Consider the following 57671-nt stretch of genomic DNA (forward strand, 5'->3'; position numbering starts at 1 on the left):
GTCTATAAAAGAGCCAATAAAAGGGTATAGCTACTCTAAAATTGCAGCTCTAGAAAGTAGCGTAACACAAAAACTTATTATTACAGATTTACCAGAAGCAAAAACACAAAAAAGAAAAAGGATATAATTTTACTTCCAGGTTTGTCCTTTTAATGCCATGGCAGCTTTTAACACATCTTTCTGGCTTATTTGACCCACCAATTTACCATTTTCTACTATAGGAAACCTTCTGTGTTTAACCTCTAAGAATTTTTTAGCAGCATCAAAAATATTCATATTGCCATCAATAGTATCTACATTTCGAGCCATGAATTTTTCAATGGTTTTATCTTGCATTGGCATGTTATAATAGCGACTTTCACTAATTTGTTTTATACAGTCTCCTTCAGAAATAATTCCAACCAATTCATGTTTGTCATTTACAACAGGTCCACCAGATATTCTATTTTTAATTAGGGTTTGCATAACACTCTCAATAGTTTGCTCTGGGGTAAAGGTTATCAAATCTCTAGTCATGTAATCACTCACCTTTAAAGGTGTGTTATCTGTAGTATTTGTTTGTTGCCTTCTGGCACCCTGAAAACTTTTTATTGCCATAATTTTTTAGTTTAGATATTACTAAATGTAAATATTTTTTTTGAGTTTTCCTAAAAGCACATGGTATTAAACATTTAAGTTTGTGTTTAATTTTGGCATTGTTTATGTTTTAAAATTAAAAAGTTAAGCCTATTATTAAATAAAAGACGTTCTTTTAAGAGTTTCAATGTTAATTTTTTTTAGATTTAGGCCCATTAAATTTTTGTAATAAAATGAAGCAGAAACAATTTAGCTGAAGTTTCAAAAATGTTTAATAGAAATTACATTAATCAATTAGTTAAATACAATAAAGAGATGAAAAAATTATTAGGATTAATTTTATTAATGAGTAGTTTTATGATTAACGCTCAAAGCAACTCAGAATTAATTTCTCATTATGAAGCTTATTATGAGCAAATGATAAAACAAGGAGATGTTCAAGGAATAATTAATGCCATGACGCATTTAAATGTATTATCTCCATCGCAGGCAAGAAAAGATACACTGGCTTACATTTACATGGATCAAGGGATGAATAGACAAGCCCTTAATACTATTGGTATTGAAAAAAATCCAAACGATTCTGATATAGCAATTCAAGTAAAAGCGTTGTCTTTAAAAGCTCTTAAAAGACCAGAACTTGCTATTCCTTTTTTTGAAGAAATGTTTAAAAGAGATCCTAACCCTTTGGTTGCTTATGAGCTAGCAGAATTAAACATACAACTAAGAAAAACAGGTGAAGCAGAAAAACATATTATTTATGGTTTAGCAAACTCTAAAGATGATATGAAAAAAGCGTTTTTTGAAACCCAAACGCCTTATGAAGTACCTTTAAAATCTGCTTTTATGTATTTAAATGCTCTTAATGTTTATAACAAAGACACAAAAGCTAATATAGATGCTGCTGTTGATATTTTAGATGCAGCTTTAAAAGAATCGCCTAATTTCAATATGATTCAAATTACAAAAAATGAATTATTAAGACAAAAACAGGTGTTGCAAGCTCAAGAAGCTCAAACTAAAAATTAAGAGAAACAACAAAAAACCGGCATTTTAATGCCGGTTTTTTATGAAGCTATGTTAATTATTGTGGTTTTTCTATATTTAAATTATCAAACTCTACTTTTTTGTTCATTTGCAGGTTAAGATTAGAAAATGCAACTAACAAATCTTTTACAGTATTAAGAAGTTCCTGTTTGGTAGTGGTAGATAAATTAGATAAACTTTCTAGTTTTAAAAATTGTGTTTCAAAAGCACTTATTCTGGCTTCTATTGAAGGAGATTTTACAGCCTCAGGAATATTTTTTCTTAAGTCTGTTAGTGTTGTTTTTATGGTTTCTCTGTTATCATGAAAAAATCCTAAATCGGCTTTTTTAATCTCAAAAATTACACCTTGAAGTTGGTTGTATTCTGCCCAATTTGCAACAATAGTTTCAGTTTTTTCATCTAGAAGAAAATCAATATAGTCAATTTCTGAAATTTCTTTTTCTGTAAGCTCTTTATTTTCGTTTTCTACATTATCATTAGTCTTATTTTCCTGATTTTTACAAGAAAGAAAAATAAAAAACAAACAAAGAGAGTATGTAAATAATTTACTCATAGACTGGCATTTTATAGTATAACGCAAATATATAGTAATAGTTTATTTTTTAAGTTAATTCGTTTAAAATCTAATTAATTGTATATTTGAAAGCACCCTAAATCTAACATCAAATATTAAAAAAATTATGCTCGAAAATTTTTGGTTTAATGTAGAATATGGTATTAATCATGTGCTAGATATCAATGGCTATGACCATGTTTTATTTTTAATGGTTTTAACCGTTCCGTATATGTTTAAAAATTGGAAACGGGTTTTATTATTGGTAACAACTTTCACAATAGGTCATACCCTATCATTAGTGTTGGCGGCATATAGTATAATACGTGTTAATGGCGAAATTGTAGAATTTTTAATACCTGTTACCATTTTAATTGTAGCCCTTTTTAATGTGTTTACCGCAGGTAAAAGTGCACAAAAAGAAAAAATAGGTGTATTGTTTATATCTACTTTATTTTTTGGTTTAATACACGGTTTAGGTTTTGCGCGTGAGTTTCATATATTGGCAGGAGATTCTGATAACAAACTTCTTCTACTATTAGAGTTTGCTTTAGGTATTGAGATAGCACAAATTATAATTGTATTTGTGGTGCTCTTTTTAGGCTATATTGGGCAAACAATTTTTAGGTTTTCAAAAAGAGACTGGGTTATGGTAATATCAGCTGTAGTAGTTGGTTTGGTAATTCCTATGATTTTAAACAGTGATTTTTTAGCCTAAAATTCAATAATCTCTAACTTTATAAAACTTTTAACTAACAAGCATTGTAATTAAAATACTAACCAAGTATCTTCGTTATACTATTTTGTTTGTGAAATTAATATGTTTGTTGAAGTAATTTAAAACTCACATCATCAACTATCAAAAATAAATGCCAAAAGAAAAGCAATTAAAGTACGATAAAGCCTATTTAAGAATGGCAAAAGAATGGGGAAAGTTATCGTATTGTAAGCGTAAACAAGTTGGTGCCATTATTGTAAAAGATAGAATGATAATTTCTGATGGATACAACGGTACACCAACAGGATTTGAAAATTTTTGCGAAGACGATGAAGGCTACACTAAATGGTATGTGTTACATGCCGAAGCTAATGCTATTTTAAAAGTAGCATCATCTACACAAAGTTGTAAAGGTGCCACGTTATACATTACATTATCACCATGTAAAGAGTGTAGTAAATTAATTCATCAAGCAGGAATTGTTCGAGTAGTTTACAATACAGCATATAAAGATGATTCTGGTTTAAAATTCTTAGAAAAAGCTGGAGTAGAATTAACATTAATTGAAGATTTATCAGAATAAATGTCTAGTCAAAAAAAATATTTACCATTAGCCTTAGGTATTGCTATTGCAATAGGAATTTTTATTGGTGGTAAGTTAAATTTTAGTGACACTCCAGACAGATTGTTTACCAAAAACAGTAAAAAAGACAAACTAAATAGGTTAATAGATTATATAGAGTATGATTATGTTGAAGATATAAACACAGATAGTATTGTAGATGTTACAGTTAATGGTATTTTAGAAAATCTAGACCCCCACTCTGTTTATATTCCTAAAGAAGATATGCAGCGCGTAGCCGAAAATATGAAAGGAGATTTTGTGGGTATAGGTGTAAGTTTTTATACTTACAGAGATACAATTACTGTTATTAGAGCTATTGAAGGTGGTCCTAGTGATAAAGCGGGTATAAAAGGAGGAGACAGAATTTTAATGGCAAATGGCGATTCACTCTACGGAAAAAACATTAAAGATACAGATATTGTAAAACGATTAAAAGGACCAATAAATACCAAAGTAAATTTAAAAGTATTTAGAAAAGGAGAACCAAAACTTTTAGATTTCACAGTAAAAAGGGGTGTGGTTCCAATTAAAAGTGTAGATGCAGCCTATATGTTAACCAATAAATTAGGCTATATAAAAGTGAATCGTTTTGCAGAATCTACTTATAGAGAATTTAAAAAAGGACTTGATAAGCTTATAGATTTAGGTGCTACCGAAATTGCATTAGATTTACGTGGTAACCCTGGTGGATTTTTAGGAATTGCAGAACAAATAGTTGATGAATTTTTAGAAAACAAAAAATTAATCCTTTTTACCAAAAATAAACGCGGCCATGTAGAAGAAAGTTTTGCTACAAAAAAAGGCGACTTTGAAAAAGGTAAAGTATATGTGCTTATTGATGAAAACTCAGCTTCTGCAAGTGAGATTGTAGCAGGCGCACTTCAAGATAACGATAAAGGAATTATTATAGGGCGTCGCTCGTATGGTAAAGGCCTAGTACAACGAGAAATGGATTTAGGCGATGGAAGCGCCGTTAGGCTAACAGTATCTAGATATTACACACCTACAGGTAGGTCTATTCAAAGGCCATATAATAATGGACGTAAAGATTATTTTGAAGAATATTTTGACAGATTAGATAGTGGTGAGCTGCTAGACCCAACTAAAATTGAAGTAGCCGATTCTTTAAAGTTTACAACCCCAAAAGGAAAAGTAGTGTATGGTGGCGGAGGCATAATTCCAGATGTGTTTGTACCTATTGATAATGGCTTGCATAACGAAACACTAAAATTTATTGAAGAATATCAATTTTTTGATAATTTTATTTTTAGGCAATTAGATAAAGATCGCCATGTTTACGATGATATTTCAAGAAATGATTTTATTGAAAATTTTGAAATTGATGATGAAATGGTTGTTCAATTTCAAGATTATGTAAATACACAAACCCGATCTAAAGTTACTTTTGTGGCTTATCACAACGAAGTAAAACAATACTTAAAGGCAACTCTTGCCGATCAACTTTTTGGTAATGGTGCTTTTGAAGAAGTTTTCAATCAAGCAGATATTATGATTGAAGAGGTAATTAAGTTAAGTGAAGGAGAGTAATCTTTTTTCTTAGGCTGAAGAATTTGATTTAGATCTTATTTATTAAATCTTATCGTGCACCTTAGTATGTTTTCCATTATTCCAAAGCGTTAAAATATCGGTTGCTACCTGTGCGCCACTTCCAGAGGCTATTGCAAATTGACTACGCCAGCCAGCTAGTGTTCCTGCAACATACAGGTTTTTTTCAATTACATGATCTGTATTTCTTAACCAAACACGCTCTTTTTCGGTGGCAGCTCTAGGGTGAGGTTCAATATACTCTTCTAAACCTTTAATGTTAATTAAGTTTGTATAACCAACAGCTATTACAACTATTTTAGATTGATATTTGTTTTTATTGGTTTCTATATTAAAACCATCAGCATTTTTAGAAATAGACAGAACTTTTTCGTTATCTATTTGTTCTACATGCGGGTATAAATTTGTAAGTTGTTGTTTTCCGTTTTCAAGAATAGATGCGCCAGTAGTGCCGGGAGTTAACCCCAAAACATTATTAAATAAAGCTGTTTGTAAATGTGAGTTTTTTTGGTGTACAATAATGCCAATGCGTTTACTTTTAGCAAAGGTTTTATTTTTTGCAGAACCTAACACCAAAGCACAAGACAAACCCGCAGCTCCACCGCCAACAATTAAAACATCAAACATATTATTTTCTTTCTTTTACTTTTTGTTCTATACGTTTAGATATTCTTAGAATAACCATTAAAATAATTGCACACAAGGCAGCTACAATGGTTATTAAGGCAACAATGCTGTCGCCTTCAAAAGGAGCTTTAAAATCTATTTTTGTAGCGTTAAAAATTGTCATAGCGGTTGCTAAAAAAATAATAATAGCAGAAGTAATTCTCATAATTAGTTGAATAAAATTTTAATATTTTCGGCAAAAAGCTTTACGGCAATAGCTAAAAGTACAACACCAAAAATTTTTCTAATTATACTAATACCATTTTGCCCTAAAAAACGCTCAATTGATTTTGATGTCTTTAAAACTATAAAGATAAGAATCACATTTAAAATTATGGCTATAATAATATTTTCAACCCTAAATTCAGCTCTTAAAGATAGTAATGTAGTTAAACTACCTGGGCCAGCAATTAACGGAAATGCTAACGGAAATATAGAGGCTGTCATAACATTATTCTCTTCTTCTTTATAAAGGGTAATGCCAAGAATCATTTCTAAGGCTATAAAAAATAATATAAAGGCGCCAGCAATTGCAAAAGAGTGAACATCTATACCAATAAGGTTTAGAATACTTTTTCCTAAAAATAAGAATAGAATCATGATACCTCCAGCTATTAAAGAAGCTTTTTCACTTTGAATATGTCCTGCTTTTTTGCGTAAATCTATAATAATAGGAATGTTACCAATAATATCTATAACAGCAAATAATACCATAAATGCTGTAAATATTTCTTTTAATATTAGTTCCATGTCATTTTTTTTAAATTTTGCGCAAAGGTCGGTATTTAATACTATATTTTAATGTTAAATTAAATGTAAAGTTTCTCTATTTTTGTTGCATGTTTCAGTTAGGAAAAACAATCGTTTCAGAAGATATTTTAAAAAAAGATTTTGTGTGTAATTTATCGGCATGCAAAGGGGCTTGTTGTATAGATGGTGATGCCGGAGCACCGCTTGATAAAGATGAAACACAAATTCTAGAAGATATTTATCCTAAAGTAAAACCCTTTTTAAGAAAAGAAGGGATAGATGCTATTGAGCGCCAAGGAGCTTATATTACTACAGAAGATGGTGAATTAGAAACGCCATTAATAAATAATGCAGATTGTGCTTATGTTATTTTTGATGAAAATGATGTGGCGCTTTGTGGTATTGAAGAAGCTTATAATCAAGGTGAGATTTCCTGGAAAAAGCCAGTTTCTTGCCATTTATATCCCATAAGAGTAGCAAATTACTCAGAATTTTCAGCAGTAAATTATCACAAATGGCAAATTTGTGATGACGCTTGTGAGTTGGGAGAAGAATTAGGCGTGCCTATATACAAGTTTGTTAAAGAGGCTCTCATAAGAAAATTTGGAGAAGATTGGTACGTAGAGTTAGAAAAAGTTGCTAAATCTTTTTAACACTAAAAAAAATACACTTTCACAAACCTTAAAAATTCCTTTATTTTATAGGGGTTGTAAGTTAATTTTGTATTATTTTTTTGTAAACTTTTTGTTTTCTTAAAAAAGTTAAATAATTGATAATAAATTAATTAGGTATTTTTTCTTGTAAACTTTCTAGTATTCAAGGTTTTATTTTTTTGTTAAAAACTTGTTGAAAAGGTTTTTTAGGGTACTAAAAAACATATTAATCATTTTACAATCTTTGTGATACTCAATTCTGAGTGAAAAACACAATTTTTTAGCTTGTTAATCAACTTGTTAAAGATGTATTTGGTAATTGCCATATACATTTAACCATAAATAAATTTTGTTGAAACTTTATTTGTAAGATAATAATTTCAATAAAATAATTAAAATACATCAAATGTTAGGGTGTATTTTCAGGATTATCCTGTTAGATTTTGTTCATCAATATTTAACCAAAACCAATACATGGAAATAACACATATTATTAAACGGGACTATGAAACAACCCCTTTCGTTTTAGACAAAATCACAAATGCCATTGAAAAGGCTATGCTTTCTGTAAACCATGGTACAAGACAAGATGCTAAAGAAATCTCAGACAGAGTATTTGAATCGCTTTTAGCACGAAAAGCAGTTGATACAAGGTATATTCCTACCGTAGAGCAAGTACAAGATATTGTAGAAGATAAGCTAATGGATAGTGCCTTTCACAATGCTGCAAAAGCATACATTCTTTACAGAGATGAGCAAGCGCGAAAAAGACAGTCTAATATTTTTGAAAAACGTATTAATTTAAAACCTTATGAATATCCAGATTTGTATGAGTATGTAAATGCTATTAGACATTCATACTGGATTCATACAGAGTTTAACTTTACAAGTGATATTCAAGATTTTAAAGCACAATTAACACCTGTAGAAAAATCGGCTATTAAAAACACCATGTTGGCTATTTCTCAAATAGAAGTGGCGGTAAAAACATTTTGGGGAGACATTTATCAAAAAATGCCTAAACCAGAAATAGGGTCTGTTGGAGCCACATTTGCTGAAAGCGAAGTACGTCATCATGATGCTTACTCTCATTTATTAGAAATTTTAGGTTTAAATGCAGAGTTTAAAGCCTTGAAAAAGAAGCCAGTAATTATGCGTCGTGTCCATTATTTAGAAACGGCACTTAAAAATTCTAAAAGTGAAAATATACAAGAATACGCAGAGTCTATTTTGTTGTTTTCTTTGTTTATAGAGCACGTGTCATTATTCTCTCAGTTCTTAATAATAATGGCTTTTAATAAGCATAAAAATATGCTAAAAGGCATATCAAATGTTGTAGAAGCTACTTCTAAAGAAGAACAAATTCATGGCGATTTTGGTATAGACGTTATTAAAATAATTAAAAAAGAAAACCCAAATTGGTTTGGAGATAACTATAACGAAAAAATTCAAACCATTTGTAAAGAAGCCTTTAAAGCAGAAAGTGACATTATTGACTGGATATTTGAAGAAGGCGAATTAGATTTCTTACCCAAAGACGTGGTAAATGAATTTATAAAAAATAGATTTAATAACTCATTAGAAAGCATAGGTATTGATAAGATTTTTGATATCAATGAAGAATTATTAGCACAAACCGAATGGTTTGATGATGAAATTATAGGCACCAAACACGGTGATTTCTTTGTAAAACGATCCATTAACTATAGCAAAAGAACTAAAAGTATAACTAGTGACGACCTTTTTTAAAATATGAAAATTAAAACAAACCTACAAGACAACACAACAGAGCAACAATCTAACTACGAGAAATTAATTGATGCTAGAAAAGAGCAAATTAAAAATTTAAAAAATTCTGACGAAACTGAAGGATTTAAATGGTTAACTGAAAATAGCCGAAAATTTTTAGCATCAGGATACTTAACCGAAGGTGCCACTCCAGAAGGTAGAATTCGTGAAATTGCAGAAAGAGCAGAACAAATTTTAAAAATTGATGGGTATGCAGACAAGTTTTACCATTACATGTCTGAAGGCTTTTTCTCATTAGCATCTCCAGTATGGAGTAATTTTGGAAAAAAGAGAGGCTTACCAATTAGTTGTTTTGGCTCTAACATTTCTGATGATATGGGTAATATTCTTTATACCCAATCTGAAGTTGGTATGATGTCTAAGTTAGGCGGCGGAACATCGGGTTATTTTGGAAATTTAAGACACCGTGGTGCACCAGTAAAAAATAATGGGTCATCATCGGGTGCTGTACATATCATGCAGCTTTTTGAAAAAATGGTTGATGTTGTTAGTCAAGGGTCTGTAAGAAGAGGTAGGTTTTCACCATATTTACCAGTAGAACATCCAGATATTAATGAGTTTTTAGAAATAGGTACCGAAGGTAATTCTATTCAAGAATTAACACACGGTGTTTCTGTTACCGATAAATGGATGCAAGAAATGATTGATGGCGATGTTGAAAAACGTTCTATTTGGGCTAAAGTTATTCAGCGTAGGGGAGAAATAGGATATCCTTATATTTTCTTTAAAGATCATGCCAATAACCAAGCGCCAGAAGTATATAAAGAAAATAACCATAAAATTGTGGCTAGTAATTTGTGTACAGAAATTATGCTACCATCAAACGAAAAATGGTCGTTTGTTTGTGTATTATCCTCTGTAAATTTATTGCATTACGATAAGTGGAAAGACACAGATGCTGTTGAAACTATGGTTTACTTTTTAGATGCTGTAATTACAGAATTTGTTGAAAAACTAGAAGTTTATAGAGACTCTGATGATTTAGATGACAGACAAACATTTATGTTCATGGAGCGTGCTTATAATTTTGCAAAAGCAAATAGAGCCTTAGGTTTAGGAGCATTAGGATGGCATTCTTTACTTCAATCTAAAATGTTACCATTTGATAGCACCGAAGCATTTAATTTAAATAGCGAAATCTTTAAATTAATAAAAGAAAAATCATATAAAGCGTCTGAGGAATTAGCAGAACTGTACGGAGAGCCAGAAGTAATGAAAAGCTATGGCAGACGCAACGCTACTTTAAACGCCATTGCGCCAACAACATCATCGGCATTTATTTTAGGGCAAGTGTCTCAAGGTATTGAACCTATTTGGTCTAATATTTACGTAAAAGATATTGCTAAGATTAAAACCACTATTAAGAATCCGTATTTAGAGAATTTACTTGAAGAAAAAGGACAAAATACAACAGAAGTTTGGAGAAGTATTAGAGATCATGATGGTTCTGTGCAACATTTAGAGTTTTTAACAGAGCACGAACGCGATGTGTTTAAAACCTATTCTGAAATAGACCAATTGAATATTGTTTATCAAGCAGCAAACAGACAAAATCATATAGATCAAGGACAATCTGTAAATATTATAGTGCACCCAGATATGCCTGTTAAAGACATAAATAAAATTTATGTTACTGCATGGAAATTGGGCCTAAAGTCTTTATACTATCAGCACAGTATGAACGCAGCTCAAAAATTTAAGCAGAAAAAGGAATGTACTAGTTGCGAAGGTTAAAAGAGAAATTAATTTTCTTTAAGTGGGTATTCCCTCCTCACGGGGGGATCCCAAATTTAAACAAAAAAGCATCCTAAATTAGGATGCTTTTTTATGGAAAATGGATTATTTAATTAATCTAAAATATTCTCAGCTAAGGTATTTTCATTTTCAGCCATTAAAGCAAAAAACTTATCAATATTAGGAAGAATTACAATACGTGTTCTTCTATTTTTAGCTCTATTTTGCCAAGTGTTATTATCGGCAATTGGTTGGTAACTACTTCTTCCTGCAGCTATTAATTGCTCTGGAGCTACATTAAATTTATTTTGTAATCTTCTAACTACAGAAGTAGCTCTAAGTACACTTAAATCCCAGTTGTCTTTAATCTTATCAGTATTTATACCTCTAGAATCTGTATGGCCTTCAACCATAACATCTAAACTAGGTTCAGAATTAATTACTTCTGCTAATTTGGTTAAAATTTTATCTGCTTTAGAGCTTACTATGTAGCTTCCACTGTTAAATAACATTTTATCTGAGATAGAAATCATAACCACTGTTTCATCAATATTTACTGCTATATCTTCATCTTCATTAATATTGTTATTATTAATAGCACGTTGTAGGTTGTAAGCTACTGCTAAATTCATAGAATCTTTAAGCGTTTTAGCTTTATTTAGTTTGTCTGCATCAACGTTTTTTAGTGTAGCTCGCATTTTAGCTTTGGCGTTGTTAGACATTATAGTGCCGTTTTTTAAAGTTTCAAATTTAGCATTGTTTTCTTCGGTAAGTGTGTTAACGTCTTCTTTTAAAGAAGTTATTTTGGTGTTATACTCATTAACTCTAGCTTGAATTTTAGAAAATTTGGTTTCTAAATCTTCCTTTTCAACGCGTGTTTTTGTTAATTCACTTTTTATCTGACCATTTTCATGCTCTAAAGCCAAATATTTTTTTTTAGAAACACAAGAAAAGGTTAAGGTAGCTAATAATAAAATTGCAAATTTTTTCATAATAATAAATTAGGTTTACTTCATTTACGTAATGAATATAAATCTAGATTATTAGTTTATGAATTATTCTTCTTCTTTGCTGTGTTCATTTTCAACAGATGCTGGAATTACTGTTGCATCATGAGAGTTGTAATACTCTTCTAAAAGGCTCATAGTTGCGGTTAACAAGTCTTTAGTTTCTAATAAAACACCAAAATATAATGTGGTATTTTTAGGGCTAGATTCCTCTTTGCGTGTACGTTCTACTTGTTTTTGGATTTTATCAGTTAAAAGATTAAAAAGGGTATGTTTTCTTTTAAGTACAGATCCTATTTCGTCAAAAGAGCCAGATTTAAAGGCGCTTCTAGTATCATTAAATAATATTTCAAAAGCATCATCAATTTCTTTAAGCTCTTTTATTTGACTGAATTTTAATTTTTTATGATTATTGTTAACATGTTTGAAGCTTGTGTTTGAGATGTACGTTAAAGATTGAGCCATGTCTTGTAAGTATCTTAAAATACTTAAATAAAAGTTACTAGCTTTAACACTTGGTTCATCTAAATTTTTAATGAAATAGAATATATTATCTTTTAAATCTTCAATTTCTTCAGTTAGTTTTCCTACTTGTGTTTTATTTTTTTTAAGCACTTTAAGGTTATGAGTGGCAAGACCATTAACCGCGTTGGTGTAAATTCTATTACTACGTTTAACAACGTTTGCAATATTGTTTGCACTTTCTAAAATAACACCTTGTGTAGAACTGCTTTCGGCTTTTTGTAAACTATCTTCAGCTTTTAATTCTTTTGTTTTTTTTCTGTGATTTAAATAATTTCTAACTAAAACTATTAAAGCAAAAGCAATTAAAGCTACTAGTGCATAGCCTCTGCCATAATATATAATTAAAGCCATTATTGCAGCCGCAACAAAAGCACTTAGAGCAGTAAAAAACCAACCACCAATAACGTTTAATACACCAGCAACTCTATACACGGCACTTTCGCTACCCCAAGCTCTATCGGCTAAAGAGGTTCCCATAGCTACCATAAATGTAACATATGTAGTTGATAAAGGTAATTTCATTGAGGTGGCTAAAGAAATTAACACACTTGCAACCATAAGGTTAACAGCTGCTCTAACTAAGTCAAAAGCAGGAAGATCTTCTTTTTTAATGGCGGCAGAAATAACAGGTTCTTTGAATTGTTGAGCTATAAAATGTTTAAAATTATTAGGTATAAGACTATTAAAATTTTCTGATGCAGCAATAGACATTCTAACAATGTTTCTAGATAAAAAGTTGGGTTCAAAACGTTCTTTTACATCATCTTGTCTAGATAAATCTACCGATGTTTTTACAACTGCTTTAGCCTTACTAGAAAACCATAAGGTTAAGACCATAATTAAACCTGCTGCCAACAATATATAAGTAGGTGTATAGATTTTATTGCTAAGACTTTCCATAGTAAATTCTTTGGCTGTTAAACCAAGTGTGTTTACTTCTGGGTTTCCAAAGTCTAAATAAGCCTGATAAGCACCTGTTGTAGGTCCTATAAAGTTTACTAAATCATTTCCTGCAAAGGCAACAGCTAAAGCAAATGTTCCTACAACAATAATAATTTTGTAAATATTGGTTTTAAGTAGGGTCATAATTAGTAATGAAACTAATGTAAAGAGGGTAAAACCTATGGCAAGAACCATTGTGGTATTTCCAGAAATTAAACTTTTAATACTATCATTCATAAAGGTGGCATTCTTTATTCCTTTTATTAAAATAAAGTACATAATTGAAGTTACAGCAAAACCACTAAAAATAGCTCCGTAAAGTTTGGGTTTATTGTTAAAATTGAATGATAATAAAAGGCGCGAAACGTATTGAATAATAGCACCTACAGAAAAAGCTACTACAACGGACAGCAAGATACCTAGAATGATTTCTATTGCCTTTTCGTTATTAATATAATTACCAATGTCTAATAAAGACAGGTTATCATCTAATGAAATTTTTATAAGAGCCATAGAAACAGAAGCTCCTAAAAGCTCAAAAACTATAGAAACTGTTGTAGATGTTGGTAGTCCCAAGGTATTAAAGAAATCTAGCAGAAGAATATCGGTTATCATAACCGCCATGAAAATAATCATGATTTCATCAAACACAAATTCACCAGGAACAAAAATACCTTTACGAGCAATTTCCATCATTCCGCTAGAAGACATAGCTCCAAAAGCCACTCCTATACTAGCTACAATCATTAAAGTTTTAAAGGAAACAGCTTTTGAGCCAATTGCTGAATTAAGAAAATTTACAGCATCATTACTTACACCAACAACTAAATCTGCTATTGCTAAAACAGCAAGAGCGATAATCATAAAAGTATACAGATTGTCCATTCAAATAAGGGTAAAATATATTGAAAACAAATGTCTTATTTTTAATTCAACCAAATGTTACGGAAATGTTATGTTCTTTCTGTATTTTATTTATTTCTAATGAAATTTTAAAACAATTATACTACTCTTATTGAGTTCTTTTTATGTTAAGAAATTTTATATATTATAATGTTTTAAAAATCAACTATTTATAAGTTTAATGTTAAATTAATGTTATGTAAATGTTGCGTATATGTAAAATCAATTGTATATTTGTTATATAAATATTAATTAAAACCCCACATACAATGAAAAAATATATCTTAATATTAGCAGTTTTATTTATAGGAACATCTGTTTTTGCTCAAGAAAGTAATGCAAAAGTAAAACGTGTTCAAAAGAAAGAATTAACAGAGGCAACTTACTTTTATGCCGATGGAAGTATACAACAAAAAGGTACTTTTAATAAAGCCGGAAAACTTCATGGTACATGGACAAGTTATGATAAAGCAGGTAACAAATTAGCTGTTGGAAATTATGAAAATGGCAAAAAGGTTGGAAAATGGCTTTTTTATGCTAACGGTGTTGTAAATGAGGTAAATTATGTAGACTCTAAAATTACAAACGTTGCAACAACTAGTAAGGCAGAAGCTCTTTAATGAGTAGAACAGTAGAATTAATTGAATAAAAAAAGCTCCCAATTGGGAGCTTTTTTTATATATCTAAACTCATTAAAATTTAAGTGAGTAACCAAGTGAAAATTCTGTTCCTGGTTGTCTTAAAGAAAATATTTGATCTTGTGCTTTAAAAGATTCAAACACGCTTTCTCTTTCATCACCTAAAATATTCTTCACTTTAAAATCAATTGAAGAGTTTTTATTCTTACCAAAAGTAAAATTAGATGTAAAGTTTAAACTATGGAAAGGTTTGGTGTAAACATCAGGAAAATAACCATTACCAACTATTTCTAAGGTTTTACCTTGTACGTTGTAAAACACACCAGTTCTTATACCAGAGTCTCCAAAATTATAATCTAACCCTCCGTTTATTAAGTAAGGAGCCATACCTTGTAAATCACGTGTTCTATCTACAGTTTCACCAGTTTTTATAACACCATCTGCTGTACGTAATTGGTATTCAAAATCAGACATTTCTAATTCAGATTGTGTATAAGATGCATTAGCAGTAAACTTTAAATTTGATAAAGACTCACTTAAAAACCCAAAGTTTTGACGAAACTCAAACTCTGCTCCGTAAACTTTAGAATCTCCTAAGTTAGCTACCGTATATTGAGGTGCAGCTGAACTTGTATTTGGCATAAATACAATTTCTATAGGGTCTTTAAATGATTTGTAAAAACCACTAAGCGCAATCATTTGGCCTTCTTCTTTAAAGATTTCATATCTTAAATCGAAGTTGTTGATATAAGTTGGACTAATAGGATCATAAATAATAGCTCCACTGGAGTCAAACTTACCAAAGGCATTACCTAAAAAGGTATCGTTAGTTACAGGATCATAAATTTGAGCACTAGAAGCTTCTTTAAAAGAAGGTCTTGCTGTAGTTCTAGAATAAGATGCTCTTAAATTAGATTCATCAGATAGTGCATAAATTAAATTAGCTGATGGGAACACGTCAAAGTTTTCAATAATTTTTTCTCTTACGTAGGCTGTACCATCGTTTTCCTCACCTGTATAGTATTGAACATAATTTTCTGCACGAATACCTAATACTGTTTTTAATTTTTCAGATAAATTAAATTCAGCAGAAAAATAGGTAGCACTCACTTGTTGTTCACCTTCATAAGCATTAGAAGGTTCAAAGGCATTTTCTATGGTTAAGTAAGTACCTTCATCAGTATCTGGAGTCCAAATATTTTCTGGCTGTAATAATAAGTTAGTATCACCATCTGGAATAATAACATTGGTAGAGGTGAAAGAGTACTGATCTACACTAAAATCTCTAAATTTATAGGTATGTGCTCCACCAAATTTTAATTTAGCAGGTCTGTTAAGGATAGTAGCTTTTTTACTAAAATCGGCTTTTCCAGACCAGTTTTCTTCAGTTAAGCTTCTCCATAATTGTAATGGATAACTAGAAGAACTTGGAGAGATAAAATAATCGCCATCATCACTAACTTGTAAAGGTGTAATTCTGTGATCTTTATCGTAAACTCCAGTAAATGTTGGTGATAATTTCCAATCAAAATTCCACTCACTATCAGCACCAAAAGCATGAGACCCAGCAACTAATAAATTAGTTATAGAGCGTTGGGTGTATAACAAACCATCTTTTACAATAGGCTCAAAAGAACCAACCCCACCACTAGTATTTACTTGTTGAGATAAAAAGTTAGAGGTAGATTCACCGTTTTGTATATGTAATAAATTTATTTTAAACTTAGAACGATCTGTTTTATAAGTAATTCCTCCTAAAGCACTTAATAATACAGAATTTATGCTTTCTGATCCTGAACTTGTTCTACTAGCATCTAACTCATAAATATCGCTAGAACCAGAAGTAACACGTCTAGTATAACGACCATCAATTCTATTTTCATAGAAAGTTACATCGTTTTTGTACGAAACGGCTACTTGATAACCAATTTTGTCACTATTTTCAAGTGCATATTGGTTACCTAAAGTAAAACCAAAATTAAAGTTAGCACCGTTAGTGAAGTTAGTGGCTTTTAGTTGTTTTTCAAAACGACTCGTTAAAGATGTTAATAAGATTTTATCTTCAAAAGTACCAGGAATTGGTTGGTAACGATTAATTGGTAAACTTCTTGTACCATCATCAAAACCAAAAATATCGGTATCGCTTCCTTCATATTCTAAAGCATTGTCATTAAAATGCATGTCTGGGTTGTAAGCAGCTCCTACTGATATAGAATATTCTGCTTTTGTAGGGAAATCTTTTGTAATAATATCTACAATACCTCCAGTAAAATCGGCAGGGTGTTCTGCAGCAGCAGATTTAACTACTACAATATTATCAATAATGTTTGTAGGAAACACGTCCATTTGAACTGTGTTTCTATCGGGGTCTAAACCAGGAATATCAACACCATTTAAAATAGATTTAGAATATCTGTCTCCCAGACCTCTAACGTATACATATTTTCCGCCTTGAACAGAAACTCCAGGAACACTTCTTACGGCACTTGCAGCATCACCTGCACCAGTTTTTTTAATACTTTGTGCAGATAAAGCATCTAATAGTGTAACTGATTTTTTCTGAAGCGCTAATGCAGAACTTTCTGTATTTCTTTTGATAGATTGAGTAATAACTACTGTTTCTAAAGAATTTGATGCTAGTGTAACATCTAAGAAAGTTTCTTGTCCAGCTTTTATAACTACATCGGCAATTTCTTTAGTTTCATAACCAACAAAAGAGAAAAGAATTGTATAAGTACCGGCTTCTAAATCTAGTTGATATTTCCCTTCAAAATCTGAAGTGGTACCTGTTGTAGTTCCTTTAACTAGTACGTTAGCAAATGCAAGCGGTTCATTATTGTAGTCGCCATCAATAATATTTCCGGTTAAAACTCCGGATTGTGCGTTGGCAACATCAAATAATCCTATTGCAAATAGAATAAGAACTATTAAATAATTTTTCATAAATGTGATTTATATACTACTGCCCACCTAGTGAGCAGTAGTTACTTATTTGTTAAAAATAGTTTGATTAGAAGCCTAAACTTCCAGCTGTATTAGCGTAAGTCCAGCTAAGAGCAGAAGTAGTAGCTCCAACAGTTTGACTTCCTTGAGTTACAGCAGTAGCAGTATCTCCAAAACCTGTAACTGTAACATTTTCTGCTTTGTTAGCAAAAATGCTAGTTACATCTGTAACACCACTTGGCAATACAATTTCCCAAGTTCCTAAAGTAATTAAACCATCATTCCAGTTGGTAGCAACACCATCGTTATCTAACTCAACATCTGAAGAATCTTTAAATCCGTAAGCATATACACTATTTACGTGTCCTTGAGCGTTACTTCTAAAATCTGCATATTCACCGTTAGCAGTTGTAGTATTACCAATCATTGTTAAATCATTGATAGTAAATTCACCATCAATAGAACCTTCTGGACCGTCAATTTCTAAACCGTGGTCTGAATCATCACCTAAAACAACAACAGCATTAGTAATGGTTCCAGAGTAAGCTTGGTCAATATCTAAAGCATCATCACCTTGAGCCCAAACTAATAAGTTAGAAGCGTTTACAGTTCCACCAAAGAACTCAACACCATCATCAACGTTAGCAACAACTTCAACATTATCAATTGTAGTACCTCTACCAACACCACCTAATGTTAATCCGTTAATTTCATTTCCTTCACCTAATAAAGCACCACCGTGGCGGATAGAAACGTATTGTAAAGTACCAGAACTATCTTCATCGTCAAAAGTTTCACCGTTAGCTAAATCTACACCATAAAGACCAAATGTATCATCTGCAGCAATACCCTCTATGTTAGCAAGACCAGTATCTCCAGAAACAGAGATTGTAGCTTTACCTAACATAATAAGTCCACCCCAAAGACCTTTGTTAGCAGAAGTTAAGTTAGTTCCTGCAGTTTGTCCTGGCTCTATATTATCGCTCTCAGAAGTAAAAATAATTGGAGCGTCAGCAGTACCCACAGCAATAATTTTAGCACCTCTAGCAACAATTAAAGCAGAAGATAAAGAACCTGTACCCGCTCTACCTTTAATAATTGTACCAGCTTCTATGGTTAAAGTAACACCTTCTTGTACTACTACTTTTCTATCTAACACATAAATATTATCAGATGTCCAAGTTTCATCTAAAGCTATACCACCTGCTTTTATAATTGTTTCGTAATCTTCGTCTCCATCACTATTGCCATCATTATAATAGTTGTTTGTAGTTTCCTCAACAATTATAGGCGTGTCATCATCTTGTAAACATCCTGTAAATACTAAAGTAGATGCAATTAAAAGAGTTAAAATTATTTTTTTCATGAGTTTAAATTTTAGATAATTTTTTTGTTCAATTTTATGGTGCAAAGAAATGCACGTAATATGAACATGGTGTTACCAACAAGTTAAAGAACAGTGATAAAAGGGTTATTATAATGTTATGAGAAAAGTGTTTTTTTAAATAAACAAGCAACAATTTCTTAACATTAAAAAACAAGATAATTTACCTTTGTTGCAGAAAAATATAAAGTGAGTGCTTTTAAAACTAAAAAAGTTTATTGAAGTTAACTAGATAAAAAAACAAAAGAAGTATTATTACTAAATTTCTTTTTTGTCAATATTTTGGGCTGAAGCTACTTCTGTTATTGGTAAAGAAAAAGCTTCTAAGGAAAGTTTAATTTCGGCTGGTTGATAAGAATCTACATGTACTTTAATTTCTTTAGTTTCGTAACCAGCAAAATTACAAACCAAGGTATAATCACCATTTTTAAGGTTTTCAAAAAGAAACATTCCAGAAATATCAGAAGTTACACTATTTGAAGTGCCTTTAATAGAAACATTAGCAAATGGTAAAGGTGTGTTATCCATTTCTTTATCTAAAATTTTACCAACAATTAACCCTGTATCTTGGGCAATAGCGCTTGTTGCAAACAAAATAAAAAATAAAATTGCTAATTGTTTCATTTTTAAGCTTATGGGTTTGTAAGTTGCAAATAACCGATTTTATTAAATTTTTAATGTTATGTAATTGTTATTGGTGTTTCAATTTTAGGTTAGCTTAATGTTAAGAGATTTTAGAATTTATTTTTACTGAATTTATTTATCTTGCTTGTTCTTAAATAAAACACATGAACTGGGAGCAATTATTGTCATTAAAACGCTATGGCGACACTAATAAACGCATAAGAAAAGAACAAGACGAAACACGATTAGGTTTTGAAGTAGATTATGATAGGGTTATTTTTTCATCAGAGTTTAGAAGCCTTCAAGATAAAACGCAGGTTATTCCACTTTCGCAAACAGATTTTGTTCATACAAGATTAACGCATAGTTTAGAGGTTAGTGTAGTTGGGCGCTCTTTAGGTAGAAAGGTAGGGCAAAAAATTCTTGAAAAGTACCCGCATTTAAGAAATGTTTATGGGTATCAAGCTAATGATTTTGGTGCCATTGTAGCCGCCGCAGCTTTAGCACATGATATTGGGAACCCTCCCTTTGGACATTCAGGTGAAAAAGCTATTGGAGAGTTTTTTATTAACGGTGAAGGTAAAAAATATAAAAACGAATTAACACCAAAAGAATATCAAGATTTATGTGATTTTGAAGGGAATGCTAACGGATTTAAGATAATAACCCAAAATAAGTTACGCTTAAGTTATGCAACCTTAGGGGCTTTTATGAAGTATCCAAAGGAATCATTACCTAAAAAGCCAACTAACCATATTGCCGATAAAAAGTATGGGTTTTTTCAATCTGAAAAAAAAATATTTGAAAACGTAGCTCAAGACTTAGGTTTATTAAAACGAAATGAGAAACATATAAGCTTTTCAAGACATCCGCTAGCATATTTAGTAGAAGCAGCAGATGATATTTGCTATACTATTATAGATTTTGAAGATGGTATTAACCTAGGATTGATTGAAGAAGAATTTGCTTTAGAATATTTAATTAATCTAGTAAGAGAAACCATTAAAACAGATACTTATTACGCTTTAACTAATAAAGAAGATAGAGTAAGTTATTTAAGAGCGCTAGCAATAGGCACCCTTATTGATGAAGCTGCCAATATTTTTATGAGATATGAGGAGGAAATTTTAAAAGGAAACTTTGATTGTGCTTTGTTAGATAAAAGTAAATACGATGCACAAATAAAGGATATTATAAGAATTAGTGTAGAAAACATTTATCAATCTGAAGAGGTTATAGATAAAGAAATATCGGGTTATCAAATAATTAATAAGTTACTTAGTATTTACACTAAAGCTGTAAACAATAGTTTTAACGGAACGGCTTCAAATTATGATAAGCTTATTTTAAAACGATTACCAAAAACCATCAATTTTTCTCAAGAGAATTTGTATGATAGATTATTAGCTGTCTGTCATTACATTTCATTACTATCTGATAGTAAAGCTATATTGAATTTTAAGACTATTGAAGGGGTAACGTTTTAGTATTGTATTGCAACTTGTTTTGTGTACTTATAGTAAATTTTTTTTGAATAATATTTTCAAACTAGCAGCATCTAAACCAAGTAAATTTTGGAGTTCATTAACTGTACCGTGTTCCACAAAATTATCAGGAACACCAAGAGTTTTTATTATATTTTTATAATTATTTTCTGAAGCAAATTCTAAAATAGCGCTTCCAAAGCCTCCTTTTACAGTGCCATCTTCAACTGTAATAATCGTTTTGTATGTTTTAAAAATTTCATGAAGCAATGTTTCATCTAAAGGTTTAAGAAAACGCATATCATAATGAGATACATTTAAATCTGTAATAGCTTCAGTAATATTTTTAGCAATGGTACCAATGCTTAATATAGCTAAGTTATAACCGTTTTTAAGTTGTATTCCTTTTCCAATTTCAATTTTTTCAAAAGGTTGCTTCCAATTAATAGTTACACCACGCCCCCTAGGATATCTTATAGCAATGGGTTGTTTTAACTTTAATTGAGCAGTATACATTATATTGCGTAACTCTATTTCATTTCTTGGAGCAAAAATGATGAGGTTAGGAATACACCTTAAGTAGGCTAAATCAAAAACACCATGATGCGTAGCCCCATCTTCTCCTACTAAACCAGCACGGTCTAAACAAAAAATAACTGGTAAACTTTGTAAAGCTACATCATGAATAACTTGGTCATAAGCACGCTGTAAAAATGTAGAGTATATATTACAAAACGGAGTAAGTCCTTGCGTTGCCATACCTGCGGCAAGTGTTACAGCATGTTGTTCTGCTATGCCTACATCAAAAGCGCGTTCTGGTATTTGTTGCATCATATATTTAAGAGAACTTCCTGTGGGCATTGCAGGGGTTATGCCAATTATTTTTTTGTTCTTTTGGGCTAATTCAACAAGGGTATGCCCAAAAACATCTTGATATTTTGGAGGTTCTTTGGTGTCAGATTTAATAATAACTTCACCAGTAGTTGCATTAAATTTACCAGGAGCATGGTATTTTACTTGGTCTATTTCAGCTTGTTTTAATCCCTTCCCTTTGGTGGTAATTATATGTAATAATTTAGGGCCATTTACATTTTTTAACCGTTCTAATTCAGAAATAATTTTATTAATATCATGACCGTCTATAGGTCCAGAATAATCAAAATTAAGTGCTTTAATGATATTATTTCTTTTTTGAGTTCCTTTTTTTACATTGGTTAAATATTGCTTAAGTGCCCCAACACTTGGGTCTATACCTATGGCATTATCATTTAAAATAACTAATAAGTTAGCATCTGTAACACCCGCGTGATTTAAAGCTTCAAAAGCCATTCCGCTAGCAATAGAGGCATCACCTATAACAGCAATATGATGTTTATTTTCTCCTTTAAGTTTTGAAGCAATTGCCATTCCTAAGGCGGCAGAAATAGAAGTAGAAGAATGCCCTACACCAAAAGTATCATACTCACTTTCATCTCGTTTAGGGAAGCCGCTTATACCTCCTAATTGTCTATTGGTGTTAAAAATGTTTTTACGTCCTGTTAAAATTTTATGTCCATAAGCTTGGTGACCAACATCCCAAACCAATAAATCTTCAGGTGTGTTAAATACATAGTGTAGTGCAATGGTTAACTCAACAACACCTAGACTAGCACCTAAATGGCCTTCTTTAGTAGCCACAATATTGATTATAAATTGCCGCAACTCTTTAGCAAGCCAAGGTAATTCGTCTTGTTTTAAAGAACGTAAATCTTTAGGTGAATTAATATATTTTAATAACTCTTTTGGCACAGAACAAAAGTACAAGAATGAAATTGTATTTTTGCTATTATGATACAACCTTTTGATGATAATTACTTTATGCGGAAAGCTTTACAAGAAGCAGAAATAGCTTTTAATAAAGGCGAAATACCTGTTGGAGCAGTTATAGTAATTGATGGTAAAATTATTGCTAGAGGGCATAATTTAACCGAAACATTAAATGATGTTACTGCCCATGCCGAAATGCAAGCTATTACAGCTGCAGCCAATTTTTCAGGAGGTAAGTATCTTAAAAAATGTACATTGTATGTTACTTTAGAGCCTTGCCAAATGTGTGCTGGTGCTTTGTATTGGAGCCAGATTTCTAAGATTGTTTATGGCGCTAGAGATTTAGAACGAGGGTACATTAATTTGAAAACAAAACTACACCCCAAAACAATCATAGAAGGAGGTGTATTAGCAAACGAAGCTAGTGATTTGTTAAAACGTTTTTTTATAATGAAACGAAATTTGAACTAATTTTTCTTTTCTTTTTGAGATTCTCTCATTTTATCTAAATTCTCTTTAGTAAGCATGTAATCTTTTAAGTCTTTGCCTTTCCAACGATAATAAGAAAATAACGGGAACACTACTAAAAATAAACCAGCTACTCCAAAACCTATAAGTTTTTCAGAATAATTAACATTTAGGGTAAACCCTAAAATAATACTTGTAAAAACGGCAATTACTAATATGGCAATGAGATACTTCATGTAATTGTTTTATTATTTAGTAAATTTTATAAGTTGACGTCTATAAGCGGTTAATAATTTTGATTTTGAAATATATCCATAGTATTTGCCTTGTTTTACTACGGGTAAATTCCAAGCGCCTGTAACTTTAAATTTCTCCATGATATCGTTCATTGAGTCGGCATCATAATCAATAATGTCGGCATCGGCATGCATGAGGTCTGCAACACTTACTTTGTCATAAAGGTCTGCTTTAAACATCATGTGCCTAATATCATCTAGTCTAATAACACCTAAAAATTCATGTTTATTATTAATTACAGGAAAATGATTTCTGGATGATTTAGCTACAGCTTCGTTTAGAATTTGGCCTAATGTCATTTCTGGTTTAAGAGTAATAAAATTTGTTTCAATTACTTTTTTAATATCTAGAACCATAAGCACATTTTGGTCTTTGTCATGTGTCATTAATTCTCCTCGTTCTGCCAATTTCATTGTGTATATAGAGTGTGAAACATAAAATTTAGTTATGGCAAATGATATGGCGGCAACAATCATAAGGGGTACAAAAAGTTCGTGCCCGCTTGTTATTTCAGCAATAAGGAATATGGCAGTTAGTGGAGCATGTAAAACTCCAGCCATAAGCCCTGTCATACCTAAAAGAGTGAAATTAGCTTCGGGTACAGAAAAATTCATACCTATATTGTTAACAATTTTAGCAAAAGCATTACCTAAAACACTTCCCATTATTAGTGTAGGTATAAATATGCCTCCCACGCCACCAGCGCCAAATGTTGTGGTCATGGCAACGGCTTTAAAAATAGCAATACCTATAAGTAGCGTAATAACAATCCAAATGTTGTTTAAATCTAAATTTAAGGGGGTTTTACCTATAGCAGCAAGGTGGTCTCCTTTTAATAGGTTATTCATAAGATTATAACCCTCACCATAAAGCGGAGGGATAAAATATAGCATGGTTCCAATAGCAACGCCTCCAATTAATAAGCGTAATGCTCTACTTTCAAATTGTTTAAAAAAGTTAGTAATAGAAAAAAATACTTTAGAAAAATATACAGAGGCAATAGCTGTTACAATACCTAAAGCAATATATATAGGTAGGTTGTTAAATTTAAAACTATCTTCTAAATCAACATGTAGAAGAACATCGGTACCAAGAAACATATAAGATGTTATAACAGCAGAAACTGATGCTAAAAGTAAAGGGACTAAAGAGGTAAAAGCAATGTCTAAACTAAAAATTTCAACAGCAAAAATAATAGCAGCAATTGGCGCTTTAAACATAGAAGCCATGGCTCCAGCAGAGGCACAACCAATTAAAAGTAAACGTGCTTTGGTATTCATATGGAATAGTTGAGCAGTGTTTGAGCCTAAGGCAGAACCAACACTAACTGCAGGCCCCTGTAGTCCTACAGATCCACCAAAACCAGCTGTTAATGGTGCCGTTATTAAAGCTGCGTAAATATTATATCTAGGAAGAATGCCGTTAAGTTTAGATAGCCCATAAAGCGTTGTAGAAATACCATGACCTATATGTTTTTTTAACCAAGTTTGCTTTATAACATAAACTAAAGCTAAACCAATTATGGGGAAAATAAAATAAAGGGTATTTTGATAATTTTTTAAAAAATTTAATTCTAATAATGAACGGATAAAATGAGTAAGGTTTTTAAGTACAACAGTACCAGTTCCTGCTAATATGCCTACTAAGATGCTTAATATATAAATAAACTGCTGTTCTGAAAGGTGTTTGTATTTCCAGATTAAAAACTTACGTAATAGCTTTTTAGAGTTTTCAGGCATAATATGCTAAAAATAGTAAATTATTAGTGGAAAATCTTTTAGGATTAAGAATTTCCTTGAAGTGTGATTAATTGACGTCTATAAGATGTAAGTAATTTTGATTTTGATATAAAACCATAGTAAGTTCCTTCGTTTTTGGTAACAGGTAAATTCCAAGCACTACTATCTTGAAATTTTTGCATAATATCAACCATTTTATCTTTGTCTAAATTTATAACCTCTGGTGGTTTGTGCATGAGGTCGCTTGCTAAAATTCTTTTGTATAGTGATTGATCAAACATTATTGGTCTTAAATCATCTAGTAAAATAATGCCCTTTAATCTTTTTGAATCTTTTTTAACAACAGGATAAATGTTTCTATTAGATTTTATAACAGCATTTTGTATTATTTGCTCTAAAGTCATTTCGGGATTTACAACAATAAAATTTCTTTCAATAACCTTATCTATGTTCATTAATGTTAGTACAGCATGGTCTTTATCATGAGTTATTAACTCACCTCTTCTACCAAGTTCCATATTATAAACAGAATGTGGTTTGTAGTATTTTGTAATAGCGAATGAAATACTGGCGGTAAGCATTAAAGGAATAAAAAGTTCATAACCTCCAGTAAGTTCTGCAATTAAAAAAATAGCCGTTAAGGGAGCATGTAAAACACCAGCTAATAAACCTGCCATACCTACTAGAGTGAAGTTACTTTCTGAAATGGAAGTATTAAACAAACCACAATTATTTATAATTTTGGCAAAACAATTACCCATAATGCTCCCCATAAACAGTACAGGAGCAAAAATACCACCAACTCCTCCTGCTCCAAAAGTAAAACAACTGGCTATAATTTTAAAGAACATGAGGCCAATTAATAGAATAATTATACTCCAAACATTATTTAAATCAAGGTTGAATAAGTTGTTTTTAAGAGAGAGTTCAGGATGTCCTGCTATAAGACTATTAATTAAATCAAAGCCTTCACCATATAAAGGGGGCATTAAAAAAACTAGTAGTCCTATACCTAAACTACCAACCAATAATCGTTTGATTGGTGAAGAGAGTTTTTCAAAAAAATGGTGAATTTTATCGTAAACATTGGTAAAATATATAGAAACAAAAGCAGCTACAACACCTAAAACTATATAAAATAAAGCATCAGAAAGGTAAAATTTATCTTCAATTCTAAAAGGTAATAAATTATCATTTCCAAAGAAAAAGTGAGAAGTTAATATAGCTGAAATTGAAGCGAAAAGTAAAGGAAGTAATGACGCAAATGTAAGGTCTAAACTAAAAACTTCAATAGCAAAAACTAGAGCAGCAATAGGAGCTTTAAAAATAGAACTCATAGCACCAGCGGCAGCACAACCAATAAGCAAATTTCTTGTGGTTTGGTTCATGTGAAACATTCTAGCTATGTTTGAGCCTAATGCAGCACCAGTTGCAACTGTAGGGCCTTCTAATCCTACAGAGCCACCAAACCCAACCGTTAAAGGAGCCGTTAAAATGGAACCGTACATTTGAAACCGCTTCATAATACCTTTTCGTTTTGAAATAGCATATAAAGTTGAAGGTATACCATGACTTACTTTTTGTCTTATGATATATTTCATAATAAAATAAACCAGAGTAAGACCTATAACAGGAAATACAAAATAAAAGGCATGATGATAATAGGTTATAAATTTGGTTTCAAGTAAATGTTGAAAAAAATGAGTTAAGTTTTTTAAAACAACAGCACCTAAACCAGCTGTAAAACCAATAAGTATACTAAGAATAAAAACAAACTGTTTGTTAGAAATGTGTTTAGCTCTCCAAATTAATAGTCGCTTTAAAATTGTTTCCTTTGGCATAACCCTTATTATTAAAAAATCCCGCTAAAAGCAGGATTTGTAAACATTATGATTTTAAATTCAGTTTTAAACTTAATTCTTCAAGTTGTTCATCATCAATTGGGGCAGGGGCGTCTATCATTACATCTCTACCTGAATTATTTTTAGGGAACGCAATAAAATCTCTAATAGTTTCTTGTCCGCCTAAAATGGCTACTAATCTGTCTAACCCAAAAGCAAGTCCACCGTGTGGTGGCGCTCCATATTGAAAGGCATCCATTAAGAACCCAAATTGCGCTTTTGCTTCTTCTTCGGTAAATCCTAAATAATCAAACATTAAGGATTGTGTTTCTTTATCATGTATTCTTATAGAGCCACCTCCAATTTCGTTTCCGTTTAATACTAAATCGTAAGCATTGGCTCTAACTGCAGCAGGATCTGTTTTTAATAATTCAATTTGTCCTGGTTTTGGTGCAGTAAATGGATGATGCATGGCGTGGTAACGTTCTGTTTCTTCATCCCATTCTAATAACGGGAAGTCTAAAACCCAAAGCGGTGCAAACTCATCGGGTTTACGTAATCCTAAACGTTCTGCTAATTCCATACGTAAAGCGCTTAATTGGGTGCGTACTTTATTTTTATCTCCAGAAAGCACGCAAATTAAATCGCCTGGTTTAGCACCTGTTTCTTTGGCCCATTTTTCTAAATCGTCTTGGTTATAAAATTTATCTACAGATGATTTAAACGTTCCATCTTCGTTACAACGACAATACACCATGCCTAAAGCGCCTACTTGCGGACGTTTTACCCAGTCTATAAGCTTGTCTATTTCTTTACGTGAAAAACTGTTTCCTCCAGGAACTGCAATACCAACTACTAATTCAGCTTGGTTAAATACGTTGAAATCTTTGTGTTGGGCAACATCGTTTAATTCGCCAAATTCCATTCCAAAACGAATGTCTGGTTTGTCGTTTCCGTATAAACGCATAGCGTCATCGTAGAGCATTCTTGGGAATTTATCAATTTCAACACCATTTACTTCTTTTAATAAATGACGCGTTAAACCTTCAAAAGCATTTAAAATATCTTCTTGCTCAATAAAGGCCATTTCACAGTCTATCTGTGTAAATTCGGGTTGTCTATCGGCACGTAAATCTTCATCTCTAAAACATTTTACAATCTGGAAATACTTATCCATACCACCTACCATAAGCAATTGCTTAAAAGTTTGTGGCGATTGTGGAAGTGCGTAAAACTCCCCTTCATTCATTCTACTTGGTACCACAAAATCTCGGGCACCTTCAGGTGTAGACTTAATTAAGTAAGGTGTTTCTACTTCAATAAATCCTTCGTTCGATAAATAATTACGTACTTCTTGGGTTACTTTATGTCTAAAAATTAAACTGTTTTTTACAGGATTTCTACGAATATCTAAATAGCGATATTTCATTCTTAAATCCTCGCCACCATCGGTTTTATCTTCAATAGTAAACGGTGGTATAATAGCTTGGTTAAGTATGTTTAATTCTGAAACTAATATTTCTATGTCTCCCGTTGCCATATTGGGGTTTTTAGAGGCTCGTTCTATAACGGTTCCCTTTACTTGAATTACAAATTCACGACCCAATTTTTGTGCTTGTTCTATAAGCTGTTTAGAGGTGCGTTCTTCATCAAAAACCAATTGCGTAATACCATATCGGTCTCTTAGGTCTACCCAAACAATAAACCCTTTATCTCTAGATTTTTGAACCCACCCTGCAAGGGTTACTTCTTCATTAATATTTGAGGCTCTTAATTCGCCACAATTATGACTTCTATACATAGTGAAATTTTGATGTGCAAATTTACAGAATTAGTCTATAGATTAACCATTTTATGTCGCTTTTTTAAAGGTTTAAATAGTTATTCATAAAAGCTCATTTGTTACTTGTCGAAAAATATTTTTAAAAGAATTTAAAAAAGTAATTTTAATAAAAATAAATTTCATCATGATAAATTTTACCACTAACAAAATCTTGAGTGTTTTTTTCTGTTTATATTCTTTTTGTTTTGCTTTAAATGCGCAACAGAAAACAGGAAATATTGTTGAGTATTTTGGGAAAGAAAAAGTTAATGATATTGAAGAAGGGAAATTACTGCATATTTTTAAAACCGGTTTAACATTAAAACTTCAAAATAGTGGCGTTAATTCATCTACATTTCCTAAAGACCCAGTTTTTAATAAATTTTTAATGAATCCGGAGTATACTGCATCAAAAAATAAAGTGTTTGATGTTGATTTTAAAGGTGAAGAATTAAAGTGGAAACCAATCAAAGTAGATTCTACAAATTCTTTTAGAGACCGAAACTTAAGGTCTAGCTACTTGTATTTAACTTATAAATCTAATACAGAAAAAGTAGTACTGTTTGAAGCATCGGGACATACACTGGCCTTGATTAATGGTTATCCACATGAAGGCGATTATTACGATTATGGATGGAGTTTAATCCCCATAAAACTTAAAAAAGGTACTAATGTATTTGTTTTAAAAGTAGGACGTTTCCCTAGAATCAGAGCAAGATTAATTGAACCTAAAAACAATGTGCAAATTACAACCAGAGATTTAACCCTTCCAGATGTTTTAATTGAAGAACCAAAAGATTACTTAGCTGCAGTAAGAGTTGTTAATGCTACAGAAAATTGGATAAAGAACTATAAAATTATTTCTAAAATCGATGGGAAAACCAAAGAAACAAAAATTCAAAATTTACCGCCGCTTAGTGTTCAAAAAGTGGCTTATACAATTGCCCATGTAGCAGATACTTCAAAATTAGGGCGGATAGAAATGACTTTAAATTTATCAAACGGAAACCAAATAGTAGATACCAAAACCACTACAAATATTAGGGTAAAATCTAAATACAAAAAACATAAACGCACTTTTATAAGTAAAATCGATGGCAGTGTACAGTACTATAGTATAGCACCAACAACTCAAAAAAATCAAGATTCTTTGGCTATGTTTTTATCTGTACATGGGGCATCGGTAAAAGCAGAAAATCAGGCTAATGCCTATAAACAGAAAGATTGGGGAAATGTTATTGCACCCACAAACAGACGTCCTTTTGGGTTTGCTTGGGAAGATTGGGGTCGTTTAGATGCATTAGAGGTTTTGGCTGAAGCTAAACGAATTTACAAGCCCGATGAAAAACGCATATACCTTACCGGTCATTCTATGGGAGGGCACGGAACTTGGTACCTAGGGGCTACTTACCCCGATAAATTCGCTGCATTGGGGCCCTGTGCAGGATATCCAGATTTATTACTTTATAGAGATAGGATATCAAACAGAATATTACAAATGTCTGAATCTCAAAAAAAACGGTTAGGAATAACCCCAAAGGTTTTAGAACGGATGTTAATGAGGCAAGAACCTACTGCAGTTGAAAACATGATTACAAGAGCGGGAACACCCAGTAGAACCTTAGAACTTATTCGTAATTATTTGCATCATGGTATTTATATTTACCACGGTGAAAAGGATAATGTGGTGCCAACAGCCATAGCTAGAGATATGAGAGAACGCTTGGGGAAATTTCACTCAGATTTTACCTATTACGAATATCCCGAGGGTACACATTGGTATGGCGATCATAGTATGGATTGGCAGCCTATTTTTGATATGTTTAAAAACCGAACTATAAAAGATGATAAAGATATTGACGAACTAGAATTTTACACCGGATCTCCGGGGGTGTCGGCAAAGTCGCATTTTATTTCAATCTATCAACAAGAAGAGGCTTTTAAAATAAGTTCATTTAAGTTTTTAAAAGATGAAAATTATACAATCACTACCAATAACGTGGCAGTATTAAAGGTTGAATTTTCTAAATTGAAGGATACCATAAGCAGTTTGGTTTTAGATGGAAAAACCATAAAGATAGATAGTGGGGCAACCATGTTTTTTAAGAAGAGAAATGGTGAATGGCAGGTAACTTCAAAGCCAGATCTAAAAGAGAAAGGCCCACACCGCAATGGTGGTTTTAAAGATGCTTTTAGAAATAACGTAGTACTGGTTTATGGAACAAAAGGAACTAATGTAGAAAATAAATGGTATTACAACCGTGCTCTTTTTGATGCTGAAAAATTTTGGTATCGCGCTAATGGAAATGTTGAAATGATACCAGATACTGATTTTTCTTTAAAAAAATACACCGATAGAAATGTAGTTTTATATGGAAATAAGGATAACAATGCGGCGTGGAATAAGCTGTTAAAAGAGAGCCCTATTCAAGTGGAGCAAAATGCCGTTCATTTTGATGGAAAAACTATAGAGGGGACTAATTGGGGGATGTATTTTATTGTGCCAAGAACAGACTCTAATACAGCCAGTATTGGTGTAGTTACAGCCACAGGAGAAACGGGAATGAAAGCAGCTTACGCCAACCACTATTTAGTAAATGGTACCACATTTCCGGATGTTTTATTATTTGATGCCGAGGTATTGAAAGATGGTGTTGCTGAAGTGAAGTGTGCAGGCTTTTTTGGAAATGACTGGTCTGTTAAACATGGCGATTTTGAATGGAAATAATTTAAGGATTATTTAGATATAAAAAAGAAAACCCGATGACTGATACAGTCATCGAGTTTTCTGTTATTTAAATAGTTTTATCTAAAAACCTAAGCTTCTTTTAAATTTTTTGTTGTACCCAATTCTTGTTCTATTAACACATTATCTTGTACGGTTCTGTGTTTGTACAATCTCATTTTAAATTTGGTAACCAAATAAAATAAAATAGGTACTACTATAAGTGTTAAAAAGGTTGCAATTAAAAGCCCATATATAACAGTCCAAGCTAATGGTCCCCAAAAAACAACATTATCACCACCTACATAAATATTGGTATCAAAATCATTAAAAAATGTAAAGAAATTAATATTTAGTCCTGTAGCTAAAGGAATTAAACCTAAAATGGTGGTGATTGCAGTTAAAAGTACAGGGCGTAAACGCGCTTTACCACCTGTTATTATAGCTTCTTTTAAATCATCTGTTTTTAAATATTGATTGTCTTCATAATCTAATTCAGCCTTTTTTCTATCAATTAAAAGTTGTGTGTAATCTAAAAGTACTACTCCGTTGTTCACAACAATACCAGCTAATGAAATAATACCCATCATGGTCATCATGATAACAAACGGTTTGCCTGTAATAATTAAACCACCAAACACACCAATTAAGCTTAAGAAAATAGCCAACATAATTATGGCAGGTTTAGAAACGGAGTTAAATTGAAAAATTAATATGAAAAAAATGAGTCCTAAACCAGCAAAAAAGGCTTTTATTAAAAAGGCCATTTGTTTGGCTTGTTCTTCTATTTGCCCGGTGTAGTCTACCTTTATATTATCAGGTTTATCGGTAAACGCTTCCATTTCTTTCTGAATTTTAGAAACAATAGCTGCAGCATCAGTGTAACCTGGAGCTAATGCCGAATATAGCGTAACAACACGTTTAACATCTCTATGTTTAATGGCACTATAACCAGAGGTATTACTTTGTTTAGCAACGGCAGATACTGGAATTTCTTTAATTTGACCAGAAGCCATATCTCTAAACGTAATTTTTTGGTTAAAGAGGGCACTTTTATTATACCTGTTATCTTCATTAAAGCGTACGTAGATGTCATAATCTTCACCGTCTTTTTTGTAAATGCCAGCTTTAGCACCAAAAATAGAATTACGCAATTGTTGTCCTACTTGACCTGCAGATATACCAAGCTCTCCAGCTTTTTTTCTGTCAACTATTACTTTCATTGAGGGTTTAGATTTGTTAACATCTATTTTTAATTCATCAATCCCTTCAATGTTTTTAGAGTTTATAAAATCGCGCATTTTTTCGGCAGTAGCAATTAACTCAGAGTAATCTTCACCTTCTAATTCTAAATTAATAGGGTATCCTGTTGGTGGGCCAACCGCATCTTTTTCAACAGAAATGGCAACACCAGGGTAAATACCTTGTAATGCTTCTTGTACTTTTTTAAGCAGCTCTTTACTGTCTGCGCCTTTTCTAAATTTAAATTCTCGCATGGTAGCGGTAATTTTACTTCGGTGAGGCATTTCAGCTTGAGAGCCTCCATCAGTTTGTGGGTTTCCAGCTCCTTCACCTACTTGAGATACGGCACTTTCTGTAAGGAAATTATAATCACCATTCATATAGGCTTCGTCATTTATAATTTTATAAACACGATCTTCAATACTCTTAGTAATAGCATTGGTTTTTTCTATATCGGTTCCTTCAGGATATTCTATATAAACAATAATTTGGTTAGGGGTATTATCTGGGAAAAATTCAACTTTGGTACGTTGGCTTCCAACAGACATTCCAAATCCCATAAAAGAGATAATGAGTAACACAAATGTACCTACAGAAATGATTACAGGCCATTTGCCTTTAAAGGCACCACGAAGTGTGGTTTCATACCAACTTTCCCAAATGGGTAAAATTTTATTTTGAAATGCAATAGTCCAATCTCTTAGAAATAATCTATAAATCCAAAGCAATATAACTGTAAATATCATTACAGATCCTAACCCTCTTGCAGAACCTCCAAAAAGAAGAATTAGCGCCCCTGAAATTCCAACTATTATAGAAATTCTAATGATGCTTTTTAAAGGCATTTCTATGTCTTCTGTGGTCATATATTGTGATACTAAAACCGAATTAAAGAAGATAGCTACAAATAGGGAAGACCCCAATACTACACCTAGGGTTTTGGGAAAGAAAATCATAAATTGCCCCATAACACCAGGCCATAGTCCTAAAGGAATAAAGGCTGCTACTGTGGTGGCTGTTGAAATAATAATGGGGAATGCAATTTCACCAATTCCTTTTTTAGCAGCTTCAAGTCTGCTTAAGCCTTCTTCATTCATAAGGCGGTATACGTTTTCAACTAAAACAATACCGTTATCAACCAACATTCCTAGCCCCATAATAAGGCCAAATAAAATCATGGTATTCATTGTGAATCCCATAAAGTTTAATATCATTAATGACATGAACATGGACATAGGTATTGCAAACCCAACAAATAGCGCGTTTTTAAACCCTAAAAAGAACATTAAAACCGTTACAACCAGTATAATACCAAATATGATATTGTTTACTAAATCATCTACCTGACCTATGGTTTTAGTAGATTGATCGTTAGAGATGGTAACAGTTAAATCTGGTGGAAATACTTCTTCAACGGCTTTCTCAACAATAGCTTGAATTTGTTCTGCTGCAGCTACCATGTTTTTTCCAGCACGTTTTTTAACATCTAGCATCACTACTGGGTGCCCAAACTCTCTTGCGTAAGTGGTTTTGTCTTCTTCTTTAAAAGAAACTTTAGCAACATCTTTTAAGTAAATAGGGTTGTTGTGTTCTGATTTTACTACGAAATTTTCAAGCTCTTCAGGAGTTTCAATTTCACCAATAACTCTAATGGTTCTTCGTTGTCCGCTAGCAATTAAATTACCTGCAGACAGGGTCATGTTTTCATTGCTAATAGTGTTTATAATATCACTAAAACTAACTTGAGCAGCCATCATTTTGTAAATATCAACGGCAACTTCAACTTCTTTTTCTTGTGCCCCACGAATATCTACTTGCTTAATTTCTAAAAGGCCTTCAATTTCATCTTCTAGATATTCACCGTAATCTTTAAGTTTATCTATGGGATAATCTCCAGAGATATTAATATTAAGAATAGGCATTTCTTCAGAAATACTTAAATCGAACACATTAGGTTCTACTTTTGCACCGTTAAAAGTTGGCCAATCTTCGCCGGCGGTTTCAGAGTCAACCTCGTCTTTCACCTTTTGTTTGGCAGCTTCTACAGTTATGTTTTCATCAAACTCAACAATTACAATAGAATAATCTTCTTGAGAAGTTGATGTGATTTCTACAACATTGCTTACGGTTTTTAACCGGTCTTCAATAGGGTCTGTAATAAGTTTTTCAATATCTTCTGCGGTGTTGCCAGGATATATTGAACTGATGTAGATTTTAGTTTCTTTAATTTCAGGAAAGCTTTCTCTAGGCATGCTAAAATAGGCGCTAGAACCTAAAATTAAGATAACAGCAATTAAAACGTACATGGTAGTTTTGTTGCCAATAGCCCATGATGATAAGCCAAATTCTTTATCTACTTTTTTTGTGTTTTTCTTTTTACTCATTTGGTGGTAGTCTTTTTATAATTAGGCAACTTATAAATTAAGAATTTTAACTTCTTGCCCCTTTTTTACACTTCTTGCACCTTCATTAATAATTTCCATATTGCTGCTTAAACCAGATAAAATTTCAATGTGATCACCTTGTGTTTTACCAGGAGTAATAATTACGCGTTCTACTTTTGCGTGGTCTCCATTTTTATCGGTTATGGTGTAAATGTACTGCTCGCCTTCGGCATTTTCTGAAATGATACTTAAAGGAATTAAAATGGCTTTTTCATTGGTGTAATCATTTATTTTAAGTTTTGCAGTTAGGTTAGGCTTTATTAAATTATCTTTATTAGTAATAGGTACTTGTATTTTAAAAGTTCTATTGGCAGGATTGATGAAACTTCCTGCTTGACGAACTTTGGTATCAATTACTTTATTAAGAATTGGGAATTCTACTTTCACATTTTTACCAGTGGTAATACTGGTTATGTAAAGTTCTGGTACATCGGTTTCAATGTACATATCTTTTAAATTTACAATTCTAAAAAGAGCAGATTGCCCTGGAGATACTAGGGTTCCTTCATCTGTAATAATATCATCAATAATGCCTGTAAATGGTGCTCTAACAGAGGTTTTTGCTACTTGCTCTTTAAGTTGTTTTGTAGCTTGAAGTTGTGCTTCATAATTGGCTTTAGCTTGTAGGTATTGTAACTCGCTACCAATTTTTTGTTTCCAAAGACGTTCTTGACGCTCAAAAGTGGTTTTTGCCAAATCTGTTTGAATTTGTAATTGAGAAAGTTGCATACTTAAGCCACCATCATCAATTTTGGCTAATAATTGTCCTTTAGTAACACGTTGCCCTTCTTTTACATAAATTTTGGTTAATACCCCACTAAATTCTGCATTGATAACCACATTTTGATTGGTGCTTACATTACCTTGTAATTCAACATAATGTTTAAAAACCTGTTCTTGGGTTTTAAAAGTGGTAACTAAAGGAATTTTATGTTGAGGGTCTAATTCTTTAATTTTTTCTTCTAATTGCTTTATTTCAGTATCAATTTCTTGAAGATTTGTTTCTAGTTCTAATTTCTTTTTTCTTATTTCTGTAATATCATTAGAAGCAATAATATCGTCAATAGATTTATTTTTATCTCCACAGCTACTTAAAATCACCGTAAAAATTATTATTGGAATGTAAAATTTGGTTTTCATTATTTATGGTTTAAAGGCGTGTTTAATACTTTATCTAATTCTGCTTTATTGTTAATTAAGTCTAGCATTGCTTGTAAAAATTCTTGTTGAGATGCGTAGAGTTGCGTTTGAGCTTGTCTTAAATCAAAACTTGAAGAAATACCTTCAAAAAACTTGGTTTGGTTTTTTTGTTCTATGCGTTCTGCTAGTGCTAAATTTTGCTTTTTGTTTTCATATTCTTCAATAGAAAACAGGTAATTGCTTTTAGCTTGAGATATTTCTAATTTTAATTGTTGTTTGGTGTTTTCAAAATCGTTTTTAGCTTTTTCTAAATTAATTTTAGCTTTTTGGGTAGCAGCACTTCTGCCCAATGAACTAAAAATAGGAATGTTCATGCTTACTCCAAAAAGAGAGGCTCCGTACCAGTCTTGTTCTTTTTTTAAAAAATCAAATTGTTCACCATAACCGTTATAACTACCGTTAACAAAGGCATTTAAAGTTGGTAATGCTTTGCTTTTTTCTAGTTTTAAAAGCAACTCATTAGAGCGAATGTTATTAGTAGCTATTTTATAATCTATATTGTTTTCAACAGCGTTTTCGCTTTCAAAAATGTTTAGAGTAATATTTTCAGACGCTAAACTTTCTAAAGAATCTGTTAAGGTTATTTTGTTTTGAACATCTATACCTAACGTTATATTTAACATTTGGTAAGCTATGTTTTTTAAACGTTGGGTGTTATTTAAATTACTTTGTACACTAGATAATGTGATTTGTAATTGCTCTACACTTTCTTCTTCTTCAAGGCCATTTTCATAAATCTTAGTTATTTCATCTAAGTTTTTTTGTAAAACTTCAATGTTTCTTTTTAAGATACCAATACTTTCTTCTGCAAGTAGCACGTTTCCGTAAGCATTAATAACGGCTTGTCTAATTTCTAAATCGGTTTTTTCTTTGGCATTTTTAGAGATTTCTAAATACACTTTAGCCGATTGTAACCCAACTAGGTACGAACCATCAAATATTTTTTGAGAAAGTGTAGCGGTAGCTGTTAAAGATTGCTTAGTGGTAAAAATAACTTCGGCATATTCTCCTGGGTTACCACCAAAAAATTCAGCAGGAATAAGAGATATTTGTTGTTTTAGCCAATTATTGTAATCTATACTAGCGTTAATTTGCGGTAAACCTGTAGAGGTTGTTTCCCATTTTTGTTTTTTGGCAGCTTCAATATCAAGAGCAGCATTTTGCACGGTTCTGTTGTGCTCTAATGCGTAATCTATAGCTTCTTGTAAAGAAAAACTAAGGCTGTTTTCTTGCGAAAAAAGCCCAAAACTACTTAATAAACTAAAAAATAAAATTAGTCTGTTTTTCATGTTTTTATGATTGATTTGAATTGATGTGGTCATTTAAAATTTCTAGTCCTTTGTGAGTACAAATACCACGTAAGTGATATTCTATATAGTTATCCATAAGCATAGGCATGGTGAATTTATCTTTGGGAAAAAGGTTGTTGTCTTTTATAATTGTCATAGAATTAAAGTACATTCTAGAAATAAAATCTATATTAATATTCTTTCTGTAAAGTCCTTCTGCTACGCCACGTTCTAAATTTTTTTTAACACACCCAAGCATAACGTCAAATTGTTTGTTTTTTAAAGAGTTGTAAATTTTAGGATAGTATTTTTGAAGCTGATATTGGGGTGATGATTTTTCGTTTTTAAGGTGTTCCATCACAAATTGCTTAATACTATATATTTCTTCAATAGGGTTTTTGTTTAACTCACAAATGCATGCAATACCATTTGATATTGATTCAAACAAGCGCATTGTGGTTGCCTGAATTAGTTTGGTTTTATTAGAAAAATGGACATAAATGGTTTTTTTAGATATGCCTAAATTGTTAGCAATATCGTCCATTGTTATGCTTTTAAACCCGTAGTTTAAAAATAACTCTCCTGCCTTATGTATAATCTTTTCTCTCATTTCAGAGCGCAAATATAGTTAAGGAAACTTTAAAAACCAATATAGTTTCCTGAGTTTTACCTTTTTTTAACACTTAGTTTACTTTAATCCTTTTTTATATAATGAATTCATTTATTTTTGTTCTATGCTATCCATAGAAAAATACCAACAAGAATTTGTTTTCTTTCTAAAAAGTTTTCAGATAAAAGAAGAGCCTAAGGGGTTGTATAAACCCATTGAGTATATTTTAAATTTAGGAGGAAAGCGGTTACGCCCTGTGTTAACATTAATGACTACCGATATTTTTGGAGGTAATTACAAAGAAGCTTTAAATGCAGCTTTAAGTGTTGAGGTATTTCATAATTTTTCTTTAGTACATGATGATATTATGGATGATGCACCATTGAGACGAGGCAAAGAAACCGTTCATGAAAAATGGGATATAAACACAGGAATTTTATCTGGTGATGCCATGTTAATTATGGCCTATCAACTGTTTGAAAATTACCAAGCTAATGTATTTCAAAGTTTAGCTAAATTATTTAGTAAAACTGCTCTAGAGGTTTGTGAAGGGCAACAATATGATGTAGATTTTGAAACCAGAAATGATGTTACTATTACAGAGTATTTAAAAATGATTGAATACAAAACATCTGTTTTAGTTGCAGCAGCAATGAAAATGGGAGCCATTGTAGCAGGGGCTTCTAAAGAAGATCAAAACAATATTTACGAATTTGGTAGAAATTTAGGAATAGCTTTTCAATTACAAGATGATTATTTAGATGCATTTGGTAACCCAGAAACCTTCGGTAAACAAGTAGGAGGTGATATAATAGAGAATAAAAAAACCTATTTATACTTAAAAGCTATAGAATTTTCCTCTGGAAAAGAGCAAGAACATTTAAAGCATCTTTATAATATTGAAACTAATAAAACTGATGAAAAAGTGTTTGCAGTAAAAGAGATATTTAAATCTACTGGAGCAGCTAAAGCTACACAACAAGCAGTTGAAGCTTATACAAATAAAGCTTTTCTTGTTTTAGAAAATTTAAATATTTCTGAAGAGAACAAGTTGCTTCTAAAAGAGTTTGGAACTAGTTTAATGAGCAGAAACGTATAATGCAACTCCCAACAACTTTTGAGGCTTTAGTTGAAGAAGCTAACAAATTAGATTTATACAAAAAATTAATTTTTCAATTAAATAAAGATTTTTTACTAGCTAATATTGATTTAGATTTTCATGAAGATATTTTACCAACAAGTTTAAAACTTTTGCTTCATGAAACCATTTACACGCTTATTCAAGAGAAGTTTGCAGATTATTTAAACCTGCTTTACATTGTTGATGTTTCAGAAAAAGCAATTAAATCTTTAAACGGCAATGATACTGTAAAACTAGCAGAAGAGGTGTCGTTTTTAATCTTAAGGCGCGAATGGCAGAAAGTTTGGTTTCGCAATTGCTATTAATTAGTTTAAAAACAACACCACCTCTGGTTACTAGTTTAGCTAAAACTTTGTTCTAATTCTTTAGCCTTAGGGTGTAAAATATTATTTTCTAAATGAATATGTTGGTGCAAATCTTGCTCAAATTCATCTAGTTTAGCGTAAAGTGCTTTAAAAGTGTTACAAGCTCCTTCTGGAGGAGTATAATTGTTAGTTAATTTTGCTATTTTTTTAAAGATATTGCCTGCTGTTTCGTGCTCCTCTTCCATCATTTTTATAGGATTATTAACGGTCTCAAAAGGAGGTTTAGTTAACTCTAAATCTTCATTTTTATATTTTAATAATTTTTTAATGTATGGAAATAGTATGATTTCTTCTTTTTTTAAGTGGGCTGCCAACTCATTAGCAACTTCTGTAAAGAGTTTGTTAATTTCAACTACTTCGGTGTAGTGATGTCCATGAACTTTGGCTACTTTGTTGGAGTATTGTAAAATTAAAGGTATAGATTTTTCTACATACGCATGATGAACGTTGATAATGTGATCTATTAAAAAGTCTAATTTCCAAGAGTTATAATTATAAGCTTTTGGAGCTTCGTTTACTTGTAAGAGTTCGTTTTTAAGCATTTGGTAATCAAGCTGTTTTTTTTCGCAAGCTTTTTCAATGGTTATACCGCCTCCACAGCAAAAGTCTATACCATGTTTTTTAAATACATGAGCGGTTTTAATATTTTCTGCTACTACTTCTGCAACTGTTTTATTTTCGATTGTTTTCATAGTTTTAATTTAATAAAAGATATTTTTATCTTTTTTATTTTGAAATCAAAAGTAGCAAGTTTAATGAAATAAAAACATGACATTTGTTATTTTTTTGTGCTAAAAATCTTTTTTTCTGGATTTAAAAACAATTCTTGTTATTGGTAGAATAACCCAAAGTGAAAGTGTTAAAAAGGAAATAATGAGTCCGAAATTAGTGCCAAAAAACTTTTTAAATATAGCGCCTGTGTATCCTAGTAGTGCTGAAATATCTAATTTTAAAAGTATAAGCGTTCTTGATAAATCTATGGGGTTTAGCATGGTGCCCACTAATGATAACTTATCTAGCGGATAATCTTCAAAAATAATTAAAGACATTAAAAAGATACCATCATAAATAATAGCTAAAAATAGCCATAGCAAAATGGCATACCCAAAACCTTTAATTTTATTTTCGTTAGATAAGGCTATATTAAAAGCTAATGCTGTAAAAATAAAGGTAAGGAAACAACCTGTTGTTAGTAATAATAGAAAATCCCAAATTACAGTCGATTTAAATAAACCGTACAGTATAAAAGGAATGCCCAAGCCTAAAATTAAGCTCATTGAAAGAGAAATAGCTACACCTAAATATTGGCCTAAAAAAATAGATGATCTTTTTAATGGTTGTGCTAAAAGCAGTTCTGTAAACTCTTTTGAATTGTAGTAATACATTACACCAAAAATAGTACCTATTAGTGGTATTAAAATAATAATAACGTTCATTAGTGTTATTACTGCTTTAGATAGATCATGGTTTAGAAATAACAGCACAATACCTAACAACAAATAAAAAGCAAAGTAAACATAACTCCAACGGCTACGCATTAAATCAAAAAAACTATATTTTAATATTTTAAGCATGATTATTTGTTAAAATTGATGCAATGGCATGTTCAAAATCTGGTTGATTGGTCTTAGTTTTTAATTCTAAAATACTTCCTTTAAAATAAATTTTTCCTTCAAGAAGAAATACAATTTCATCTGACACTTCTTCAACAAAACTCATAATATGTGAGGTTATTAAAATTGTTTTTCCTTTAGCTTTTTCTTTTTGAATAAGTTCTTTTAATCTAATTAAGGCAATAGGGTCAAGTCCTGTTGTGGGTTCATCTAAAATAATAAGAGGACTATCAAACATAAAAGTTAGTACTATGTTTACTTTTTGTTTGGTGCCACCAGAAAGGTTTCCTAGTTTTTTATCTAAAAAAGGCTCTAGCTCAAAAGTGTTAATTAAGTGTTTATCTGTTTCAATTTTCCCTCGTAAATCTTTAATCATTTTAATTAGTTCCTTTACTCGTAAATTATTTGGGAAATTGGCTATTTGTGGTAAGTAATCTATTTTATGTTTGTAACTAGCATTGTTTTTTATATTCTTACCTAGAACAGAAATTTCACCTTTATTAGGTACAACCATTCCAAGAATAGACTTAATAAGTGTGGTTTTGCCAGAGCCATTTGGTCCTAAAATGGCAAAAATTCCGCCTTCGTTAATGGTTAAATCTACGCCACTAAGAACTACGTTTTTATTAAATTTTTTATGTAAATTTTTAATGGTTACCACGTTATTTTTTTTGTTGCTGGGTTATTGTCTAATAGGTTATTGGGTGTAAAAACAGGAGATACTTTTTCTGAAAAATCAATAATATCTATAAATAAACTGCGTAATAAAATAATGGTTTCGGGTGTTCGATTAACAATATATGAAAATAGTTTTACGGGTCTGTAGGGCACATCTCCAATGCCGTCTTTATTTAAATCATAGCCAGTATAACTGCTCCAATAATTGTTGTCGAAAATATTATCGTTCACTTTACTGTTATAGGCAATATCAAAAGAGTTATATAAAAAATTATTTTCTAAAAAACTGTTAGTATAGCAAGCACCTCTTACTTTTATAGCCCATCCATTATTAATAAAATTGTTGTTTTTATAAATGATGCGGTTAGAGCCTTCAATATTAATTCCTATGGTGTTTTCATTAAATGAATTGCCAATAATTTCGGCATCGTTAATTTCTTTTAATAGCATACCGTACGACGCCGTACCCCAATTTTCTTTAAAAATATTGTTGTACATTTTAATATGTTTTGAGAACATAACAGCAACACCTGCTCCGTTGTTTTCAAAGGTGTTATCTTGGTAACTGTCGTTATTAGAAAACATAAAATGTAAACCATAACGCAGGTTATTAGAGCTTACATTATTTTTAATTAAACAATTATTTGCAAACTCTAAATAAATACCATCTCTAACATTTTGAATATAATTATGTTCAATTTCAACATGGTTGCTATACCAAAGCTGAATGCCGTTACCAGAGTTATACTCTTCAACAGCATCACCAATAATTTTGTTATGGTAAACTTTTCCATGGTTAGATTTTTCTATATAAATACCGAAAAATAGTTTTTCTAGCACCAAGTTTTTAATAATAAAATGTTTGCTTTTTTGAACTCTAATAGCTGCAAAATCTTCAGTATAACTTGTTCCTACATTTATTATAAATAAACCATCTACTGTAACATTATCTGAAGTAATAGTAATGATTTCTCCTTTTAGTTCACCATCTATAATAGGGTAGTTTTCTCCAACTACGGTTAAGGGTTTATCAATTACAATATTGTATTCTTTATAGGTGCCTTTTTTTACAGAAATAGTATCAAAATCATGAGCTGTTTTAATAGCTTTTTTTAATGAATTTATAGGACACGAATTACAAACCGTAATTGTTTTGGCATATAGTAGCTTGTTACTATAACACAAATAAAGAGCCAGTAACAATATGTAGTTTAATAGTTTCATAATAGACCTCCAGATCTGGCGCTAAAACCAATTAGTACAAATAAAACAGAAATAATAGTTACAGAAATTATGTGAAGCGCTAATGGTTTTAAAGCGCGTTTTGGTATTAAAAAGAATCTTGCATGCACTGCTAGAATTACGGTGCATAACAGCAAGATTAGTTTAAGGTAAATATGCTTATTGAAATGGTTTGAAAAATCAAAAGAAAGAAAACCTTCTTCTGCATATTGAATTGCCATATAAACTCCAGAAATTAATAATGTTAGTAATGCAGGAATACCAATTTTTTCATATTTACTTTCAAAAGACTCTATAATATCAAAGTCATTTTTAAGTAAAGCTTTAGGTAAAAAAGTTAAGGTTAAAATAAGATGTCCACCCGTCCAAATTGTTGCGGCAAGGATATGAATAAAAACAACAAATTTAAGTATCATTTTTAAAGAACTATTTATTTTGAAACTTAGCTAACAACGCTTCCCAACTGTAAAGTTCCCCTCCTTTATCTGCTTTAATTTTTGCAGCGTCTTCTTTGGTTTTAAAAGCAGAAAGAAAAGCACCCATAGGACTTGGTATATTTTTGCTTATTAAAAAAGTTGCACTTGTAGCATCAATAAGAGTTTCTGGTTCTAGATAATTGTTTGATAGGTAGAGTGCAATTTCAGAAGTATCAAATTCTTTCATGAAATGTATCATGCATTCTGTAGCATCAAACTTGTAAATTTTTCCTTTTTTTGTCACTACTTCTGCTGCATGAACTTTATCTACAATAGTCATTTTACAGAAATGGCAACCATCGTTTCCGTAGTCAATAGCTTTAGGAGAAACATTACAACCAAAAACTGTAAATAATAGTAGCGATATTGAAAAGTGTTTTAGTATTTGCATAATTTTTAGTGTTTAGGTTGGGAGTTAATTATTACATAAATTACACTGTTTTACTGTTTTTCTTTCCAGTTAAATAAGCTATAAATGAAGTTGCAATTCCTAGTCCTAAAAATAACGCCCCAAGTCTTGGGTAAGAGTGTGCGGTAAAATTCAAAATATCTTTAGTTCCTAAGAGCGGGGGTTGAAACCCCATAATAGAACCGTCGGGATTGGTAAATTTCATTATGGCTTTAGGGTCTAAGTTATGTCCATAATCATGTTCCCAGATATAAAAATCGTAAAGACCTGCGCTACTTAAAACAATCATTAAAATAAACCAAAACAAAAACCATTTATAGTTTCCTTTAAAGGCAATTATCAAACCAATAACAGTTGTGATAATAATACCTAACGGAAAAATTTTAAACTCTGGAATGGCATCTGGGATATATTTCATACCAACATAATGGTTCATTAAATTTATATTCTTAATGTCATGAGGGTGAACATCTGAAAAATCATTAATATGAATGTTCATAGCAAGAGGTGTTGGGTATTGTGGTGCCTCTAAGGTGATTCTCCAAAGCGGAAATAAGAATAAGCCTAAAGGAAGAATAGCAGCAAGAAGCATGATGATATTTGATTTTTTCATCGTATAAAATTTAGTAGTTTTGTTTTAATAGCGTTTTAAAAGAAAGACGAGAGCGAAAAAACTCTCGCCTTTTTCTAGGAAAATAAACACTAAAACAAAATTTTCCTAAGTTTTAATTACTCTATATCTTCACCAAGAGACCAACGTAAAGGTGTGTTTGCGTTGGCAGCAGATACTCTTACATATCCTTGCATTTCTTGGTGTAATGCAGAGCAGAAATCTGTACAATAAAATGGCCATACACCAACTTGTTTTGGTTCCCATTTAAAGGTCTCTGTTTGCCCTGGCATAATTAGTAGTTCTGAAGTATTAGCTCCAATCATACTTACTCCGTGAGGTACATCGTAATCTTGCTCTAAATTAGTTACGTGGAAGTATACTTCATCTCCAACTTTAATACCCTCAATATTATCAGGTGAGAAGTGACTGCGTATCATGGTCATATATATATGTACGGTATTGCCATTTCTAACAACTTTGGTGTCTGCTTCACTTTTAGTTGCATATGGGTGGTTGTTTTCTTCTAAGTTAAATATTTTTTTAGAACGAGGTTTTATTAAATCTGCAGGACATCCGGCAGCGTAATGAGGTTCTCCAATAGTTGGGAAATCTAAAAGTAATTCCATTTTATCACCAGATATATCATATAATTGTGCCGATTGTGTTACTTCAGGACCTGTAGGTAAATAACGGTCTTTAGTAATTTTATTCATGGCAACAACGTATTTACCCCAAGGTTTTTGTGAGTTACCTCCAGGAATCATTAAGTGCCCAACAGAGTAGTAACAGGGTTGTCTGTCAACAACTTCCCAAGTACCTAATTTCCATTTTACAACTTCAGATGAAATAAAGAACGTAGTATAAGCATTTCCTTTGCCATCAAATTCTGTATGCAGAGGTCCTAAACCAGGTTGTTCTACAACACCGGCTAAAACATCTTCAAAGTTAATAATAGGAATACCATAAGCATCGCCTGCAAATTTTTTGTTTTCAATGGCATCAAGCATTTTGGTAAATGAATGTACTGTTAAATTAGCCGAAAGTTTTCCGTTACCAACAATATATTCTCCCGAAGGATCTACATCACAACCGTGAGGCGATTTTGGAGTTGGTAGTAAGTAAACAGCACCTGGAACATCTAAAGGATTTACAGTAAGTACTTCTTCTTTAATAGTTGAAGTTGCAGAGTGCGTAGATTCATCAAAAACATTATGAGCGTATTTTGAAGGCATCATGGTGCCGCCACCATTGTTAACATATTCTTCTATTTTTTTCCAATTAACAGCAGCAATAAAATCTTTATCGTTTTGAGAGGCATTTACTTCTAAAAGGGTGTTAGCTTCTTCAGAATTATAGGTTGTAAAGAAAAACCAACCATGAGATTTTCCTCGTCCTGGATGAGATAAATCATAATCAAAACCAGGCATAATTAATTGAAATTTTATATCCATATGTCCATGTTCAGGCTCTACAGAAATAAACGTTAAAGCTCCTTTAAAGTTTCCTTTATAATCTTTAATTGGCATATCTTTTTGAGGAATGGGTATAGAGAATCTTGTTCCTGCCACCACATACTCTGTGTTTTCTGTAACAAAAGAAGAGCTATGGTTTCCTGCGCTATTGGGTACTTCTATTATTTCGGTAGTTTCAAAAGTTGATAAATCAATTTTTGCAATGCGTGGTGTATTGTTACCATTAATAAATACCCACCTACCATCAATTTCTCCATTTGTTTGTGAAATATCAGGGTGGTGAGAGTCATCCCAAGGAATAAACCCGTGTGAAGTGTTTAGCATGGGTTTAGTTTCTTCATTGTAACCCCAAGCTTTTTCAGCATCTTGAGAAAATACAGGAATTACTTTAAATAAACGTCCTGAAGGTAGTCCATAAACAGAAAGTTGTCCGCTAAATCCACCAGAGATGAAGGCGTAAAATTCATCATGCTCTCCTGGTTTTACATAAACTTTTTCTGCAGCACTACTAGATAAAGCTCCAGCATTAGATTTAGAACTATTATTACAACTTGTAAATACTACAAGAATACTTAATAATGCTACAATTGGTTTTAATGTTTTTTTCATTCTTAAATTTAGTTTTAGTTAGTGTTTATTCAATTGGAGGCAAAAGTAGTTTGTCTATTACGTGCACAATACCATTGCATTTATACTGATAATGCATTAGTACCTCCAATAATGAGCTAGTTGTTATTTTAATGTTCTAAAATATTCAAGTATGGCTCTTGCATCTTCTTCAGATAGATTTTGATTTGCCATAGGAGAACCGTTAAATTCCATTAATAAAGCCTTAGCTAATGGGTCTTTTTGGGTCATTTCATCTGGGTTTAAAATCATGTTCATTACCCATTCAGGTGAACGACGCTCTAAAATACCAGTTGGAGCAGGACCAATAAATTTTTTATTGGGTCTATGGCATGCGGTACACATTTTTTTAAAAACATCGGCTCCATGGGCAGCCATAGTTTCATCTATGCTCTCAGGTAATGTAAGCGATGTAATTGGACCTATGCCTTTGTTGGTTAAATCTACTTGTTTAGAAGCAGGTATCGTTTCGTCTTTTTTTACTTCTTTCTTAATAATGGTTTCTTTTTTTTCATAACTGAAACCTTCTTTCTTTTTTTCTTCTTTACCACCACAATTCATTAATATTGCAGCTAATAAGATAGTCATTAATTTTAGTGTTGTTTTCATATAACATAATATTTAGGAATAACAAAACTATGTAGTAAATACACAAAAAAATATGATAAAAATCATATTTAAGATAATTATATCTTCTTTAAATTTGTACAAGATTATTTAAGTATATGTTTTCAAATTCATCAAAATACGCCATTAAAGCCGTGTTGTTTTTAGCTTTGCATGCCAGTGAAAAAAACAAGGTGATGGTTAAAGATATTGCAACCCCAATTAATGTGCCTTTGGCTTATATAGCTAAATTACTCCAGCAGTTGGTTAGAGAAAATTTAGTATCATCTGTAAGAGGACCAAAAGGAGGGTTTTATTTAAGTGAAGCTAATTTAAATAAATCTGTAATAAATATTATTTATGTTATTGACGGTGAAGAAAAGCTTAATTCTTGTATGTTAAGTTTAAAAAAATGCCATGAAGAAACCCCTTGTCCGTTGCATAATATATTAAGTGCTTCCAGAAATAATATTTTAAATAAACTTAAAAATATAACTATTAAAGAATTGGCTTTAGATGTTTATGAAGGCAATTCATTTCTTCCATTATAATAGTTACAGAATTTTAATAAATTTTAATTTCTAGATTTATTAATAATGTTAAAATTTAATAAAATTATGGGTGTTGTTATTATTAATATTTAGTGATTAATAAAAAAACTCTTAAAATCTTAAAAATCACTAACAAATTAACATTTTAAAAAAAGTATTTGCTAAAAGTTAATGCAAGCGTTATAATTCTTTGATTAGAAACATATAATTTTTATAAAAGTTGTATTTTTGAAGAATGTTTTTTCAAGAAGAGAATAGGATAGAATAATGGATAAATTTTCCTTTTTAAACGCAGCACATACAGCGTATTTTGCTGATTTGTACGAGCAATATTTGCAAAACCCTGATAGTGTAGAACCTAGTTGGAGAGCCTTTTTTCAAGGATACGATTTTGGTAGTGAAAACTATGGGTTAGATGGTGAAATTGTTGAAGGTGTATCGGCTCAAATGCCAGAACATCTACAAAAAGAATTTCAAGTAGTTAAACTTATTGATGGGTACAGAATGCGAGGGCATTTGTTTACAAAAACAAACCCCGTAAGAGAAAGACGCACCTATACCCCAACCTTAGAATTAAAAAATTTTGGTCTTTCCGAAAACGATTTAGATACCGTTTTTAATGCCGGAGAAATTCTTGGTTTAGAGGCGCAGCCTTTAAGAGAAATTGTAAAACACCTTGAGTTAACTTATTGTGATACAATTGGTGTAGAATATATGTATTTGCGTAATCCCGAGGTTATTAAGTGGTGGCAAGAAAAGCTTAACTTAAATGATAATCACCCTACGTATTCTGCAGATACTAAAAAATATATTCTTTCTAAACTTAATCAGGCAGTTAATTTTGAGAACTTTTTACAAACTAAATACGTTGGGCAAAAACGTTTTTCTCTAGAAGGAGGAGAAACACTAATACCAGCCATAAGTAATACCCTTTACAATGCTGTAGAAAAATACGGAGTTAAAGAAACCGTATTAGGAATGGCACATCGTGGGCGTTTAAGTACCTTAGTTAATATTTTTAGAAAGCCATTAAATGAATTATTTAGTGAGTTTGAAGGAAAAGATTTTGAAGATCAAGATATTGATGGAGATGTAAAATATCACTTAGGTTTAACATTAGACAAAACTTATCAAAACGGTAAAACTATTAAGATGAATTTGGTGCCAAATCCATCACATTTAGAAACCGTTGGTCCTGTTGTAGAAGGTATTACAAGAGCAAAAATAGATAGTGATTACGGTGGTGATGATTCTAAAATTCTACCTATTATAGTTCATGGAGATGCTGCCATTGCGGGTCAAGGAATAGCTTATGAAGTAGCTCAAATGAGTCAGTTAAACGGTTACAAAACTGGCGGAACCATTCATATTGTTGTAAATAATCAAATAGGGTTTACAACTAACTATTTAGATGCCCGTTCTAGTACCTATTGTACAGATGTTGCCAAAGTAACATTGTCTCCTGTAATGCACGTTAATGCAGATGATGCAGAAGCTGTTGTACATGCAATAGAAATGGCATTAGATTACAGAATGCGTTTTAAAAAGGATGTGTATATAGATTTACTAGGTTACAGAAAATATGGTCATAACGAAGGAGACGAACCTAGATTTACGCAACCTAAACTGTATAAAAATATAGCAAAACACCCTAATCCTTTCAAAATATATTCAGATAAACTTATTGCTGAAGGAACAGTAGACAAAGCTTATATAGATAGTATAGTAAGTGAGTTTAAGGACACGCTTGAAAGTGAGTATGAAAAGGCCAAAGAGGCAGAATCCTCTAAAGTAAGGGAGTTTATGCAAGAGCGTTGGGCAAATTTTAAGCGCAGAGGCTTAGATGCAATGCTAGAACCAACAGAAACAAAATACCCAGAAAATAATTTAAAGTCTATTTCAAAAGTAGTTTCAACAGTACCAGAAGGTGTTAAGTTTTTGCGTAAAGCAGAACGAATTTTACAAGGGCGCCAAAAGATGGTTTTTGAAACCGATACCCTAGATTGGGGAATGGCAGAAACTTTAGCTTATGGAAGTTTATTAGAAGAAGGATTTAATGTTAGAATTTCTGGGCAAGATGTTGAGCGCGGTACTTTTAGTCATCGTCATGCCATTTTACGTGATGAAATTTCAGAAGAACGTATCAACCTATTAAATACAAATCCCAATAATAAAGGCGAAATGTATATCTACAATTCGTTCCTTTCAGAATATGGTGTATTAGGGTTCGATTACGGGTACGCCATGGCTAACCCAAACACATTAACTATTTGGGAAGCACAGTTTGGAGATTTTAGTAACGGAGCACAAATTATATTCGACCAATATTTATCTGCAGCCGAAGATAAATGGAAAGTACAAAACGGTGTTGTAGTACTGTTGCCTCACGGTTATGAGGGGCAAGGGTCTGAGCATTCTTCTGCAAGAATGGAGCGTTATTTACAACTTTGCGCAAATGATAATATGGTAGTTGCAGACTGTACTACGCCTGCAAACTTTTTCCATTTACTACGCCGGCAAATGAAACGTGATTTTAGAAAGCCGCTAATTGTTTTTACACCAAAAAGTTTATTAAGACATCCAAAGGCAGTTTCTTCAATTAAAGAATTAGCTAACGGAGAATTTCAAGAAGTTATAGATGATACTATAAACCCAGATAAGGTTAAAAAATTAGTTTTCTGTACAGGTAAATTCTATTATGAACTATTAACTGAGCGTGAAACTTTAAATAGAGATGATGTAGCTATAGTGAGAATAGAACAACTATTCCCTCTACATATAGAAAAGATTCAACAAATTATTGATAAATATCCTAATGTTGAAAAATACATTTGGGCTCAAGAAGAACCAAGAAACATGGGAGCATGGAGTTTTATAGCACAACGATTAGATTTGGTTAAGTTAGAACCTTGTACTAGAAATTATAACTCAGTTCCTGCACCAGGTTCTAGCGCTAGAGATAAAGCAAGACAGCGCAAAGTTCTAGAAAACGTTTTCAGTATTTAAAATAAAAAAAGAAAAATTATAATTAAAATTATTACAGATGATTTTAGAAATGAAAGTACCATCACCAGGAGAGTCTATCACAGAAGTAGAAATAGCTACTTGGTTAGTAGAAGATGGTGATTACGTAGAAAAAGACCAAGCTATTGCAGAAGTAGATAGTGATAAGGCAACTCTTGAGCTTCCAGCAGAAGCAAGTGGTACTATTACCTTAAAAGCTGAAGAAGGAGATGCTGTTGCTGTAGGCGCAGTAGTATGTCATATAGATACAAGCGCTGAAAAGCCAGAAGGAGATGCGCCTGCTAAAGAGGCTGTTAAAGAAGAAGCTCCAAAAAAAGAAACACCTTCAGCACCTGCTACACAAACAGCTACTTATGCTACAGGTAGTGCTAGTCCTGCTGCAAAAAAGATTTTGGCTGAAAAAGGTATAGAGGCATCAGTTGTTAAAGGAACTGGTAAAGATGGAAGAGTTACTAAAGAAGATGCTATTAAAGCGGTACCTTCAATGGGAACACCAACAGGTGGTAGCCGGGGCACTTCAAGAAGTAAAATGTCTATGTTACGCCGTAAAGTGGCAGAACGTTTAGTAGAAGCTAAAAATACAACAGCTATGTTAACCACATTTAATGAGGTTGACATGTCTCCAATTTTTGCTTTAAGAAGTGAGTATAAGGAAACCTTTAAAGCTAAACATGGTGTTAGTTTAGGGTTTATGAGTTTCTTTACATTAGCAGTAGTTCGGGCATTAAAAATGTATCCTGCTGTAAATTCTATGATTGATGGTAAAGAAATGATTTCTTATGATTTTTGTGACATAAGTATTGCTGTTTCAGGCCCAAAAGGACTTATGGTGCCAGTAATTAGAAATGCAGAAAACTTAAGTTTTAGAGGTGTAGAGTCTGAGGTAAAACGATTAGCTATTCGTGCAAGAGAAGGACAAATAACTGTTGATGAAATGACAGGTGGTACTTTTACAATTACCAACGGAGGTGTATTTGGGAGTATGTTATCTACACCAATTATTAACCCTCCACAAAGTGGTATTTTAGGAATGCACAATATTGTAGAGCGTCCTGTTGCAGTTGATGGTAAAGTTGAAATTAGACCAATTATGTACGTTGCATTATCATATGACCATAGAATAATTGATGGTAAAGAAAGCGTTGGTTTTTTAGTAGCTGTTAAAGAAGCTTTAGAAAATCCTATTGAAATTTTAATGAATAGTGATGTTAAAAAATCATTAGAGCTATAAAAGACCAATTATATAAAAGAAAAAAGGGGGTGTAAACTAAGTTTACACCCCCTTTTTTCTTATCATTATCTAACTAACTAAAACAAATAAAAATATTAATAGAAATTACAATGATAATAATTATTGTTAGCCCAATTATACAGCACTTATCAAGAATCTTATTTCTTTTTTCCATGATAATTTAACTTTAAATTAGATTTGGGGAAAACTCTGCACCTAAGTGATGCAGAGTTTAATTTAATAATTCTAATCTCTCTAAAAAAGAATTATAAATAGCTTAATAGCGAGTGTAAAATTATAATACAGGCTTTAATTATAAAATAAGCACTTCTACGTATTTTTATTTGTAAAGGAGGAAATGGAAAGTATATAAAAAGCGAAAGCTCTAGATCATTACAATACTAGAGCTTTCTTAATTCTCCCTAAGAACTAATTAATAGCACTGTAAAGGTAAGTTGTAATAGCGTTAAAAAAAATACGCACTTCTACGTATTTTTTAAATGATCTTTATTTAAATTGGCCCAAATTGATAGCGAAGTAGGTTTATTGTCTAAGCCTAGTTTAGCAACTATATTACTTCTATGCTTATCAACTGTTCTTACAGATATTGATAGTTCTTCGGCAATATCATTACTGGTTTTATTTTCAGAAATAAGTTTTACTATTTTTAATTCAGCTTTTGTTAAAAGTTCAATGGCTTCTAAATGGCTATCTACAGGACTAGAATTTAGGTGTGAGGCTATTTCTTCACTAAAATAAGGTTTGTTGTTTACAACATTTTCAATACAGGTTTCAATTTCTTCAATAGCAAATTCTTTTAAAATATAACCATAAACATTAAAAGCTTTTGCTTGGTCATAAATTTCTTCTTCTTTATCAAAAGTGATTAAAATAATTTTTGTAGATAAGTTGTTTTTCTGGCAGTCTTCGGCTATTTCTAAACCTGTTTTATAAGGCATTCTTATATCTAGAATGGCAATTTCAGGTTTTAATTTCACAATTAAATTGTAGGCAGATTTTCCGTCTGTAGCACTACCAACAATATTAAACCCTTTAGAGGTTAAAAAATCAGTTAAACCCCTTAGCATTAAAGGGTGATCGTCTGCGATTACTATCGTAGTATTCATTTATTTTAGAGAGGAGTATGTTGCTATTAATTATTAATAATCTATCAAAGGTAGATTTATAATTTTAAATATAAATATTTCTTTTGATAATCTATTACGGCTTTACCTTTTTTTAAAATATCTGCACCAATTATACCATCTACAGGCTTAGAGTTATGATTCATTAAGGCAGTATTAACATGCGTTAAATTAAAAAGTACTAAAACAACTTTATTATGACGCCATTTTCCTATTTTAACTTTATTTTTTTTAGACATTTTAGTGTCCATGTCAATAGCGCCTGCCCCTGCAGCTTTAATAACAGAATCTTCGGCTTTTAAATTAAAAGTATCTACAGCTTCAAACCCAACACAAGAACTAGATGCTCCAGTGTCTAAAATAAAACGCCCGCGATTACCGTTAATAGAGGCTTTAATTTCAAAATGGTTGGTCTTGGTAAGGTGTAATTTTATTTTAGTATAACCTTTGTCTAATAAAAATTCTTGTAGAGATTTTTCCATGACACTTATTTAAGTTTAAAACGTAAAAGTAATATAATAAGAAGGATAAACCCTAAAATTATTCCGTACAATAAATATGGTTTAGATATGGGTTGTGATGATTCACCATAATACACAAAAGCTCCCCAATAATAAGGTGATTTTTTTGCATTGCTAATAGATGGGTTTTCTAAATACTCTAATTTGCATGTTTGGTTAGAGTAATAAGCCGATTGTGTATTACTATAATTTTTATAAAATGATTGCATAATTTGAGAGGTAGACAAATCGTTTATCTGCCATAACGTAAACAGTAAGTTTTTAGCTCCAGCATATTGAAAACCTCTAGCAATACTCATAGCACCTTCTGCTTTAAAAAGTTTGCCAACACCAGTTTCGCAGGCACTTAAAACTACTAAATTACTATTAAGGTTAAGGCTGTATAACTCATTTACATATAGCTTTTCATTGTAAAAATCTATACTAGCAGGCTCAACAAAATTACCACTACTGGCGTGGGTTGATAAATGTAAAATATTATAATTTTTAGCCTTTTTTATAAAGTTGGTTTTACTAGCGTTATCATTTATTAACATTTCAGAATTTATTTCTTTTTTAATAGCATTGGCTTCTTGTAAAGAAAAAGAAAGGTGTTTGGTAGAATTGTTAAAAACAGGAAATATGCCCAATAGTTTATTATTGGTTTTGATTTGGCTATTGTTTAAATAGAAAAACGCACTAGAGTTATAAGCTATGTTTTGAAACTTAACAACAAAGGGCATTTTAGAGAAAGATGTTGTAGTGGTTTTAGAATTTAAAAGCGTTTCAAATGGCATAAAGTTGAGTAACCCGTCTGGAATAACAATAACATTTTTGTATGCCGAAACTTCTTTAAAATTTAGTAATTGATAAAGATTAAATGCCTGCAGTGTATAATTAGAAACATTGTTATTAATTTTGGTTGCATCATCAAAAAGATGAATGTAATTAGTAATTGCTTTTTTTGCATTATCGGTTTCAGTTAATTTGTTTAATGTGATGCTGGTACTAGAAATTACAAATTGATAAATAGCTTGTTTACCATAAAAATATTCAACTAAAACGGCATTGTCTTTTAGTAATTTATTCTGTAAGTTTTGTGTTGGAATTGGATTTTCTAATGCTGGATACTTTTTAGATATAGGTATTTGTAGCGACTTAATTTTTAGGCTTATCTCGCTTAATTGCTTGCTTAAATTATTTATTTCTGTAGGGCTATTGTTTTCTAACTGTTCAATAATAAGTTTACTGGTAATAAGTTCTTGTTGCTTTAAAAGATTGTATTCTTTATTTAATAGGCTGTCTGTTGGGTGTTTTTCTAGACGTTGCTTTTTTAAAAACATTTCTTTTAAAGTGAATACTTTACTGTTTTCAGAATATTCAAAAGCTTTAAATAAAAGAGAGTCGTTTTGAGTGTTGTTAAAAGTATCAAAAAGCAGATTAATACATTTTTCACTCCTAATTCTATTATTGGTTTCATTTAAAATTTTAGCTTCCTGTGTGGTCCATGTGTTTTTTAGTAAATGAGATACATGAAAGCTTAAATCATAACTTTTTAAGGCTAATTCAGGAGTGGTTTCAATGTTTGAATAAAGATCAAAAATGTCAATAAATTTATTTTCGGCATAAAGCAGTTCTTTTTTTGGTAAACTTTTAAAATTTGTATTAGGAATAAGTGATTGTAGCGCCATTTCAAGACTCTTTAAAGCAGCTGTATTTTGGTTGTTTACATGGTAAATTTGTGCTTCTTCAATATAAATTTGTGCTATTTCTCTTTTAGATAAGTTTTTAATTGCTAATTGTTGTTTTTTAAACTTTTTAAACTCTAAAAGTGCTTGAGAGTAATTAGCGTTTTGAAGGGCTATTTTATAATAAAGTTTGTTGTTTAAAGTTGCCTTTTCAGAAATAGTTCCAAGAGCAATTTGGCTTTCGTTTTTAAGGTTAATTAATTTTTGTTTTTGGCTTTTGCTAATATTAGGATTGTTAATAAAGTCTGAAGTGAGTTTTATAACTGTTTCATGTTTTCCTAAGGTGTAATACAGTTGCGATAAATTTATAGCACCGCTAATTTCATGTTTGGGCAAATTCTTTTTTTTTGCCAGATAAGTATATTGTTTAATGATGCTTTCTGCATTGGTAAAGTTGCCAGTTTTTGTGTATAGGTTACCTAAAGGAATTAGGCAGCTCTCAATAATATCAAAATCTGATAGTTTTGATAAGTTGTTATTATTGAAACGTTTTACAGCATCTTCAAAAGTTGTAATGGCTTCTTTTAAGTTAGAATGATTTTGTAAGTAGTACCCTTTATGGCTTTGTAAAAACACTAAAGCTAATTGTTCATCTTTAGTTTTTACTTGAGATTTAAACCTTAGTTCTTGTTTGTTTAAAATTTGTAATGAAGCCTCATTTGGGTTGGCTATAAATGTTTCTGCAGCTAGGTAAATTTGTTCTTCAAGTTCTTGTGAAAAGCAAAAGCCATGGATGAAGACTAAAAAGTAAAGTAATTTTTTCATTAATATTTATACGCAAGAGTGAAATGCCAAATGTGCCTTAGGCACTAGAATTTCCAAATGGCATAGAATTGCCAATAGTTAAAATCATTTTCAAAACTCATAATATAACGAGCGCCAAGACTAGGACCAATTCTAGCAAAACCTGCGGTGGCTTCAAATAAAAGCCCTGTTCTTAAATTTGTAAATGAGTTTGAAAGTGAGTTTTGTTCTTTTGTGCTGTTCATTATAGGAGCATCGGGGTCTGTGCCTTCAAATTGTTCAATTAAAACATTTTGGTTTTGTTTTTCGCTAACCGAAATGGTGTTTTGTAAACCAGCACCAAGCCCAATATAATTATTTACGTTATATCGTAAAAGAATTGGTATATCCCAATCTATGTTTTCATAACTAGCATCTGTGGTGGTACGTTGCCTAAATCTAAACCCTTGGGGGTCATCAATAATTTCATCGGTAACATTGGTGTTGGCATCGTAAGAATGAAAATTATTCATAAGTTCTACCTGCCAATACCAACGATAAGACTTGTAAGGAGAAATGGTAGCGCCTACAAAATAGCTTTCAGAATTGTTTAGGTTTTCAAACGAATTATAACCTACTTTAGCACCAACAGAAATACCAGGTAAAAAGCGTGTGGTAGAGTAGTTGGTAATTATAGGTTCATTTTTATCAAATATTATGGCTGTTCTGCTTTTTGTTTTCTTTTTATGAAAATCTTTAGCAAATTTTATTTTATACTTTACAAAACCTTTTGTAGAATCATACTCTTTTACGTTTTTCTGTTCGCTACCTGGTAAGTAAATATTTTTAAAGGTGAAAATAGCTTGTTTGTCTGTAA

49 protein-coding genes (2 of these 49 only partly in view) are annotated in these 57671 nt (G+C 31.6%); 17 read left to right on the forward strand and 32 right to left on the reverse strand.

Translation table 11 applies throughout. The annotated features are described in order from the left end of the window. Nucleotides 1-127, forward strand: partial view of a hypothetical protein gene (locus J1D01_RS01595; RefSeq protein WP_421149599.1) — the final stretch only. 599 nt of this gene lie to the left of the window's left edge; only the last 127 of its 726 coding nucleotides appear in the window; the start codon falls outside the window, past its left edge; it ends in the stop codon at nt 125-127. Between the two features lie 2 nt (nt 128-129). Here J1D01_RS01595 and J1D01_RS01600 read toward each other — a convergent pair whose 3' ends face one another. Continuing rightward, the gene (locus tag J1D01_RS01600) at nt 130-597 is read right to left on the reverse strand and encodes a CBS domain-containing protein (protein ID WP_372935118.1); all 468 of its coding nucleotides are present in this window, start codon (nt 595-597) and stop codon (nt 130-132) included. Nucleotides 598-891: 294 nt separating this feature from the next. Here J1D01_RS01600 and J1D01_RS01605 point away from each other — a divergent pair, with 294 nt between their 5' ends. Further along, nucleotides 892-1605, forward strand: a complete 714-nt coding sequence (locus tag J1D01_RS01605; RefSeq protein ID WP_421149600.1) for a tetratricopeptide repeat protein — start codon at nt 892-894, stop codon at nt 1603-1605. A 55-nt stretch (nt 1606-1660) separates the two neighbouring features. Here J1D01_RS01605 and J1D01_RS01610 read toward each other — a convergent pair whose 3' ends face one another. Continuing rightward, nucleotides 1661-2176, reverse strand: coding sequence for a hypothetical protein (locus tag J1D01_RS01610; RefSeq protein ID WP_421149601.1), 516 nt, complete (start codon nt 2174-2176; stop codon nt 1661-1663). A gap of 127 nt (nt 2177-2303) precedes the next feature. Here J1D01_RS01610 and J1D01_RS01615 point away from each other — a divergent pair, with 127 nt between their 5' ends. The 3 genes from J1D01_RS01615 to J1D01_RS01625 all read left to right on the forward strand — a co-directional run bounded on the left by J1D01_RS01615 (nt 2304) and on the right by J1D01_RS01625 (nt 5067). Further along, complete coding sequence (locus J1D01_RS01615; RefSeq protein WP_372935123.1) at nt 2304-2894, forward strand: HupE/UreJ family protein; 591 nt, start codon at nt 2304-2306, stop codon at nt 2892-2894. 151 nt (nt 2895-3045) lie between these two features. Continuing rightward, nucleotides 3046-3477, forward strand: a complete 432-nt coding sequence (locus J1D01_RS01620; protein WP_372935125.1) for a deoxycytidylate deaminase — start codon at nt 3046-3048, stop codon at nt 3475-3477. Then, nucleotides 3478-5067 carry a S41 family peptidase gene (locus J1D01_RS01625; protein WP_372935127.1) on the forward strand — a complete coding sequence of 530 codons (1590 nt, stop codon included), beginning with the start codon at nt 3478-3480 and terminating at the stop codon, nt 5065-5067. A gap of 42 nt (nt 5068-5109) precedes the next feature. On the opposite strand, the gene J1D01_RS01630 is transcribed toward J1D01_RS01625, so the two are convergent. Genes J1D01_RS01630 through J1D01_RS01640 form a run of 3 tightly spaced genes read right to left on the reverse strand, consistent with a single transcriptional unit; the run spans nt 5110 to nt 6501 of the window. After that, the gene (locus tag J1D01_RS01630) at nt 5110-5712 is read right to left on the reverse strand and encodes an NAD(P)-binding domain-containing protein (protein WP_421149602.1); all 603 of its coding nucleotides are present in this window, start codon (nt 5710-5712) and stop codon (nt 5110-5112) included. Between the two features lies 1 nt (nt 5713). Then, a complete protein-coding gene (locus J1D01_RS01635; protein WP_421149603.1) occupies nt 5714-5917 on the reverse strand; it encodes a hypothetical protein in 204 nt (67 codons plus the stop codon). Nucleotides 5918-5919: 2 nt separating this feature from the next. Next, nucleotides 5920-6501 (reverse strand): MarC family protein, encoded by a 582-nt coding sequence (locus J1D01_RS01640; RefSeq protein WP_076698576.1) that lies wholly within the window; start codon nt 6499-6501, stop codon nt 5920-5922. 89 nt (nt 6502-6590) lie between these two features. Between J1D01_RS01640 and J1D01_RS01645 the strand changes: the two genes are divergently transcribed. The 3 genes from J1D01_RS01645 to J1D01_RS01655 all read left to right on the forward strand — a co-directional run bounded on the left by J1D01_RS01645 (nt 6591) and on the right by J1D01_RS01655 (nt 10697). Next, nucleotides 6591-7154 (forward strand): DUF3109 family protein, encoded by a 564-nt coding sequence (locus J1D01_RS01645; protein ID WP_372935133.1) that lies wholly within the window; start codon nt 6591-6593, stop codon nt 7152-7154. A 474-nt stretch (nt 7155-7628) separates the two neighbouring features. Beyond that, the gene (locus J1D01_RS01650) at nt 7629-8903 is read left to right on the forward strand and encodes a ribonucleotide-diphosphate reductase subunit beta (protein ID WP_372935135.1); all 1275 of its coding nucleotides are present in this window, start codon (nt 7629-7631) and stop codon (nt 8901-8903) included. A gap of 3 nt (nt 8904-8906) precedes the next feature. Beyond that, nucleotides 8907-10697 carry a ribonucleoside-diphosphate reductase subunit alpha gene (locus J1D01_RS01655; RefSeq protein ID WP_421149604.1) on the forward strand — a complete coding sequence of 597 codons (1791 nt, stop codon included), beginning with the start codon at nt 8907-8909 and terminating at the stop codon, nt 10695-10697. 113 nt (nt 10698-10810) lie between these two features. On the opposite strand, the gene J1D01_RS01660 is transcribed toward J1D01_RS01655, so the two are convergent. Next, complete coding sequence (locus J1D01_RS01660) at nt 10811-11689, reverse strand: OmpA family protein (protein ID WP_372935139.1); 879 nt, start codon at nt 11687-11689, stop codon at nt 10811-10813. A gap of 63 nt (nt 11690-11752) precedes the next feature. Further along, entirely contained in the window at nt 11753-14056 is a 2304-nt protein-coding gene (locus J1D01_RS01665; RefSeq protein WP_372935141.1) for an inorganic phosphate transporter, read from the reverse strand. Nucleotides 14057-14343: 287 nt separating this feature from the next. Here J1D01_RS01665 and J1D01_RS01670 point away from each other — a divergent pair, with 287 nt between their 5' ends. Next, nucleotides 14344-14694 (forward strand): toxin-antitoxin system YwqK family antitoxin, encoded by a 351-nt coding sequence (locus J1D01_RS01670; protein ID WP_076698568.1) that lies wholly within the window; start codon nt 14344-14346, stop codon nt 14692-14694. Nucleotides 14695-14766: 72 nt separating this feature from the next. On the opposite strand, the gene J1D01_RS01675 is transcribed toward J1D01_RS01670, so the two are convergent. The 3 genes from J1D01_RS01675 to J1D01_RS01685 form a co-directional block, all read right to left on the reverse strand. Further along, on the reverse strand, nt 14767-17655 hold the full coding sequence (locus tag J1D01_RS01675) for a TonB-dependent receptor (protein WP_372935143.1): 2889 nt from the start codon (nt 17653-17655) through the stop codon (nt 14767-14769). Nucleotides 17656-17722: 67 nt separating this feature from the next. After that, entirely contained in the window at nt 17723-19021 is a 1299-nt protein-coding gene (locus J1D01_RS01680; RefSeq protein ID WP_421149605.1) for a hypothetical protein, read from the reverse strand. A gap of 276 nt (nt 19022-19297) precedes the next feature. Continuing rightward, entirely contained in the window at nt 19298-19663 is a 366-nt protein-coding gene (locus tag J1D01_RS01685; RefSeq protein WP_421149606.1) for a carboxypeptidase-like regulatory domain-containing protein, read from the reverse strand. Nucleotides 19664-19827: 164 nt separating this feature from the next. Between J1D01_RS01685 and dgt the strand changes: the two genes are divergently transcribed. Then, entirely contained in the window at nt 19828-21150 is a 1323-nt protein-coding gene (gene dgt / locus J1D01_RS01690) for a dGTP triphosphohydrolase (protein WP_421149607.1), read from the forward strand. Nucleotides 21151-21177: 27 nt separating this feature from the next. Here the strand turns inward: dgt and dxs are convergent, their stop codons facing one another. After that, the gene (dxs, locus tag J1D01_RS01695) at nt 21178-22935 is read right to left on the reverse strand and encodes a 1-deoxy-D-xylulose-5-phosphate synthase (protein ID WP_421149608.1); all 1758 of its coding nucleotides are present in this window, start codon (nt 22933-22935) and stop codon (nt 21178-21180) included. Nucleotides 22936-22974: 39 nt separating this feature from the next. On the opposite strand from dxs, the gene J1D01_RS01700 reads away from it, so the two are divergent. Beyond that, complete coding sequence (locus J1D01_RS01700) at nt 22975-23424, forward strand: nucleoside deaminase (protein WP_421149609.1); 450 nt, start codon at nt 22975-22977, stop codon at nt 23422-23424. On the opposite strand, the gene J1D01_RS01705 is transcribed toward J1D01_RS01700, so the two are convergent. From J1D01_RS01705 to aspS, 4 genes are read right to left on the reverse strand one after another with little or no spacing between them, the layout of a single operon-like run. Further along, the gene (locus tag J1D01_RS01705) at nt 23421-23657 is read right to left on the reverse strand and encodes a hypothetical protein (RefSeq protein WP_372935155.1); all 237 of its coding nucleotides are present in this window, start codon (nt 23655-23657) and stop codon (nt 23421-23423) included. The genes J1D01_RS01700 and J1D01_RS01705 overlap by 4 nt on opposite strands. A gap of 12 nt (nt 23658-23669) precedes the next feature. Next, nucleotides 23670-25457 carry a chloride channel protein gene (locus J1D01_RS01710; RefSeq protein ID WP_372935157.1) on the reverse strand — a complete coding sequence of 596 codons (1788 nt, stop codon included), beginning with the start codon at nt 25455-25457 and terminating at the stop codon, nt 23670-23672. A gap of 44 nt (nt 25458-25501) precedes the next feature. Then, entirely contained in the window at nt 25502-27298 is a 1797-nt protein-coding gene (locus tag J1D01_RS01715; RefSeq protein WP_372935159.1) for a chloride channel protein, read from the reverse strand. Between the two features lie 46 nt (nt 27299-27344). Continuing rightward, on the reverse strand, nt 27345-29099 hold the full coding sequence (gene aspS, locus J1D01_RS01720; RefSeq protein WP_372935161.1) for an aspartate--tRNA ligase: 1755 nt from the start codon (nt 29097-29099) through the stop codon (nt 27345-27347). Between the two features lie 166 nt (nt 29100-29265). Between aspS and J1D01_RS01725 the strand changes: the two genes are divergently transcribed. Beyond that, the gene (locus J1D01_RS01725; protein ID WP_421149610.1) at nt 29266-31848 is read left to right on the forward strand and encodes an alpha/beta hydrolase-fold protein; all 2583 of its coding nucleotides are present in this window, start codon (nt 29266-29268) and stop codon (nt 31846-31848) included. Nucleotides 31849-31937: 89 nt separating this feature from the next. Here the strand turns inward: J1D01_RS01725 and J1D01_RS01730 are convergent, their stop codons facing one another. From J1D01_RS01730 to J1D01_RS01745, 4 genes are read right to left on the reverse strand one after another with little or no spacing between them, the layout of a single operon-like run. After that, complete coding sequence (locus tag J1D01_RS01730; protein ID WP_421149611.1) at nt 31938-35471, reverse strand: efflux RND transporter permease subunit; 3534 nt, start codon at nt 35469-35471, stop codon at nt 31938-31940. A 30-nt stretch (nt 35472-35501) separates the two neighbouring features. Beyond that, a complete protein-coding gene (locus J1D01_RS01735; protein ID WP_421149612.1) occupies nt 35502-36671 on the reverse strand; it encodes an efflux RND transporter periplasmic adaptor subunit in 1170 nt (389 codons plus the stop codon). Beyond that, a complete protein-coding gene (locus tag J1D01_RS01740) occupies nt 36671-38020 on the reverse strand; it encodes a TolC family protein (protein ID WP_372935182.1) in 1350 nt (449 codons plus the stop codon). The genes J1D01_RS01735 and J1D01_RS01740 overlap by 1 nt, the downstream gene beginning before the upstream one ends. Nucleotides 38021-38024: 4 nt before the next feature. Further along, nucleotides 38025-38630, reverse strand: coding sequence for a TetR/AcrR family transcriptional regulator (locus J1D01_RS01745; protein WP_421149613.1), 606 nt, complete (start codon nt 38628-38630; stop codon nt 38025-38027). A gap of 124 nt (nt 38631-38754) precedes the next feature. Here J1D01_RS01745 and J1D01_RS01750 point away from each other — a divergent pair, with 124 nt between their 5' ends. Continuing rightward, a complete protein-coding gene (locus tag J1D01_RS01750; protein WP_421149614.1) occupies nt 38755-39729 on the forward strand; it encodes a polyprenyl synthetase family protein in 975 nt (324 codons plus the stop codon). Then, nucleotides 39729-40076: a hypothetical protein gene (locus J1D01_RS01755; RefSeq protein ID WP_372935173.1), complete on the forward strand. Its 348-nt coding sequence runs from the start codon at nt 39729-39731 to the stop codon at nt 40074-40076. Before J1D01_RS01750 ends, J1D01_RS01755 begins: the two co-directional genes overlap by 1 nt. Nucleotides 40077-40111: 35 nt before the next feature. Here the strand turns inward: J1D01_RS01755 and ric are convergent, their stop codons facing one another. The 9 genes from ric to J1D01_RS01800 form a co-directional block, all read right to left on the reverse strand. Further along, nucleotides 40112-40828, reverse strand: a complete 717-nt coding sequence (gene ric, locus J1D01_RS01760; RefSeq protein WP_421149615.1) for an iron-sulfur cluster repair di-iron protein — start codon at nt 40826-40828, stop codon at nt 40112-40114. Between the two features lie 99 nt (nt 40829-40927). Next, complete coding sequence (locus tag J1D01_RS01765) at nt 40928-41710, reverse strand: ABC transporter permease (protein ID WP_421149616.1); 783 nt, start codon at nt 41708-41710, stop codon at nt 40928-40930. Continuing rightward, entirely contained in the window at nt 41703-42410 is a 708-nt protein-coding gene (locus tag J1D01_RS01770) for an ABC transporter ATP-binding protein (RefSeq protein ID WP_421149617.1), read from the reverse strand. Before J1D01_RS01770 ends, J1D01_RS01765 begins: the two co-directional genes overlap by 8 nt. Then, nucleotides 42404-43651 carry a nitrous oxide reductase family maturation protein NosD gene (locus tag J1D01_RS01775; RefSeq protein ID WP_421149618.1) on the reverse strand — a complete coding sequence of 416 codons (1248 nt, stop codon included), beginning with the start codon at nt 43649-43651 and terminating at the stop codon, nt 42404-42406. The genes J1D01_RS01770 and J1D01_RS01775 overlap by 7 nt, the downstream gene beginning before the upstream one ends. Continuing rightward, complete coding sequence (locus J1D01_RS01780; RefSeq protein WP_421149619.1) at nt 43648-44085, reverse strand: CopD family protein; 438 nt, start codon at nt 44083-44085, stop codon at nt 43648-43650. The genes J1D01_RS01775 and J1D01_RS01780 overlap by 4 nt, the downstream gene beginning before the upstream one ends. Nucleotides 44086-44095: 10 nt before the next feature. Then, nucleotides 44096-44536 carry a nitrous oxide reductase accessory protein NosL gene (locus tag J1D01_RS01785; RefSeq protein ID WP_421149620.1) on the reverse strand — a complete coding sequence of 147 codons (441 nt, stop codon included), beginning with the start codon at nt 44534-44536 and terminating at the stop codon, nt 44096-44098. Nucleotides 44537-44576: 40 nt separating this feature from the next. Then, nucleotides 44577-45167, reverse strand: coding sequence for a hypothetical protein (locus J1D01_RS01790; protein ID WP_421149621.1), 591 nt, complete (start codon nt 45165-45167; stop codon nt 44577-44579). 116 nt (nt 45168-45283) lie between these two features. Further along, complete coding sequence (gene nosZ / locus J1D01_RS01795; protein WP_421149622.1) at nt 45284-47248, reverse strand: Sec-dependent nitrous-oxide reductase; 1965 nt, start codon at nt 47246-47248, stop codon at nt 45284-45286. Nucleotides 47249-47371: 123 nt separating this feature from the next. Next, nucleotides 47372-47875 carry a c-type cytochrome gene (locus tag J1D01_RS01800; RefSeq protein ID WP_421149623.1) on the reverse strand — a complete coding sequence of 168 codons (504 nt, stop codon included), beginning with the start codon at nt 47873-47875 and terminating at the stop codon, nt 47372-47374. A 116-nt stretch (nt 47876-47991) separates the two neighbouring features. On the opposite strand from J1D01_RS01800, the gene J1D01_RS01805 reads away from it, so the two are divergent. The 3 genes from J1D01_RS01805 (at nt 47992) to odhB (ending at nt 52678) form a co-directional block, all read left to right on the forward strand. Further along, nucleotides 47992-48423 carry an RrF2 family transcriptional regulator gene (locus J1D01_RS01805; RefSeq protein WP_421149624.1) on the forward strand — a complete coding sequence of 144 codons (432 nt, stop codon included), beginning with the start codon at nt 47992-47994 and terminating at the stop codon, nt 48421-48423. Nucleotides 48424-48690: 267 nt separating this feature from the next. Beyond that, nucleotides 48691-51429 carry a 2-oxoglutarate dehydrogenase E1 component gene (locus J1D01_RS01810; RefSeq protein ID WP_421149625.1) on the forward strand — a complete coding sequence of 913 codons (2739 nt, stop codon included), beginning with the start codon at nt 48691-48693 and terminating at the stop codon, nt 51427-51429. 37 nt (nt 51430-51466) lie between these two features. Continuing rightward, nucleotides 51467-52678 (forward strand): 2-oxoglutarate dehydrogenase complex dihydrolipoyllysine-residue succinyltransferase, encoded by a 1212-nt coding sequence (gene odhB / locus J1D01_RS01815; RefSeq protein WP_421149626.1) that lies wholly within the window; start codon nt 51467-51469, stop codon nt 52676-52678. A 485-nt stretch (nt 52679-53163) separates the two neighbouring features. Here odhB and J1D01_RS01820 read toward each other — a convergent pair whose 3' ends face one another. The 4 genes in view from J1D01_RS01820 to J1D01_RS01835 are tightly spaced (at most 56 nt apart) and all read right to left on the reverse strand, a layout consistent with a single transcriptional unit that may run on beyond the window. Next, on the reverse strand, nt 53164-53805 hold the full coding sequence (locus tag J1D01_RS01820) for a response regulator (RefSeq protein WP_421149627.1): 642 nt from the start codon (nt 53803-53805) through the stop codon (nt 53164-53166). A gap of 56 nt (nt 53806-53861) precedes the next feature. Next, entirely contained in the window at nt 53862-54305 is a 444-nt protein-coding gene (locus tag J1D01_RS01825) for a retropepsin-like aspartic protease family protein (RefSeq protein ID WP_076699188.1), read from the reverse strand. A gap of 5 nt (nt 54306-54310) precedes the next feature. Next, the gene (locus J1D01_RS01830; RefSeq protein WP_421149628.1) at nt 54311-56836 is read right to left on the reverse strand and encodes a CHAT domain-containing protein; all 2526 of its coding nucleotides are present in this window, start codon (nt 56834-56836) and stop codon (nt 54311-54313) included. 44 nt (nt 56837-56880) lie between these two features. After that, nucleotides 56881-57671: the 3' portion of a PKD domain-containing protein gene (locus J1D01_RS01835; RefSeq protein ID WP_421149629.1), read on the reverse strand. It continues 1165 nt past the right edge of the window; only the last 791 of its 1956 coding nucleotides appear in the window; its start codon lies off the right edge, out of view; its stop codon occupies nt 56881-56883.

It is taken from the genome of Seonamhaeicola sp. NFXS20, assembly GCF_049132085.1.
Lineage (GTDB): Bacteria > Bacteroidota > Bacteroidia > Flavobacteriales > Flavobacteriaceae > Seonamhaeicola.

Bases quoted from the DNA above. Each gene is read 5' to 3' on its own strand.
- J1D01_RS01600 (WP_372935118.1), bottom strand. From the start codon at position 597: ATGGCAATAAAAAGTTTTCAGGGTGCCAGAAGGCAACAAACAAATACT.
- J1D01_RS01605 (WP_421149600.1), top strand. From the start codon at position 892: ATGAAAAAATTATTAGGATTAATTTTATTAATGAGTAGTTTTATGATT.
- J1D01_RS01610 (WP_421149601.1), bottom strand. From the start codon at position 2,176: ATGAGTAAATTATTTACATACTCTCTTTGTTTGTTTTTTATTTTTCTT.
- J1D01_RS01615 (WP_372935123.1), top strand. From the start codon at position 2,304: ATGCTCGAAAATTTTTGGTTTAATGTAGAATATGGTATTAATCATGTG.
- J1D01_RS01620 (WP_372935125.1), top strand. From the start codon at position 3,046: ATGCCAAAAGAAAAGCAATTAAAGTACGATAAAGCCTATTTAAGAATG.
- J1D01_RS01625 (WP_372935127.1), top strand. From the start codon at position 3,478: ATGTCTAGTCAAAAAAAATATTTACCATTAGCCTTAGGTATTGCTATT.
- J1D01_RS01630 (WP_421149602.1), bottom strand. From the start codon at position 5,712: ATGTTTGATGTTTTAATTGTTGGCGGTGGAGCTGCGGGTTTGTCTTGT.
- J1D01_RS01635 (WP_421149603.1), bottom strand. From the start codon at position 5,917: ATGAGAATTACTTCTGCTATTATTATTTTTTTAGCAACCGCTATGACA.
- J1D01_RS01640 (WP_076698576.1), bottom strand. From the start codon at position 6,501: ATGGAACTAATATTAAAAGAAATATTTACAGCATTTATGGTATTATTT.
- J1D01_RS01645 (WP_372935133.1), top strand. From the start codon at position 6,591: ATGTTTCAGTTAGGAAAAACAATCGTTTCAGAAGATATTTTAAAAAAA.
- J1D01_RS01650 (WP_372935135.1), top strand. From the start codon at position 7,629: ATGGAAATAACACATATTATTAAACGGGACTATGAAACAACCCCTTTC.
- J1D01_RS01655 (WP_421149604.1), top strand. From the start codon at position 8,907: ATGAAAATTAAAACAAACCTACAAGACAACACAACAGAGCAACAATCT.
- J1D01_RS01660 (WP_372935139.1), bottom strand. From the start codon at position 11,689: ATGAAAAAATTTGCAATTTTATTATTAGCTACCTTAACCTTTTCTTGT.
- J1D01_RS01665 (WP_372935141.1), bottom strand. From the start codon at position 14,056: ATGGACAATCTGTATACTTTTATGATTATCGCTCTTGCTGTTTTAGCA.
- J1D01_RS01670 (WP_076698568.1), top strand. From the start codon at position 14,344: ATGAAAAAATATATCTTAATATTAGCAGTTTTATTTATAGGAACATCT.
- J1D01_RS01675 (WP_372935143.1), bottom strand. From the start codon at position 17,655: ATGAAAAATTATTTAATAGTTCTTATTCTATTTGCAATAGGATTATTT.
- J1D01_RS01680 (WP_421149605.1), bottom strand. From the start codon at position 19,021: ATGAAAAAAATAATTTTAACTCTTTTAATTGCATCTACTTTAGTATTT.
- J1D01_RS01685 (WP_421149606.1), bottom strand. From the start codon at position 19,663: ATGAAACAATTAGCAATTTTATTTTTTATTTTGTTTGCAACAAGCGCT.
- dgt (WP_421149607.1), top strand. From the start codon at position 19,828: ATGAACTGGGAGCAATTATTGTCATTAAAACGCTATGGCGACACTAAT.
- J1D01_RS01700 (WP_421149609.1), top strand. From the start codon at position 22,975: ATGATACAACCTTTTGATGATAATTACTTTATGCGGAAAGCTTTACAA.
- J1D01_RS01705 (WP_372935155.1), bottom strand. From the start codon at position 23,657: ATGAAGTATCTCATTGCCATATTAGTAATTGCCGTTTTTACAAGTATT.
- J1D01_RS01710 (WP_372935157.1), bottom strand. From the start codon at position 25,457: ATGCCTGAAAACTCTAAAAAGCTATTACGTAAGTTTTTAATCTGGAAA.
- J1D01_RS01715 (WP_372935159.1), bottom strand. From the start codon at position 27,298: ATGCCAAAGGAAACAATTTTAAAGCGACTATTAATTTGGAGAGCTAAA.
- aspS (WP_372935161.1), bottom strand. From the start codon at position 29,099: ATGTATAGAAGTCATAATTGTGGCGAATTAAGAGCCTCAAATATTAAT.
- J1D01_RS01725 (WP_421149610.1), top strand. From the start codon at position 29,266: ATGATAAATTTTACCACTAACAAAATCTTGAGTGTTTTTTTCTGTTTA.
- J1D01_RS01730 (WP_421149611.1), bottom strand. From the start codon at position 35,471: ATGAGTAAAAAGAAAAACACAAAAAAAGTAGATAAAGAATTTGGCTTA.
- J1D01_RS01735 (WP_421149612.1), bottom strand. From the start codon at position 36,671: ATGAAAACCAAATTTTACATTCCAATAATAATTTTTACGGTGATTTTA.
- J1D01_RS01740 (WP_372935182.1), bottom strand. From the start codon at position 38,020: ATGAAAAACAGACTAATTTTATTTTTTAGTTTATTAAGTAGTTTTGGG.
- J1D01_RS01745 (WP_421149613.1), bottom strand. From the start codon at position 38,630: ATGAGAGAAAAGATTATACATAAGGCAGGAGAGTTATTTTTAAACTAC.
- J1D01_RS01750 (WP_421149614.1), top strand. From the start codon at position 38,755: ATGCTATCCATAGAAAAATACCAACAAGAATTTGTTTTCTTTCTAAAA.
- J1D01_RS01755 (WP_372935173.1), top strand. From the start codon at position 39,729: ATGCAACTCCCAACAACTTTTGAGGCTTTAGTTGAAGAAGCTAACAAA.
- ric (WP_421149615.1), bottom strand. From the start codon at position 40,828: ATGAAAACAATCGAAAATAAAACAGTTGCAGAAGTAGTAGCAGAAAAT.
- J1D01_RS01765 (WP_421149616.1), bottom strand. From the start codon at position 41,710: ATGCTTAAAATATTAAAATATAGTTTTTTTGATTTAATGCGTAGCCGT.
- J1D01_RS01775 (WP_421149618.1), bottom strand. From the start codon at position 43,651: ATGAAACTATTAAACTACATATTGTTACTGGCTCTTTATTTGTGTTAT.
- J1D01_RS01780 (WP_421149619.1), bottom strand. From the start codon at position 44,085: ATGATACTTAAATTTGTTGTTTTTATTCATATCCTTGCCGCAACAATT.
- J1D01_RS01785 (WP_421149620.1), bottom strand. From the start codon at position 44,536: ATGCAAATACTAAAACACTTTTCAATATCGCTACTATTATTTACAGTT.
- J1D01_RS01790 (WP_421149621.1), bottom strand. From the start codon at position 45,167: ATGAAAAAATCAAATATCATCATGCTTCTTGCTGCTATTCTTCCTTTA.
- nosZ (WP_421149622.1), bottom strand. From the start codon at position 47,248: ATGAAAAAAACATTAAAACCAATTGTAGCATTATTAAGTATTCTTGTA.
- J1D01_RS01800 (WP_421149623.1), bottom strand. From the start codon at position 47,875: ATGAAAACAACACTAAAATTAATGACTATCTTATTAGCTGCAATATTA.
- J1D01_RS01805 (WP_421149624.1), top strand. From the start codon at position 47,992: ATGTTTTCAAATTCATCAAAATACGCCATTAAAGCCGTGTTGTTTTTA.
- J1D01_RS01810 (WP_421149625.1), top strand. From the start codon at position 48,691: ATGGATAAATTTTCCTTTTTAAACGCAGCACATACAGCGTATTTTGCT.
- odhB (WP_421149626.1), top strand. From the start codon at position 51,467: ATGATTTTAGAAATGAAAGTACCATCACCAGGAGAGTCTATCACAGAA.
- J1D01_RS01820 (WP_421149627.1), bottom strand. From the start codon at position 53,805: ATGAATACTACGATAGTAATCGCAGACGATCACCCTTTAATGCTAAGG.
- J1D01_RS01825 (WP_076699188.1), bottom strand. From the start codon at position 54,305: ATGGAAAAATCTCTACAAGAATTTTTATTAGACAAAGGTTATACTAAA.
- J1D01_RS01830 (WP_421149628.1), bottom strand. From the start codon at position 56,836: ATGAAAAAATTACTTTACTTTTTAGTCTTCATCCATGGCTTTTGCTTT.